The sequence below is a fragment of the Streptomyces sp. NPDC046303 genome, from assembly GCF_055588085.1.
On record NZ_JBVJFA010000035.1, the window covers coordinates 1 to 53,015 of the forward strand.

At 70.1% G+C, this 53,015-nt stretch carries 66 protein-coding genes; 11 read left to right on the forward strand and 55 right to left on the reverse strand.

All coding sequences use genetic code 11. The features are described from left to right. Nucleotides 1-131 precede the first annotated feature (131 nt). The 4 genes from ACZ6I1_RS28550 to ACZ6I1_RS28565 all read right to left on the reverse strand — a co-directional run bounded on the left by ACZ6I1_RS28550 (nt 132) and on the right by ACZ6I1_RS28565 (nt 4,565). Nucleotides 132-1,256 (reverse strand): GuaB3 family IMP dehydrogenase-related protein, encoded by a 1,125-nt coding sequence (locus tag ACZ6I1_RS28550; RefSeq protein ID WP_446592773.1) that lies wholly within the window; start codon nt 1,254-1,256, stop codon nt 132-134. Nucleotides 1,257-1,409: 153 nt separating this feature from the next. Next, the gene (gene guaB, locus ACZ6I1_RS28555) at nt 1,410-2,909 is read right to left on the reverse strand and encodes an IMP dehydrogenase (RefSeq protein ID WP_469291797.1); all 1,500 of its coding nucleotides are present in this window, start codon (nt 2,907-2,909) and stop codon (nt 1,410-1,412) included. A 126-nt stretch (nt 2,910-3,035) separates the two neighbouring features. After that, nucleotides 3,036-3,665, reverse strand: a complete 630-nt coding sequence (locus ACZ6I1_RS28560; RefSeq protein WP_266574431.1) for a sigma-70 family RNA polymerase sigma factor — start codon at nt 3,663-3,665, stop codon at nt 3,036-3,038. Between the two features lie 288 nt (nt 3,666-3,953). Next, a complete protein-coding gene (locus ACZ6I1_RS28565; protein WP_003948568.1) occupies nt 3,954-4,565 on the reverse strand; it encodes a response regulator transcription factor in 612 nt (203 codons plus the stop codon). A gap of 379 nt (nt 4,566-4,944) precedes the next feature. On the opposite strand from ACZ6I1_RS28565, the gene ACZ6I1_RS28570 reads away from it, so the two are divergent. Then, nucleotides 4,945-5,271 (forward strand): WhiB family transcriptional regulator, encoded by a 327-nt coding sequence (locus tag ACZ6I1_RS28570; RefSeq protein WP_469291798.1) that lies wholly within the window; start codon nt 4,945-4,947, stop codon nt 5,269-5,271. 159 nt (nt 5,272-5,430) lie between these two features. Here the strand turns inward: ACZ6I1_RS28570 and ACZ6I1_RS28575 are convergent, their stop codons facing one another. Then, on the reverse strand, nt 5,431-6,330 hold the full coding sequence (locus ACZ6I1_RS28575) for a LysR family transcriptional regulator (protein WP_469291799.1): 900 nt from the start codon (nt 6,328-6,330) through the stop codon (nt 5,431-5,433). Nucleotides 6,331-6,418: 88 nt separating this feature from the next. Between ACZ6I1_RS28575 and ACZ6I1_RS28580 the strand changes: the two genes are divergently transcribed. The 3 genes from ACZ6I1_RS28580 to ACZ6I1_RS28590 all read left to right on the forward strand — a co-directional run bounded on the left by ACZ6I1_RS28580 (nt 6,419) and on the right by ACZ6I1_RS28590 (nt 8,683). Further along, nucleotides 6,419-7,105, forward strand: a complete 687-nt coding sequence (locus ACZ6I1_RS28580; RefSeq protein ID WP_469291846.1) for an MOSC domain-containing protein — start codon at nt 6,419-6,421, stop codon at nt 7,103-7,105. 31 nt (nt 7,106-7,136) lie between these two features. After that, the gene (locus ACZ6I1_RS28585) at nt 7,137-7,910 is read left to right on the forward strand and encodes an SDR family NAD(P)-dependent oxidoreductase (RefSeq protein WP_469291800.1); all 774 of its coding nucleotides are present in this window, start codon (nt 7,137-7,139) and stop codon (nt 7,908-7,910) included. 74 nt (nt 7,911-7,984) lie between these two features. After that, nucleotides 7,985-8,683 carry an ester cyclase gene (locus ACZ6I1_RS28590; protein ID WP_469291801.1) on the forward strand — a complete coding sequence of 233 codons (699 nt, stop codon included), beginning with the start codon at nt 7,985-7,987 and terminating at the stop codon, nt 8,681-8,683. Between the two features lie 60 nt (nt 8,684-8,743). Here ACZ6I1_RS28590 and groL read toward each other — a convergent pair whose 3' ends face one another. After that, the gene (gene groL, locus ACZ6I1_RS28595) at nt 8,744-10,372 is read right to left on the reverse strand and encodes a chaperonin GroEL (RefSeq protein ID WP_469291802.1); all 1,629 of its coding nucleotides are present in this window, start codon (nt 10,370-10,372) and stop codon (nt 8,744-8,746) included. A gap of 112 nt (nt 10,373-10,484) precedes the next feature. Then, on the reverse strand, nt 10,485-10,793 hold the full coding sequence (groES, locus tag ACZ6I1_RS28600; RefSeq protein WP_007265952.1) for a co-chaperone GroES: 309 nt from the start codon (nt 10,791-10,793) through the stop codon (nt 10,485-10,487). 257 nt (nt 10,794-11,050) lie between these two features. Here groES and ACZ6I1_RS28605 point away from each other — a divergent pair, with 257 nt between their 5' ends. Both ACZ6I1_RS28605 and ACZ6I1_RS28610 read left to right on the forward strand, forming a co-directional pair. Further along, entirely contained in the window at nt 11,051-11,494 is a 444-nt protein-coding gene (locus ACZ6I1_RS28605; protein ID WP_469291803.1) for a hypothetical protein, read from the forward strand. A gap of 204 nt (nt 11,495-11,698) precedes the next feature. Further along, the gene (locus ACZ6I1_RS28610; RefSeq protein WP_469291804.1) at nt 11,699-13,096 is read left to right on the forward strand and encodes an FtsW/RodA/SpoVE family cell cycle protein; all 1,398 of its coding nucleotides are present in this window, start codon (nt 11,699-11,701) and stop codon (nt 13,094-13,096) included. A gap of 314 nt (nt 13,097-13,410) precedes the next feature. On the opposite strand, the gene ACZ6I1_RS28615 is transcribed toward ACZ6I1_RS28610, so the two are convergent. After that, the gene (locus ACZ6I1_RS28615) at nt 13,411-14,007 is read right to left on the reverse strand and encodes a DUF2867 domain-containing protein (protein ID WP_469291805.1); all 597 of its coding nucleotides are present in this window, start codon (nt 14,005-14,007) and stop codon (nt 13,411-13,413) included. A 97-nt stretch (nt 14,008-14,104) separates the two neighbouring features. Here ACZ6I1_RS28615 and ACZ6I1_RS28620 point away from each other — a divergent pair, with 97 nt between their 5' ends. After that, nucleotides 14,105-14,665 carry a TetR/AcrR family transcriptional regulator gene (locus tag ACZ6I1_RS28620; protein WP_469291806.1) on the forward strand — a complete coding sequence of 187 codons (561 nt, stop codon included), beginning with the start codon at nt 14,105-14,107 and terminating at the stop codon, nt 14,663-14,665. 6 nt (nt 14,666-14,671) lie between these two features. Here ACZ6I1_RS28620 and ACZ6I1_RS28625 read toward each other — a convergent pair whose 3' ends face one another. Together ACZ6I1_RS28625 and ACZ6I1_RS28630 are read right to left on the reverse strand one after the other, a co-directional pair. Then, nucleotides 14,672-15,547: a polysaccharide deacetylase family protein gene (locus ACZ6I1_RS28625; protein ID WP_469291807.1), complete on the reverse strand. Its 876-nt coding sequence runs from the start codon at nt 15,545-15,547 to the stop codon at nt 14,672-14,674. Further along, on the reverse strand, nt 15,544-16,425 hold the full coding sequence (locus ACZ6I1_RS28630; protein WP_469291808.1) for a polysaccharide deacetylase family protein: 882 nt from the start codon (nt 16,423-16,425) through the stop codon (nt 15,544-15,546). The genes ACZ6I1_RS28625 and ACZ6I1_RS28630 overlap by 4 nt, the downstream gene beginning before the upstream one ends. A 207-nt stretch (nt 16,426-16,632) precedes the next feature. Here ACZ6I1_RS28630 and ACZ6I1_RS28635 point away from each other — a divergent pair, with 207 nt between their 5' ends. Next, the gene (locus tag ACZ6I1_RS28635) at nt 16,633-17,811 is read left to right on the forward strand and encodes a class I SAM-dependent methyltransferase (RefSeq protein ID WP_469291809.1); all 1,179 of its coding nucleotides are present in this window, start codon (nt 16,633-16,635) and stop codon (nt 17,809-17,811) included. Here the strand turns inward: ACZ6I1_RS28635 and ACZ6I1_RS28640 are convergent. From ACZ6I1_RS28640 to tsaB, 5 genes are read right to left on the reverse strand one after another with little or no spacing between them, the layout of a single operon-like run. After that, nucleotides 17,806-18,468 (reverse strand): hypothetical protein, encoded by a 663-nt coding sequence (locus ACZ6I1_RS28640; protein WP_469291810.1) that lies wholly within the window; start codon nt 18,466-18,468, stop codon nt 17,806-17,808. The genes ACZ6I1_RS28635 and ACZ6I1_RS28640 overlap by 6 nt on opposite strands. A 43-nt stretch (nt 18,469-18,511) precedes the next feature. After that, on the reverse strand, nt 18,512-18,778 hold the full coding sequence (locus tag ACZ6I1_RS28645) for a hypothetical protein (RefSeq protein ID WP_469291811.1): 267 nt from the start codon (nt 18,776-18,778) through the stop codon (nt 18,512-18,514). Continuing rightward, on the reverse strand, nt 18,775-19,920 hold the full coding sequence (tsaD, locus tag ACZ6I1_RS28650) for a tRNA (adenosine(37)-N6)-threonylcarbamoyltransferase complex transferase subunit TsaD (RefSeq protein ID WP_469291812.1): 1,146 nt from the start codon (nt 19,918-19,920) through the stop codon (nt 18,775-18,777). The genes ACZ6I1_RS28645 and tsaD overlap by 4 nt, the downstream gene beginning before the upstream one ends. Beyond that, nucleotides 19,913-20,392 (reverse strand): ribosomal protein S18-alanine N-acetyltransferase, encoded by a 480-nt coding sequence (rimI, locus tag ACZ6I1_RS28655; protein WP_384228701.1) that lies wholly within the window; start codon nt 20,390-20,392, stop codon nt 19,913-19,915. The genes tsaD and rimI overlap by 8 nt, the downstream gene beginning before the upstream one ends. Nucleotides 20,393-20,412: 20 nt before the next feature. Then, nucleotides 20,413-21,075, reverse strand: a complete 663-nt coding sequence (gene tsaB / locus ACZ6I1_RS28660) for a tRNA (adenosine(37)-N6)-threonylcarbamoyltransferase complex dimerization subunit type 1 TsaB (protein WP_469291813.1) — start codon at nt 21,073-21,075, stop codon at nt 20,413-20,415. Nucleotides 21,076-21,202: 127 nt separating this feature from the next. Between tsaB and ACZ6I1_RS28665 the strand changes: the two genes are divergently transcribed. Then, a complete protein-coding gene (locus tag ACZ6I1_RS28665) occupies nt 21,203-21,760 on the forward strand; it encodes a hypothetical protein (protein ID WP_469291814.1) in 558 nt (185 codons plus the stop codon). 68 nt (nt 21,761-21,828) lie between these two features. Here the strand turns inward: ACZ6I1_RS28665 and ACZ6I1_RS28670 are convergent, their stop codons facing one another. The 8 genes from ACZ6I1_RS28670 to ACZ6I1_RS28705 all read right to left on the reverse strand — a co-directional run bounded on the left by ACZ6I1_RS28670 (nt 21,829) and on the right by ACZ6I1_RS28705 (nt 29,839). After that, the gene (locus ACZ6I1_RS28670; protein ID WP_469291815.1) at nt 21,829-22,014 is read right to left on the reverse strand and encodes a hypothetical protein; all 186 of its coding nucleotides are present in this window, start codon (nt 22,012-22,014) and stop codon (nt 21,829-21,831) included. A 143-nt stretch (nt 22,015-22,157) separates the two neighbouring features. Further along, complete coding sequence (gene tsaE / locus ACZ6I1_RS28675) at nt 22,158-22,724, reverse strand: tRNA (adenosine(37)-N6)-threonylcarbamoyltransferase complex ATPase subunit type 1 TsaE (protein WP_469291816.1); 567 nt, start codon at nt 22,722-22,724, stop codon at nt 22,158-22,160. Next, the gene (locus ACZ6I1_RS28680; protein ID WP_469291847.1) at nt 22,675-23,805 is read right to left on the reverse strand and encodes an alpha/beta fold hydrolase; all 1,131 of its coding nucleotides are present in this window, start codon (nt 23,803-23,805) and stop codon (nt 22,675-22,677) included. The genes tsaE and ACZ6I1_RS28680 overlap by 50 nt, the downstream gene beginning before the upstream one ends. 71 nt (nt 23,806-23,876) lie before the next feature. Beyond that, nucleotides 23,877-25,013 carry an alanine racemase gene (alr, locus tag ACZ6I1_RS28685; RefSeq protein WP_469291817.1) on the reverse strand — a complete coding sequence of 379 codons (1,137 nt, stop codon included), beginning with the start codon at nt 25,011-25,013 and terminating at the stop codon, nt 23,877-23,879. A 242-nt stretch (nt 25,014-25,255) separates the two neighbouring features. After that, on the reverse strand, nt 25,256-26,650 hold the full coding sequence (locus ACZ6I1_RS28690) for an NAD(P)H-hydrate epimerase (RefSeq protein ID WP_469291818.1): 1,395 nt from the start codon (nt 26,648-26,650) through the stop codon (nt 25,256-25,258). Nucleotides 26,651-26,726: 76 nt separating this feature from the next. Then, the gene (locus tag ACZ6I1_RS28695) at nt 26,727-27,098 is read right to left on the reverse strand and encodes a holo-ACP synthase (protein WP_469291819.1); all 372 of its coding nucleotides are present in this window, start codon (nt 27,096-27,098) and stop codon (nt 26,727-26,729) included. 11 nt (nt 27,099-27,109) lie between these two features. Continuing rightward, entirely contained in the window at nt 27,110-28,957 is a 1,848-nt protein-coding gene (gene glmS / locus ACZ6I1_RS28700; protein ID WP_469291820.1) for a glutamine--fructose-6-phosphate transaminase (isomerizing), read from the reverse strand. Between the two features lie 108 nt (nt 28,958-29,065). Then, nucleotides 29,066-29,839 carry a hypothetical protein gene (locus ACZ6I1_RS28705; protein ID WP_469291821.1) on the reverse strand — a complete coding sequence of 258 codons (774 nt, stop codon included), beginning with the start codon at nt 29,837-29,839 and terminating at the stop codon, nt 29,066-29,068. Between the two features lie 274 nt (nt 29,840-30,113). Between ACZ6I1_RS28705 and coaA the strand changes: the two genes are divergently transcribed. Beyond that, nucleotides 30,114-31,163, forward strand: coding sequence for a type I pantothenate kinase (gene coaA / locus ACZ6I1_RS28710; protein WP_469291822.1), 1,050 nt, complete (start codon nt 30,114-30,116; stop codon nt 31,161-31,163). A gap of 38 nt (nt 31,164-31,201) precedes the next feature. Further along, nucleotides 31,202-32,161: a DUF389 domain-containing protein gene (locus tag ACZ6I1_RS28715; RefSeq protein ID WP_469291823.1), complete on the forward strand. Its 960-nt coding sequence runs from the start codon at nt 31,202-31,204 to the stop codon at nt 32,159-32,161. A 15-nt stretch (nt 32,162-32,176) separates the two neighbouring features. Here the strand turns inward: ACZ6I1_RS28715 and glmM are convergent, their stop codons facing one another. The 32 genes from glmM to rplB form a co-directional block, all read right to left on the reverse strand. Continuing rightward, on the reverse strand, nt 32,177-33,535 hold the full coding sequence (gene glmM, locus ACZ6I1_RS28720) for a phosphoglucosamine mutase (RefSeq protein WP_469291824.1): 1,359 nt from the start codon (nt 33,533-33,535) through the stop codon (nt 32,177-32,179). 136 nt (nt 33,536-33,671) lie between these two features. Beyond that, complete coding sequence (gene rpsI, locus ACZ6I1_RS28725; protein ID WP_150518302.1) at nt 33,672-34,193, reverse strand: 30S ribosomal protein S9; 522 nt, start codon at nt 34,191-34,193, stop codon at nt 33,672-33,674. A gap of 42 nt (nt 34,194-34,235) precedes the next feature. Beyond that, a complete protein-coding gene (rplM, locus tag ACZ6I1_RS28730; RefSeq protein WP_069921533.1) occupies nt 34,236-34,679 on the reverse strand; it encodes a 50S ribosomal protein L13 in 444 nt (147 codons plus the stop codon). 232 nt (nt 34,680-34,911) lie between these two features. Further along, nucleotides 34,912-36,192 (reverse strand): glycosyltransferase family 87 protein, encoded by a 1,281-nt coding sequence (locus ACZ6I1_RS28735; protein WP_469291825.1) that lies wholly within the window; start codon nt 36,190-36,192, stop codon nt 34,912-34,914. A gap of 66 nt (nt 36,193-36,258) precedes the next feature. Beyond that, the gene (locus ACZ6I1_RS28740; RefSeq protein ID WP_469291826.1) at nt 36,259-37,878 is read right to left on the reverse strand and encodes an ABC-F family ATP-binding cassette domain-containing protein; all 1,620 of its coding nucleotides are present in this window, start codon (nt 37,876-37,878) and stop codon (nt 36,259-36,261) included. 42 nt (nt 37,879-37,920) lie between these two features. Beyond that, a complete protein-coding gene (gene truA, locus ACZ6I1_RS28745; RefSeq protein ID WP_469291827.1) occupies nt 37,921-38,772 on the reverse strand; it encodes a tRNA pseudouridine(38-40) synthase TruA in 852 nt (283 codons plus the stop codon). A 111-nt stretch (nt 38,773-38,883) separates the two neighbouring features. Then, nucleotides 38,884-39,357: a 50S ribosomal protein L17 gene (gene rplQ, locus ACZ6I1_RS28750; RefSeq protein ID WP_319733898.1), complete on the reverse strand. Its 474-nt coding sequence runs from the start codon at nt 39,355-39,357 to the stop codon at nt 38,884-38,886. 92 nt (nt 39,358-39,449) lie between these two features. Next, on the reverse strand, nt 39,450-40,472 hold the full coding sequence (locus tag ACZ6I1_RS28755; protein ID WP_008739666.1) for a DNA-directed RNA polymerase subunit alpha: 1,023 nt from the start codon (nt 40,470-40,472) through the stop codon (nt 39,450-39,452). A 150-nt stretch (nt 40,473-40,622) separates the two neighbouring features. Further along, the gene (rpsK, locus tag ACZ6I1_RS28760) at nt 40,623-41,027 is read right to left on the reverse strand and encodes a 30S ribosomal protein S11 (protein ID WP_003956432.1); all 405 of its coding nucleotides are present in this window, start codon (nt 41,025-41,027) and stop codon (nt 40,623-40,625) included. A gap of 54 nt (nt 41,028-41,081) precedes the next feature. Beyond that, complete coding sequence (gene rpsM / locus ACZ6I1_RS28765) at nt 41,082-41,462, reverse strand: 30S ribosomal protein S13 (RefSeq protein ID WP_007265919.1); 381 nt, start codon at nt 41,460-41,462, stop codon at nt 41,082-41,084. Between the two features lie 198 nt (nt 41,463-41,660). Continuing rightward, nucleotides 41,661-41,774: a 50S ribosomal protein L36 gene (gene rpmJ, locus ACZ6I1_RS28770; RefSeq protein ID WP_003956441.1), complete on the reverse strand. Its 114-nt coding sequence runs from the start codon at nt 41,772-41,774 to the stop codon at nt 41,661-41,663. Nucleotides 41,775-41,848: 74 nt separating this feature from the next. Further along, nucleotides 41,849-42,070, reverse strand: a complete 222-nt coding sequence (gene infA / locus ACZ6I1_RS28775; RefSeq protein WP_003956442.1) for a translation initiation factor IF-1 — start codon at nt 42,068-42,070, stop codon at nt 41,849-41,851. 138 nt (nt 42,071-42,208) lie between these two features. Then, nucleotides 42,209-43,060: a type I methionyl aminopeptidase gene (map, locus tag ACZ6I1_RS28780; RefSeq protein ID WP_469291828.1), complete on the reverse strand. Its 852-nt coding sequence runs from the start codon at nt 43,058-43,060 to the stop codon at nt 42,209-42,211. A gap of 101 nt (nt 43,061-43,161) precedes the next feature. After that, entirely contained in the window at nt 43,162-43,809 is a 648-nt protein-coding gene (locus ACZ6I1_RS28785; protein ID WP_469291829.1) for an adenylate kinase, read from the reverse strand. After that, entirely contained in the window at nt 43,809-45,122 is a 1,314-nt protein-coding gene (gene secY, locus ACZ6I1_RS28790) for a preprotein translocase subunit SecY (RefSeq protein ID WP_446592726.1), read from the reverse strand. Before secY ends, ACZ6I1_RS28785 begins: the two co-directional genes overlap by 1 nt. Nucleotides 45,123-45,309: 187 nt before the next feature. Further along, a complete protein-coding gene (gene rplO, locus ACZ6I1_RS28795; RefSeq protein ID WP_469291830.1) occupies nt 45,310-45,765 on the reverse strand; it encodes a 50S ribosomal protein L15 in 456 nt (151 codons plus the stop codon). Nucleotides 45,766-45,767: 2 nt separating this feature from the next. Continuing rightward, a complete protein-coding gene (rpmD, locus tag ACZ6I1_RS28800; RefSeq protein ID WP_005313525.1) occupies nt 45,768-45,950 on the reverse strand; it encodes a 50S ribosomal protein L30 in 183 nt (60 codons plus the stop codon). Further along, on the reverse strand, nt 45,950-46,552 hold the full coding sequence (rpsE, locus tag ACZ6I1_RS28805) for a 30S ribosomal protein S5 (RefSeq protein ID WP_030864431.1): 603 nt from the start codon (nt 46,550-46,552) through the stop codon (nt 45,950-45,952). The genes rpmD and rpsE overlap by 1 nt, the downstream gene beginning before the upstream one ends. A 45-nt stretch (nt 46,553-46,597) precedes the next feature. After that, nucleotides 46,598-46,981, reverse strand: a complete 384-nt coding sequence (gene rplR / locus ACZ6I1_RS28810; protein WP_030026334.1) for a 50S ribosomal protein L18 — start codon at nt 46,979-46,981, stop codon at nt 46,598-46,600. A 2-nt stretch (nt 46,982-46,983) separates the two neighbouring features. Next, entirely contained in the window at nt 46,984-47,523 is a 540-nt protein-coding gene (rplF, locus tag ACZ6I1_RS28815; RefSeq protein WP_030653648.1) for a 50S ribosomal protein L6, read from the reverse strand. Nucleotides 47,524-47,543: 20 nt separating this feature from the next. After that, nucleotides 47,544-47,942: a 30S ribosomal protein S8 gene (gene rpsH, locus ACZ6I1_RS28820; RefSeq protein ID WP_007265911.1), complete on the reverse strand. Its 399-nt coding sequence runs from the start codon at nt 47,940-47,942 to the stop codon at nt 47,544-47,546. Nucleotides 47,943-48,162: 220 nt separating this feature from the next. Beyond that, nucleotides 48,163-48,348, reverse strand: a complete 186-nt coding sequence (locus tag ACZ6I1_RS28825; RefSeq protein ID WP_003956452.1) for a type Z 30S ribosomal protein S14 — start codon at nt 48,346-48,348, stop codon at nt 48,163-48,165. 5 nt (nt 48,349-48,353) lie between these two features. Next, nucleotides 48,354-48,905 carry a 50S ribosomal protein L5 gene (rplE, locus tag ACZ6I1_RS28830; RefSeq protein ID WP_030154702.1) on the reverse strand — a complete coding sequence of 184 codons (552 nt, stop codon included), beginning with the start codon at nt 48,903-48,905 and terminating at the stop codon, nt 48,354-48,356. Next, the gene (gene rplX / locus ACZ6I1_RS28835; protein ID WP_150258782.1) at nt 48,905-49,216 is read right to left on the reverse strand and encodes a 50S ribosomal protein L24; all 312 of its coding nucleotides are present in this window, start codon (nt 49,214-49,216) and stop codon (nt 48,905-48,907) included. Before rplX ends, rplE begins: the two co-directional genes overlap by 1 nt. A 2-nt stretch (nt 49,217-49,218) precedes the next feature. Next, nucleotides 49,219-49,587: a 50S ribosomal protein L14 gene (rplN, locus tag ACZ6I1_RS28840; protein ID WP_003956455.1), complete on the reverse strand. Its 369-nt coding sequence runs from the start codon at nt 49,585-49,587 to the stop codon at nt 49,219-49,221. A gap of 108 nt (nt 49,588-49,695) precedes the next feature. Next, nucleotides 49,696-49,977 (reverse strand): 30S ribosomal protein S17, encoded by a 282-nt coding sequence (gene rpsQ / locus ACZ6I1_RS28845; protein ID WP_030008467.1) that lies wholly within the window; start codon nt 49,975-49,977, stop codon nt 49,696-49,698. Beyond that, the gene (rpmC, locus tag ACZ6I1_RS28850) at nt 49,977-50,201 is read right to left on the reverse strand and encodes a 50S ribosomal protein L29 (protein ID WP_008739703.1); all 225 of its coding nucleotides are present in this window, start codon (nt 50,199-50,201) and stop codon (nt 49,977-49,979) included. The genes rpsQ and rpmC overlap by 1 nt, the downstream gene beginning before the upstream one ends. Then, nucleotides 50,201-50,620, reverse strand: a complete 420-nt coding sequence (gene rplP, locus ACZ6I1_RS28855) for a 50S ribosomal protein L16 (RefSeq protein ID WP_030026326.1) — start codon at nt 50,618-50,620, stop codon at nt 50,201-50,203. Before rplP ends, rpmC begins: the two co-directional genes overlap by 1 nt. Before the next feature lie 5 nt (nt 50,621-50,625). Next, entirely contained in the window at nt 50,626-51,465 is an 840-nt protein-coding gene (gene rpsC, locus ACZ6I1_RS28860) for a 30S ribosomal protein S3 (RefSeq protein ID WP_007265905.1), read from the reverse strand. Then, nucleotides 51,465-51,812, reverse strand: a complete 348-nt coding sequence (gene rplV, locus ACZ6I1_RS28865) for a 50S ribosomal protein L22 (RefSeq protein ID WP_007265904.1) — start codon at nt 51,810-51,812, stop codon at nt 51,465-51,467. Before rplV ends, rpsC begins: the two co-directional genes overlap by 1 nt. A gap of 43 nt (nt 51,813-51,855) precedes the next feature. Continuing rightward, nucleotides 51,856-52,137: a 30S ribosomal protein S19 gene (gene rpsS, locus ACZ6I1_RS28870; protein ID WP_249767356.1), complete on the reverse strand. Its 282-nt coding sequence runs from the start codon at nt 52,135-52,137 to the stop codon at nt 51,856-51,858. A 12-nt stretch (nt 52,138-52,149) separates the two neighbouring features. Next, complete coding sequence (gene rplB, locus ACZ6I1_RS28875) at nt 52,150-52,986, reverse strand: 50S ribosomal protein L2 (RefSeq protein WP_030388860.1); 837 nt, start codon at nt 52,984-52,986, stop codon at nt 52,150-52,152. Nucleotides 52,987-53,015 lie beyond the last annotated feature (29 nt).

Consider the following 53,015-nt stretch of genomic DNA (forward strand, 5'->3'; position numbering starts at 1 on the left):
CTTAGGGGTGGGCGTTTTGTCTTCTTTGGGCTCGAAGAGGAGGGTAGGCGCGGGAACTGGCACCACGCCGTGGGCGGGAGGGCCGGCACCCCGCGCGGGGTGCCGGCCCTCCGGCGTACGTACGGGAACCGTCAGCGGCTGTGCTGCGAGTCCGCGACCGTGACCTCGACCCGCTGGAACTCCTTGAGCTCGCTGTAGCCGGTGGTGGCCATCGAGCGGCGCAGGGCGCCGAAGATGTTCATCGAGCCGTCCGGGGTGTGCGACGGGCCGGTGAGGATCTCCTCGGTGGTGCCGACCGTGCCGAGGTTCACCTTCTTGCCGCGCGGCACGTCCTCGTGGACGGCCTCCATGCCCCAGTGGTTGCCCTTGCCGGGCGCGTCGGTGGCGCGGGCCAGCGGGGAGCCCATCATCACGGCGTCGGCGCCGCAGGCGACGGCCTTCGGGATGTCGCCCGACCAGCCCACGCCGCCGTCGGCGATGACGTGCACGTAGCGGCCGCCGGACTCGTCCATGTAGTCGCGGCGGGCCGCGGCCACGTCCGCGACGGCGGTCGCCATCGGGACCTGGATGCCGAGCACGTTGCGCGTGGTGTGCGCGGCGCCGCCGCCGAAGCCGACCAGGACGCCCGCGGCGCCGGTGCGCATCAGGTGCAGGGCTGCGGTGTACGTGGCGCAGCCGCCGACGATGACCGGCACGTCGAGCTCGTAGATGAACTGCTTGAGGTTCAGCGGCTCGGCGGCGCCGGAGACGTGCTCAGCGGACACGGTGGTGCCGCGGATCACGAAGATGTCCACGCCCGCGTCCACGACCGCCTTGGAGAACTCGGCGGTGCGCTGCGGGGACAGCGCGGCGGCGGTGACGACGCCCGAGTCGCGCACCTCCTTGATCCGCTGCCGGATCAGGTCCGCCTGGATCGGCGCGGAGTAGATCTCCTGGAGGCGGCGGGTGGCGGCCTCCTCGTCCAGCTCCGTGATCTCGTCGAGCAGCGGCTGCGGGTCCTCGTACCGGGTCCACAGGCCTTCGAGGTTCAGCACGCCGAGGCCGCCGAGCTCGCCGATGCGGATCGCGGTCTGCGGGGAGACGACCGAGTCCATGGGGGCGGCCAGGAAGGGGAGCTCGAAGCGGTACGCGTCGATCTGCCAGGCGATCGAGACCTCCTTCGGGTCCCGGGTACGCCGGCTCGGGACGATGGCGATGTCGTCGAACGCGTACGCCCTGCGGCCGCGCTTGCCGCGCCCGATCTCGATCTCAGTCACGTGTGGTGGCCTTTCCTCTGGGTCTGCCCGTCCAGTATCCCCGAACGCCGGGGGCCCGCGTTCCGGTGACCGCTGTACGGACGACCGCGGACCGTCCCGGGGCACGGCGGAGGGGGCGGGCCCGGCTGGACCCGCCCCCTCACCTCATGCCGTTCAGCCCTTGCGGGAGTAGTTCGGTGCTTCCACCGTCATCTGGATGTCGTGCGGGTGGCTCTCCTTGAGGCCCGCCGAGGTGATCCGGACGAAGCGGCCCCGCTCCTGCAGCTCGGGGACGGTGCGGCCGCCGACGTAGAACATCGACTGGCGCAGGCCGCCGACGAGCTGGTGCACGACCGCCGAGAGCGGACCGCGGTAGGGCACCTGGCCCTCGATGCCCTCGGGGATGAGCTTGTCGTCGCCGCCCACGCCCTCCTGGAAGTAGCGATCCTTCGAGAAGGACTTGCGGTCGCCGCGGGACTGCATCGCGCCGAGCGAGCCCATGCCGCGGTACGACTTGAACTGCTTGCCGTTGATGAAGAGCAGCTCGCCCGGGGACTCCTCGCAGCCCGCGAGCAGCGAGCCGAGCATCACCGTGTCCGCGCCCGCGACCAGGGCCTTGGCGATGTCACCGGAGTACTGCAGGCCGCCGTCGCCGATGACCGGGACGCCCGCGGCCTTGGCGGCCAGCGAGGCCTCGTAGATCGCGGTGACCTGCGGGACGCCGATGCCGGCGACGACGCGGGTGGTGCAGATGGAGCCGGGGCCGACGCCGACCTTGATGCCGTCGCAGCCGGCGTCGATCAGCGCCTGGGCGCCGTCGCGGGTGGCGACGTTGCCGCCGATGACGTCGACGGAGGAGTTCGACTTGATCTTGGCGACCATGTCGCCGACCAGGCGGGAGTGGCCGTGGGCGGTGTCGACGACGATGAAGTCGGCGCCCGCCTCGATCAGCGCCTGGGCGCGGTCGTACGCGTCACCGGCGACGCCGACGGCCGCGCCGACGAGCAGCCGGCCGTCCTTGTCCTTGGCGGCGTTCGGGTACTTCTCGGCCTTGACGAAGTCCTTGACCGTGATGAGGCCCTTGAGGATGCCCGCGTCGTCGACCAGCGGAAGCTTCTCGATCTTGTGGCGGCGCAGCAGCTCCATGGCGTCCACGCCGGAGATGCCGACCTTGCCCGTGACCAGCGGCATCGGGGTCATGACCTCGCGCACCTGGCGGCTGCGGTCCGACTCGAAGGCCATGTCGCGGTTGGTGACGATGCCGAGCAGCTTGCCCGCCGGGTCGGTGACCGGGACCCCGGAGATGCGGAACTTCGCGCAGAGCTCGTCGGCCTCGCGCAGCGTCGCGTCCGGGTGCACCGTGATCGGGTCGGTGACCATGCCGGACTCGGAGCGCTTGACCAGGTCGACCTGGTTGGCCTGGTCGGTGATGGAGAGGTTGCGGTGCAGTACGCCGACGCCGCCCTGGCGGGCCATCGCGATGGCCATGCGGGCCTCGGTGACCTTGTCCATGGCGGCGGAGAGCAGCGGAACGTTGACGCGGACGTTGCGCGAGATGAGGGAGGAGGTGTCGATCGCGTCGGGCGCCATGTCCGACGCGCCCGGCAGCAGCAGCACGTCGTCGTAGGTCAGTCCGAGCGTGGCGAATTTGTCGGGCACTCCGTCGGTAGTCATGACACCTTCCCAAATGGTCTTGCTCAGCGCGGATGTCCATGCTAACGGGATCCCGCAGCGTCTCATTCCACGAGCATGGTCCCTCGGGATTTTCGTCGCTTCCTACGACGATCGCCGGGGCGGTTCCTACTGCTCGGCGAGCGCGCGGAGCCTGCTGAGGGCCCGGTGCTGGGCCACCCGCACCGCCCCCGGCGACATGCCGAGCATCTGCCCGGTCTCCTCGGCGGTCAGCCCGACGGCCACCCGCAGGACGAGCAGCTCGCGCTGGTTCTCCGGCAGATTGGCCAGCAGCTTCTTGGCCCAGGCCGCGTCGCTGCTGAGCAGCGCCCGCTCCTCGGGGCCCAGCGAGTCGTCGGGGCGCTCCGGCATCTCGTCGGACGGGACGGCCGTGCTGCCCGGGTGCCTCATGGCGGCCCGCTGCAGGTCGGCGACCTTGTGCGCGGCGATGGCGAAGACGAAGGCCTCGAAGGGCCGCCCGGTGTCCCGGTAGCGCGGCAGGGCCATCAGGACCGCGACGCAGACCTCCTGCGCGAGGTCCTCCACGAAGTGGCGGGCATCACCCGGGAGCCGCGAGAGCCGGGTGCGGCAGTAGCGGATCGCGAGCGGGTGAACGAAGGCGAGCAGGTCGTGCGTGGCCTGCTCGTCGCCCTCCACCGCCCGGCGTACGAGCGCGCTGACGGCCCCGGCACTGCCGCCTTTGGCGGCGCCGGTCGGGCCTGTGGCCGCGGGGGACCCCAGGGCCTCGTCGTCGCGCATCAATCCATGGTGCCTTGGCGCCGGAGGTTCCGCGGCACCGCGGCCGGTTTCGTGCGTCGAAGCGTTATGAGCGGGGGCGCCGGAACTCATGGTCTGCACCCTCCCCTCCCGCTCGGCCGAATGGTCCCCACGGACGGGGACCCCACATTTCCAAGAATGCGGCACACCCTCAAGGATGCGGCATCGCGCACGAAGCGACACGTCCCCCGGATTGTGCCCCGCCAATCCCCGGATGCGCACCGGGTACGACGGGGCTGTCGGTCGTCGGACGGGACCGCGGCCCGTGGGTCAGCGGACCAGGCCCCAGCGGAAGCCGAGCGCGACGGCGTGCGCCCGGTCCGAGGCGCCGAGCTTCTTGAACAGCCTGCGGGCGTGCGTCTTGACCGTGTCCTCGGAGAGGAAGAGCTCACGCCCGATCTCCGCGTTGGACCGGCCGTGGCTCATGCCCTCGAGCACCTGGATCTCCCGCGCGGTGAGCGTGGGGGCGGCGCCCATCTCGGCCGAGCGGAGCCGGCGCGGGGCCAGGCGCCAGGTCGGGTCGGCGAGGGCCTGGGTGACCGTGGCCCGCAGTTCGGCGCGCGAGGCGTCCTTGTGCAGGTAGCCCCGGGCGCCGGCGGCGACCGCGAGGGCCACGCCGTCCAGGTCCTCGGCGACCGTCAGCATGATGATGCGGGCGCCCGGGTCGGCCGAGAGCAGCCGGCGAACCGTCTCCACACCGCCCAGCCCCGGCATCCGTACATCCATCAGAATCAGGTCGGAGCGGTCGGCACCCCAGCGGCGGAGGACTTCCTCGCCGTTGGCAGCCGTCGTCACACGCTCGACGCCGGGCACGGTGGCAACCGCGCGGCGGAGCGCCTCTCGGGCAAGCGGGGAGTCGTCGCAGACGAGGACGGATGTCATGACCGCCCTCCGCAGCTGCTGATGCGCGTCACCTTGAGCCTCCAGGCTGGTACGTATCGTCACCTGTGCGGTCGATGTCCCCGGACACCTGTCCGAGAACTTATGGGTTCAACCGCCTTCGCACTCTCAACGATGGTCACTCGAAAGAGTTACGGGTCGGACGGACACCTTCGGCACTCTACGTGAGGAAGCGAACACGACACGGCCGCCACAAGGCAACTGTCCTCCATCTGGAGCTATGCCCTATTTGGCGGCTTTCCTTCCGTTTGGCACGTGTCTGAGGCTAGATTCCCAATGAGTCATATTTACATCTACTAGGACAGTAGGTGTGGAGACATGGACCGTATCCGCCTCAGTACCGGCACCAAGAGGACTACCAATGGCAGATTTCTCCCGCCTCCCCGGACCGAACGCCGACCTCTGGGACTGGCAGCTGCTCGCCGCCTGCCGGGGGGTCGACAGCTCCCTCTTCTTCCATCCGGAAGGTGAGCGGGGCGCGGCCAGGAGCGCGCGCGAGGCCTCGGCTAAAGAGGTCTGCATGCGATGCCCGGTCCGCGCGGAGTGTGCCGCGCACGCGCTCGCCGTCCGCGAGCCCTACGGAGTGTGGGGAGGCCTCACGGAGGACGAGCGAGAGGAACTGATGGGCCGCGCGCGTCACCGCCTGATCCCCGCGTCCACCGCGCTCGGACCGATCCCGCCCCACTGATCCGGAGAACAAACGCCCGAAGGAACGTTCCTGCAATTCCCGTGGACCCACTGGACCCACCGACCGCGGGTTCATCCGATCCGCGCGAACGCCGGGCGTGTCGCAGCTCGGGGCGCAACGTCACGCGTTCGGCCGTACGTATCCGCCAGAGACGTACGGTCAGCGCGTGGCGGCCCGCTCCAGCTCGGCCAGCGTCGCGGCCACGGCCGGCACCCGGGCCAGGTCGGGCAGGGTCAGCGCCACGACCTCGCGCACCACGGCCGGCTCCACCGCCACCGTGCTGACGCCCTTGGCCCGGACGGACTCCACCGCGAGCTCCGGCAGCACGGCGACGCCCAGCCCCGCGCCCACCAGGCCGACGACCGCCGGATAGTCGTCGGTCGCGAAGTCGATCCGCGGGGTGAATCCCGCGGCCTCGCACACCTCGACCAGATGGCGGCGGCAGCGCGGACAGCCCGCGATCCACGGCTCGTCGGCCAGCTCCGCCATGCCCACGCGCTCGGCACCGGCCAGCCGGTGGCCTTCCGGGACCAGACCGACGAGCCGGTCGGTCAGCAGCGGGCGCACCACCAGGTCGTCCCACTCCGCCACGGATCCGGCCGCCCCGCCGTAACGGAAGGCCAGCGCCAGGTCGCAGTCCCCCTCGCGGAGCATCTCCACCGAGCGCGGCGGTTCGGCCTCGACCAGGGAGATCCGGGTCCCCGGGTGCTCGGCGCGCATCGCCGCGAGCGCGGTCGGCACCAGGGTCGAGCTGCCGCTGGGGAAGGACACCAGCCGGACCCGGCCCGCGCGCAGCCCCGCGATGGCCGCGACCTCCTCCTCGGCGGCGGTCAGCCCGGACAGGATCCCCGACGCGTGCCGGACCAGGGCCGCGCCGGCCTGGGTCAGCCGCATTTCACGGCCGGTCCGCACGAGCAGCGGAGTGCCGGCCGACTGCTCCAGCGCCTTCATCTGCTGGGAGACGGCCGGCTGGGTGCAGCCGAGCTCGCGGGCGGCGGCGGAGAAGGACCCGGTCCCGGCGACAGCGCGCAGGACCCGGAGATGGCGTGCCTCGATCACCCCTCGAGCATAAGCCCTGCTTTGACTGGCCGCACGAATACCCCGTGACGCTTTGGGGGCGCTCGGCTAGGTTGGCCGCATGGTCCCCATACATCTGATCTCCGTGAACCTCGGCCGCGCCACGGCCGTCGACTACACCGACGCGGAAGGCGGGGTGACCGGCCACCACAAGCGCCCGGTCCCCGGACCGGTGCGCGTGAGCGCTCCCGGCTCCAAGGCCACCGGACGGGGCAGCGGCCTCGAGGGCGACGCCGTCTGCGACCGCCGCCACCACGGCGGCGACCACCAGGCCGTCTACGCGTACGCGCGCGAGGACCTGGACCGCTGGGAGCGCGAGCTGGGCCGCGAACTGCCCGCCGGGGCCTTCGGCGAGAACTTCACCACCTCCGGCCTCGACCTGAACACCGCGCGCCTCGGCGACCGGTGGCGGGTCGGCGCGGACCTGGTCCTCGAGGTGGCCTCGGCCCGCATCCCGTGCCAGACCTTCCAGGGGGCCGTCGGCGAGAGCGCCTGGGTCAAGCGCTTCACCCGGGCGGCACGGCCGGGCGCGTACCTGCGGGTGATCGAGGAGGGCTCGGTCTCCCCGGGCGACACCATCGAGGTCATCCACCGTCCGGACCACGACGTGACGGTGCAGTTGTGGTTCCGGGCCTTCACCACCGAGCGCGCCCTGCTGCCGCGCACCCTGGCGGCGGGCGCGGCGATGGAGCCGGAGGCCCACGAGCGGGTGCGCCGGTACGTGGAGAAGTACGGGGCCGGGGTCGGGGCGGGGTAACACCGTCATCCGGGGCGGCTAGGTTGCGCCTATGACGACTGCGTTGATTACGGGATCCACGGCGGGCATCGGCGCCGCCTTCGCCCGGCGGCTCGCCGCCCAGGGCCACAACCTGGTGCTGGTGGCGCGTGACACCAAGCGGCTCGGCGAGCAGGCCACCGAGCTGCACGACCGGCACGGCATCGAGGCCGAGGTGCTGGCCGCCGACCTCTCCGCCGAGGAGGGCATCGCGGCGGTCGAGCGCCGCCTCGGCGACCGCACCCACCCGGTGGACCTGCTGGTCAACAACGCGGGCTTCGGCAACAAGGGCCGCTACCTCGAGGTCTCCATGGCCGACGAGCTCACCATGCTGAAGGTGCACATCGAGGCGGTCCTGCGGCTGACCTCGGCGGCCACCGGGTCGATGCGCTCGCGCGGCCGCGGCGGCGTGATCAACGTGGCCTCCGTGGCGGCGTTCGTACCGCGCGGCACCTACGGGGCGAGCAAGGCCTGGGTCGTGCAGTTCACCCAGGGTGCGGCGCGGGACCTGGCGGGATCCGGGGTACGGCTGATGGCGCTGTGCCCCGGCTTCGTACGGACGGAGTTCCACCAGCGCGCCGGCATGGGCACGGACAACATCCCCGGCTGGATGTGGCTCGACGCCGACAAGCTGGTGGCGGCGGCCCTGGCGGACCTGGCCCGGGGCAAGACGGTGTCGATCCCCGATCCGCGGTACAAGGCGCTGATGGGCGTGGTGAAGCTGACGCCGCGCGGGCTGCTGGGCGGGGTGTCGTCCCGTACGGGCCGCAAGTACGGGCCGCAGTAACACCCCCCGGCAAACCAGCCGAATGGGTGGTATTTACCTAAAATGGACGTGTCCCATCCAGCCCGGGAGACGCCATGACATTCGTACAGATAATCGATTACAAGACCAGCCGGCAGGACGACCTCAACCAGCTGCTCGACCAGTACGTCTCGCAGAGCCAGGGCAAGCGCACGGTGACCCACTCCATCGTGGGCAAGGACCGCGAGGCCGAGAACCACTACGTGGACGTGGTCGAATTCCCCTCGTACGAAGACGCCATGAAGAACTCTCATCTCCCGGAGACCGACAAGATGTTCCAGGAGATGGTGGCCCTCTGCGAGGGGATGCCGACCTTCACCAACCTGGACGTCGTCCGCGACGAGAACCTCAACAAGATGCTCGCGGACAAGGTGTTCCAGGAGATCGCGATGAAGGGCAACACGAGCCTCATCGACGAGCTCTTCGCCGCCGACTACATCGACCACGACGTCGGGCACGACGAGACCACCGTCACCGGACGGGACGTCATGCACAAGGACATGCAGATGTGGCGCGCGGCCTTCGACATGACCTTCGAGACGGTGGCCCAGGTGGCCGAGGGCGACCTCGTCACCACCGTGTGGACCTGGCACGGCACGCACAAGGGAGAGTTCATGGGGGTCGCACCGACCGGGAAGACGTACGACATCCCCGGGACCACCACCTTCCGCTGTGCGGACGGCAAGATAGCCGAGGCCTGGTGGCACTACGACATCGGCCGCCTCATGCGCGAGATGGGCGCGTCCGGGTCCTGAACACGGGGAAGGCCCCGTTCCGCAGGTGCGGAACGGGGCCTTCGCTGTGCCGTGGTGCGATCAGTGGCTGTGGCCGTGACCGTGGCCGTGGCCCGCGTCGGCCTCTTCCTCGGCCGGCTTCTCGACGACCAGGGTCTCGGTCGTGAGCAGCAGGGAGGCGATGGAAGCGGCGTTCTCCAGCGCGGAGCGGGTGACCTTCACCGGGTCGATGACGCCGGCCTTGACCAGGTCGCCGTACTCGCCGGTGGCGGCGTTGAAGCCCTGGCCCTTGTCGAGCTCGGCGACCTTCGAGGTGATGACGTAACCCTCGAGACCGGCGTTCTCGGCGATCCAGCGCAGCGGCTCGACGGCGGCGCGGCGCACGACCGCGACACCGGTGGCCTCGTCGCCCGACAGGCCGAGGTTGTCCTCGAGGACCTTGACGGCGTGGACGAGAGCGGAGCCACCGCCGGAGACGATGCCCTCCTCGACCGCGGCGCGGGTCGCCGAGATGGCGTCCTCGAGGCGGTGCTTCTTCTCCTTGAGCTCCACCTCGGTGGCGGCGCCGACCTTGATGACGCAGACGCCGCCGGCGAGCTTCGCCAGGCGCTCCTGCAGCTTCTCGCGGTCCCAGTCGGAGTCGGTGGACTCGATCTCGGCCTTGATCTGGTTGACGCGGCCCGCGACGTCCTCGGAGTTGCCGCCACCGTCGACGATGGTGGTGTCGTCCTTGGAGATCGTGACGCGGCGGGCGGAGCCCAGTACGTCCAGACCGGCCTGGTCGAGCTTGAGGCCGACCTCCTCGGCGATGACGGTGGCACCGGTGAGGGTGGCCATGTCCTGCAGCATCGCCTTGCGGCGGTCGCCGAAGCCCGGGGCCTTGACGGCGACCGCGTTGAAGGTGCCGCGGATCTTGTTGACGACGAGGGTGGAGAGCGCCTCGCCCTCGACGTCCTCGGCGATGATCAGCAGCGGCTTCGAGGCGCCGGCCTGGATGACCTTCTCGAGCAGCGGCAGGAGGTCCTGGATGGAGGAGATCTTGCCCTGGTTGATCAGGATGTACGGGTCGTCGAGGACGGCCTCCATACGCTCCTGGTCGGAGACCATGTACGGCGAGAGGTAGCCCTTGTCGAAGGCCATGCCCTCGGTGAACTCCAGCTCCAGGCCGAAGGCGTTGGACTCCTCGACGGTGATGACACCGTCCTTGCCGACCTTGTCCATCGCCTCGGCGATGAGCTCGCCGACCTGCTGGTCCTGCGCGGAGAGCGCGGCCACGGCGGCGATGTCGGACTTGTCCTCGATCGGGCGGGCGGTCGCGAGGAGCTCCTCGGACACGGCCTTGACCGCGGCGTCGATGCCCTTCTTCAGGGCGGCCGGGGACGCGCCCGCGGCGACGTTGCGCAGACCCTCGCGGACCAGCGCCTGGGCCAGCACAGTGGCGGTGGTGGTGCCGTCACCCGCGATGTCGTTGGTCTTGGTCGCCACCTCCTTCACGAGCTGCGCGCCCAGGTTCTCGTACGGGTCGTCCAGCTCGACCTCGCGGGCGATGGTGACACCGTCGTTGGTGATGGTGGGGGCGCCGAACTTCTTGTCGATGACGACGTTGCGGCCCTTGGGGCCGATCGTCACCTTCACCGTGTCGGCAAGCTTGTTGACGCCGCGCTCGAGGGCGCGACGGGCGTCCTCGTCGAACTTCAGGATCTTCGCCATGGGAGCGGTTCAGCCCTCTCGAAAACTCGGGTTTAACGAACTGCGCCCCTCGCCGCCCGGCAATCAGCGGGGTGACCAGGGGCGCAGCTCAAAGCAGTACTGGAGAAGCGAATTACTTCTCGACGATCGCGAGCACGTCGCGGGCCGAGAGGACGAGGTACTCCTCGCCGCTGTACTTCACTTCGGTGCCGCCGTACTTGCTGTACAGCACGATGTCGCCGACGTTGACGTCCAGCGGGAGACGCTGGCCGTCCTCGAAGCGACCCGGACCGACCGCGAGGACGACGCCCTCCTGGGGCTTCTCCTTCGCGGTGTCCGGGATGACCAGGCCGGAGGCCGTGGTCTGCTCGGCGTCGAGCGGCTGGACCACAATGCGGTCCTCAAGCGGCTTGATGGCAACCTTGGAGCTGGCGGTCGTCACGATCCGACCTCCCCCTTCGGAGATCCGGGGTTAACTGTCTGAGGTGGCGACCAGGTCGATCCGTCGTCGCGGGTGCCGGATCTGCCTGTCGCTGTGTTGGCACTCACCGGGGGCGAGTGCCAGGTGCGAGACTATTCCGGCGATTAGCACTCGGTCAAGCGGAGTGCCAATTCCCGACGATGGGCGTTGCGCGGAGCGGCCCTCCGGAACCGGCGAAACCCCGGCGCACGGGCGTTCGATCTCACTACTCTCCGGTCATGACCAGGACGAACCCCGGCGTGCGCTGGCGGCACGGCATCCCGATCGTGGTCGGCCTCGCGGCCGGGATCTACATGCTGTCGAACTCCGTGCCGCGGCTCGCGGCTCAGGTCGCCGGGGTGGAGGGCGCCTTCCACGCCACGCGGTGTGCGGAGGAGCGGGACTCGGACGGGGACCTGCACTGGATGTGCGAGGGCTCCTTCGCGGCGGGCGACGGCTCGTTCGCGATTCGGCGGGTCGGGGTCGACACCGCGTTCGACACCCGTCCGGACGGTCCGCAGCCCGCCTTCGTCCTCGGACCGTCCGCCGGCACGGCCGTGCGGCCCGGCGTCCTGGTGTGGCTGGGGCCCGGCGCGGTGGGCGTGCTCTCCCTCGTCCTTCCGGTGTGGGCGGTGGGCAGGCTGCGGGAGGAACCATGGGGAGGGCATCGACGTCGTAGTTGATATGAAGATAAAGCGCCTCATTGCCGAGCAGATCGGGCCGAAGGCCCCTCCGAGCCCGAGCGCACGGGGCGCCGCTTCCCCCTCACCCTCCCCCTCGCGTCCACCCTCGCCGTCACCGGGGGCGCCGTACACGCCTGCCGCCTCGCCCGCACCCGCGCCCGCGCCCGCGCTCGCGCTCGCGCCCACGGACGGCGGCGGCCTCCCGTGCGTGGACTGAAACCCCTGACGACGGCGGGCTCCCGCCGTCGCACCGAGGCGCTGCTGCTCGTCCTCGTCGTCGGCACCGCCGTCTTCGGCCACGCCAACGCCGGCCTCGCCATGAACGGCGAGCTGCCGCCCGACCTCACCGGCTTCACGATCAGCATGACGCTGCTCTCGCTGGTCGGGCACCTGGGCATCCGCCGGTTCGCGGCGTACGCCGACCCGCTGATCTTCCCGCTGGCCATGCTGCTGACCGGCCTCGGGCTGGTACTGATCCACCGCCTCGACCAGGGGTACATCGAGCGGTACAACTCGGACGCGAACGCTCCGGGCCAGCTGCTGTGGACGGTGGTCGGCGTCGCCGCCTGCATCCTGGTGGTGGCGCTGCTGCGCGACCACCGGCTGCTGCAGCGGTTCATCTACATCACGATGGCCGTCGCGCTGGTGCTGCTGATCGCGCCGGCGTTCTTCGGCGCGGACACGTACGGCGCGAAGCGGTGGATCATCCTGTTCGGGTTCTCGCTGCAGCCCGGCGAGTTCGTGAAGATCATGATCGCGATCTTTTTCGCGGGCTACCTGGTGATCCACCGGGATTCGCTGGCCCTGACGGGCCGCAAGTTCCTCGGCATGCGGATGCCGCCGATGCGCCAGCTGGGACCGATCGTCACGGTGTGGATCGTGTCGATGCTGGTGCTGGTCTTCGAGCGCGACCTGGGTACGTCGCTGATCTTCTTCGGCGTCTTCGTGGTGATGCTGTACGTGGCCACGGAGCGCACCGGCTGGATCGTGTGCGGCCTGTTCATGGCGGCGGTCGGCGCCTTCGCTGTGGGCTCGACGGAACCGCACGTCAAGGCGCGCGTGGCCGCCTGGCTCAACCCGCTGTCGTACTACTGGGAGAACCCTCCCCCGGGCGTCACCTCGGACCAGTCGGCGCAGGCGCTGTTCAGCTTCGGCACGGGCGGCATCTCCGGCACCGGCCTCGGCATGGGCCACCCGGAGCTGATCAAGTTCGCGGGCCGCAGCGACTTCATCCTGACGACGGTCGGCGAGGAACTCGGCCTGGCCGGGGTCATGGCGGTACTGATCCTGTACGCACTCCTCGTACAGCGGGGGCTCCGGATGGCCCTCGGCGCCCGCGACCCCTTCGGCAAACTGCTGGCGGTGGGCCTCGCCTCGGCGCTGGCCCTCCAGGTCTTCGTGGTCGCGGGTGGCGTCACGGGCCTGATCCCCCTGACGGGCAAGGCCCTGCCCTTCCTGGCCAAGGGCGGCTCGTCCCTCCTGGCCAACTGGATCATGATCGCCCTGCTGCTCCGCATCAGCGACAGCGCGGAACGCCAACGCGAGGCGGACGCGAGGGGCCCGGTCGAAACGACGATCACACCGGTGGTGTCGGGGGTGTAGGGCGGGGGCCGGGTCCGGCGGCACCACCCCCAGGCGCACCGGCCTGCCGGCCGACGGCTTCGGGGGCCGGGACACACCCGACCGGGATCAGGGATGCCCTGCCCGGCTCCCGGGGCGGCCAAGACCCTTCGCCCGGGACGGGCGGCAACGCCGACCGGGCCGGGCCCGCCGTCGCCAGACAGCGGTCATATGGAGATCGCGGCAGGTCGGACGGTGGACGCGGCAGATCGCCCGTTGTGCCGAGTACGCCGCCCGCCACGCGGCGGGCCTCGTCACCACCGCGGTCGGCGCCATCGAGCCCGTCCCGGGCTGAGCTAGCCGCGGGCTCGGGCGGCGGTTCCGGCTTGCCATTCGCGGCCGATGCCCCGGATCAGGGCCGGGTAGACGCCCAGGTAGCGGAAGGGCTTGATGGCGGCCATGTACGCGGCGCCCAGGCGGCCGTTCGGCTTGACCAGGACGGCCATCTGGCCGCGGTGGCCGCCGGAGCCGTCCGGGATCCAGCCGATGTGCATCACGCCGTGCACGGTCTTGTTGGCCATCTCCGCCACCCACTCGTCATGGGTCTGGTAGACGGACGTGAACGGTACGGAGTCGAGGTCCGGCCCACGCGGACCCTCGCGGAGGTCCGCCGGCAGGCGGTCCCGCAGCGTCGGCACGCGGCCGCCGATGCCGTCGGCGGGCTTGTCCAGACCGAGCAGCGCCCCGAGCTTCCAGCGGAGCGCGAAGAGCACGCGCCCCACCAGGGAGGGGACGGGGTCCCCCTTGCCCTGCGCGAACTGGCGCACGAGCCGCTCGAGGTCGTCGGGGCCGCCCGGCGTCGGGAGCGCCCACACGTCCTCGAGCTGGAAGTCGCCGGCGATCTCGTGGATCCGCCAGGGACGGTCGGTGTGCGCGGTCGTGGGGAGTCTCATGGCCAAGCCCCTATCTATACGATGCCGTATAGAAGAAGGCTAGCACCCGTCTATACGGCACCGTATAGACGGGGGCGGACGTGAGCGGAGACACACCATGGGCACGACCCGGACGCCTCGCGGCGCATGGATCGAGGAAGGGTTGCGGGCTCTGGCCTCGGGCGGCCCGGAGGCCGTCCGGATCGAGTCGCTGGCGCAGGCGCTCGGCGTCAGCAAGGGCGGCTTCTACGGGTACTTCGGCACGCGGGGCGCGCTCCTCACGGAGATGCTCGACACCTGGGAGCGCGATGTCAGCGAGGCGGTGATCGAGCAGGTCGAGAGCGGTGGCGGAGACGCCAGGGCCAGGCTGGAGCGACTGTTCGAGATCGCCTCGTCCGCCGCCGACGGGCCGACGACGGGCGTCGCGGCCGAGCTCGCGATCCGCGACTGGGCCCGGCGGGACGAGGACGTCGCGCAGCGTCTGCGGCGCGTCGACAACCGGCGCATGGACTACCTGCGTTCGCTGTTCGGCGCGATCTGCCCGGACCCGGACGACGTCGAGGTCCGCTGCATGCTCGCGTTCTCCGTGCGGATCGGCGAGTACTTCATCGCCGCCGACCACGGGCACCGCAGCAGGGCGGAGACGCTGGAACTGACCAAGAGGTGGCTGCTGCGTTAGCCCGGCCTACAGGTAGTCCTCCAACCGCCCTATCCGGTAGCCCTGGTCCTGGATCCGCTGGAGCATGCGCGTCGTCATCTGGGTCTCCGTGGAACCCTTGAGCTCCGAGGGGCCGCGGAAGTGGGCCAGGATGATGTCGCCCGGCGTGAGGGCGGAGCCCCCGGCGTACTGGAAGTTGTTGATCTGCATCGAGACCCGCCACAGCACCAGGGACGAAACCCCGCACTCCGAGGCGGCCCGGAGGGTGTCGTCGTTGTAGTTGCCGAAGGGCGGGCGGAACAGCGGCGGACGCTGGCCGAAGCGCTTCTCCAGGCGTTCCTGCTGGCCGCATATCTGGTGCTTCTGCGCCTCGTAGGAGAGGGTCCGCAGGTTCGGGTGCGTCAGGGTGTGGTTGTTTATCGTGCTCTGCGAGCCGTTGTCGCGCAGCTGCTCGAAGTGGCCGTAGTCCGACGAAGCCACGCTGTCCGTCAGGAACATGCTGATCGGCAGCTTCAGGTCGGCCGCCATCTTCAGGAACTCGGGGTCCTTCTCCGCGCCGTCGTCGAAGGTCAGGAAGACGACCTTGTCGTCCGCCGCGACGGGTATTCGGTCTATCACCGGGACTCTGCCCGGGGCCGCCTTCGGGAGCTGCGGCTTCCGGGCGGGCTTCGGCGCGTACTGGACGGGACCCGTCAGGCCCCACTTGCGGTACGCCTCGTCCGGGGCGGTAGAGGTGGAGGCGGAGCCGGAGGGCGAGGCGGGGGCCTGCGGGCTTCCCTGCGTCGCCTTCGGCTTGGGCCCCAGCCGCTCCGTGTGGTCCGCGCCGCCCCCGCAGCCCGTCAGGGAGAGCGCGAGCGCGCCGGCCGCCAGCGATCCGGCTACCAACCGGCGCGCGTGCTTCACAGATAGTCCTCCAGGCGAGCCACGGCGTACCCCTTGTCCGTGACGGTCTTCATGACCTGACGGATCATGTCAGGCATCGTGCCCTTCCAGTCCTCCTTGCCCCGGAAATGCGTGAGGATGATGTCACCGGGGTGCAGATCGCGGTCCCATTCGCGGTACTCGAGCCGGTTCGGGAAGGCCTCCGCGTTCCACAGCGGCACCGCCTTGATCCCGCAGGACTTCGCCGCGCGCAGCGTGTCCTGGTTGTAGTTGCCGTACGGCGGCCGGAAGAGGGTCGGCCGCTTGCCGAACTGCTTCTGGATCGTGTCCTGCTGGCCGCAGATCTCCTCGCGCTGCTTCTCGTACGAGAGGCCGGGCATGTAGCGGTGGTTGAGCGTGTGGTTGTTCAGGGTGACGCCGGCGGCCTGCATCGCCTTGAAGTAGGGGTAGTTGTCCTTGATGATGTAGTCGCTGAGGAACGCCGTGTACGGGATCTTCAGCTCCTGCATCATCTTCAGGAACTCGGGGTCCTTCTCCGCGCCGTCGTCGACCGTCAGGAAGACGACCTTGTCCTCCGTGTCGATGGTGGTGAAGACCGGCGGGTACTCCTCCTGGTCCTCCACCTCGAAGCCCTCGCGCGTGGTGATCTCGGGCTTCTCCTTCGGCGCCGCCGGAGCGGTCAGCGGGGTCTTGGCCAGGCCCCACCTCTTCGCCGCCGCGACGCGCGCCTGCTGGGCGGCCTTGGCCTTCTCGGCGGCGCTGAGCGCTCCCCCCGCGCCCGCCGCGCCCGCCTCCGCGCCCTTGGCCGCCTTCGCCTTCTCGGCCTTGTCCGGCGCCGCGGACTCCCCGGAGCCGCAGGCCGTTCCGAGGGCGGCTACCAGCAGGGCGGCCACGGCCACCCCGAACCGGCCGCGCGGACCCGCCGCGTACCGGTGACCCTGTTGCGTCTTATCTTCCTTTTGTCCGACTAGCTGCATAGTTGCGCATCCTGGCACCCGACACGCGGGCCCCCCGGAAGACACCGCGAGCGGAGGCCGACCTTCCACCGACTGGCCCACACCCCCGCCGCGCCTCCCCGCGCCCCGCGCGTCGCCGACAATGGACCCGTGACCCCCGAAGACTTCGCCGCCCTCCTCACCCCCGAGGGGCGCGCCCTCCTGGACTCGCTCCGCGACTACGACCCCGCCCAGGAGCTGGCCGTCGCCACCCGGCTGCGCCGCGCGCACCCCGCCGGACTGGTCTCCGCCGCGCTCGGGCAGGCCCGGCTGCGGCAGCGCGCGGTGGCGAAGTTCGGCGCCGAGGACGCCTTCCGGATGTACTTCACGCCCGGCGGCGGCGAGATGGCCACCCGGGCCTCCGTGGCCTCGTACCGCGCCGAGCGGCTCGCCGGCCTGGGCGTACGCAGCCTCGCCGACCTGTGCTGCGGCATCGGCGGGGACGCCCTGGCCCTGGCCCGGCTCGGCATCCGGGTGCTGGCGGTCGACCACGACCCGCTGACCGTGGCCGTCGCCCGGGCCAACGCCGAGGAGCTGGGGCTGGCGGACCTGATCGAGGTCCGGGAGGCGGATGTGACGGAGGTGGACACCTCCGGCTACGACGCCGTCTTCATCGACCCGGCCCGGCGCGGGGGGCGCGGCCGGATCTTCGACCCGGAGTCCTACTCGCCGCCGCTGTCGTGGGCCGTGGAGACGGCCCGCAGCGCGAAGTACGCCGCCATCAAGATCGCCCCCGGGATCCCGCACGAGGCGGTCCCGGCCGAGGCCGAGGCCGAGTGGATCTCCGACCAGGGGGACGTCAAGGAGGCCGTGCTCTGGTTCGGGACCGCGCCGGGGACCGTCCGCGCCACCCTGCTGCCCGGACCGCGCGCCCTGCAGACCGCCGATCCGCTGCCCGACCCGCAGGCCGGCCCGGTCGGCCGCTGGCTCTACGAGCCCGACGGCGCCGTGATCCGCGCGCACCTCGTGGCCGAGGTCGCCGAACAGCTCGACGGCCGGCTGATCGACCCGACCATCGCGTACATCACCGCCGACGAGCTGCGCGCGACGCCGTACGCGACGGCGTACGAGATCACCGACGTGCTGCCCTTCGGGCTGAAGAAGCTCAAGGCCCTGCTGCGCGAGCGCGGGGTGGGCGTCCTGACCGTGAAGAAGCGCGGCTCGGCCATCGAGCCCGAGGAGCTCCGCAAGAAGGTGAAGCCGCAGGGCCCGAACGCCGCGACCGTCTTCCTGACCCGCGTCGCGGGCGCCCCGTCCATGCTGATCGGGGCACCGGCCCGCGAGCTATGACGCGGACGCGGACCCGGAAGCGGACGCGGACGCAGACCCGGACGCGGGGACCCGGAAGGTGCGTACCGCCCAGCGGTAGTGGGCGGCCGCCTTGGCGAGCCCCAGCAGGCCCGTGATCCACAGGATCTGGCCGATGCCCATGGTGTGCGCGATCTCCCCGCAGGTCGTGTCGCCCGGGCGGGCCGGGACCGCGGCGGCGAAGGCCACCCACAGCCCGAACGCGCCCAGTGCGAGCGAGGCCACCAGCCAGGTCAGGCTCCGCCCCGGCGCCCGGACGCGGGCGTCGGCGGCCGGATCGCGGCCCGACTCCACCCAGGCGTGCAGCAGTTGGCGTACCTGCCGGTCGCGCCGGGCGCCCCGGGCGAACCAGAACCCGGCCGGGATGAGCACGCCCGCGCCGAGCACGGCGAAGATGAGGCCGTAGAGGTACGAGAAGGGGTCGTGCTGCTCGAAGGCCATCCAGGCCATGCCCACGAAGGACCAGCCGAGCACGAACACGGCCGCGACCGCCCACAGGAGCAGCAGCCGCCCCAGGCCCAGGCTGCGCCGACCCAGATCCCTCAGGAACCGCGCGCGGTCGGCCCGTACGGCGGCCTCGTCCAGCCAGGCGCGCAGGTGCGCGGGCGGCGGAGGAGGCGGCAGGTCACGGCGAGGCATGCACATGACCATAGCCGCGGGGGCCGGCCCGGGCCGGTCGCCCCTAGCCGGCTTCGACCGACTCGAAACGCCAGCGGTGCACCGCCCGCGCGATCAAGTCGGCGGCGGGCTCCGGCAGTTCGGGCAGGTCTGCCGAAATCCCCTCGGGCGCCTCCCACCAGGTGATCACCAGCACCCGGTCCTGCGGGGCCCGGAGCACCTCGCGGCGCACCGGCTCCCGGGCGAGGACCTGGGCGCGGGCCCACTCCAGCAGTTCGTTGCCCCGGCCGTCGGCGGCCCGGGCCTCCCACATCAGCGCGACGGTGGTCATGAGTAAAGGTTGTCCTTGCTCAGCTCGTGCACGTGGTCGTGATCGTGGGAGTGCCCGTGGCCGTGGCCGTGTCCGTGGCCGTGCGCATGCCCCTGGGACGTCCCCGGCACGTGCGGGTCCGTCACCGGCAGCGAGGAGTCCGCCGACAGGTCCCAGTCCGAGGCCGCCCTGTTCCGCTTGACCATCTCGGCGCCCAGCGCCGCCACCATCGCGCCGTTGTCCGTGCACAGCTTCGGCCGCGGCACGCGCAGGATGATCCCCGCGTCGTCGCACCGCTCCTGCGCCAGCGAACGCAGCCGCGAGTTGGCGGCCACCCCGCCGCCGATCATCAGGTGGTCGACGCCCTCGTCCTTGCACGCGCGGATCGCCTTGCGCGTCAGTACGTCGACCACGGCCTCCTGGAAGGACGCCGCCACATCGCGCACCGGCACCTCCTCGCCCGCCTTCCGCTTCGCCTCGATCCAGCGGGCGACGGACGTCTTCAGACCGGAGAAGGAGAAGTCGTACGCCGGGTCGCGCGGCCCCGTCAGACCGCGCGGGAACGCGATCGCCTTCGGGTCGCCCTCGCGCGCGAGCCGGTCGATGACCGGGCCGCCGGGGAAGCCCAGCTGGAGCACGCGGGCGATCTTGTCGAAGGCTTCGCCCGCCGCGTCGTCGATGGTCGCGCCGAGCGGCCGGACGTCGGAGGTGATGTCGGGGGCCAGCAGCAGCGAGGAGTGCCCGCCGGACACCAGCAGCGCCATGGTCGGCTCCGGCAGCGGCCCGTGCTCCAGCTGGTCCACGCAGATGTGCGAGGCCAGGTGGTTCACGCCGTAGAGCGGCTTGCCCAGCGCGTACGCGTACGCCTTGGCCGCCGAGGTGCCCACCAGCAGCGCCCCCGCGAGGCCCGGTCCGGCCGTGACCGCGATGCCGTCGAGGTCGCGGGCGCTGACACCGGCCTCCTTCAGGGCGCGTTCGATGGTGGGGACCATCGTCTCCAGGTGGGCGCGGGAGGCCACCTCGGGCACGACCCCGCCGAAGCGGGCGTGCTCGTCGACGCTGGACGCGACCGCGTCCGCGAGCAGGGTCGTACCGCGGACGATGCCGACGCCGGTCTCGTCGCAGGAGGTCTCGATGCCGAGGACGAGAGGTTCGTCAGCCATTGCTCTCACTGCTCTCAGTTCGTGCTTGTGCGGGGTCGGTCAGTCGCATGACGAGCGCGTCGACGTTGCCGGGCTGGTAGTAGCCCCGCCGGAAGCCGATCGGCTCGAAGCCGAAGCGCTCGTAGAGCTTCTGGGCGCGGGTGTTGTCCACCCGCACCTCCAGCAGCACCTCGGCGCATTCGAACGCGGTGGCGGCGCGCAGCAGGTCGGTCAGGAGCCGGGCGCCGAGCCCGGTCCCCCACTGGTCGCGGGCGGCCGCGATGGTCTGTACGTCGGCCAGGTCGCCGGCGGCGGCCAGCCCGGCGTAGCCCACCAGCCGGCCCGATCCGTCCTCGGCGACGACGTAGCGGCGCGTGGCCTGCGGGCCGCGCGCATGGGCCAGTTCGGACCAGAACATCGCGGCCGACCAGGCGTCGTCGGGGAACAGCTCGTGCTCCAGTTCCAGCACGGGCTCGATGTCCCACCAGCGCATTTCGCGCAGGGTATGGGGGGTCACTGCGGGGTGACCACCTTGTAGTTCTTGGGCACCTGCGCGTCGGGCCGGCGCAGGTAGAGCGGGGTCGGCGGCAGGAACTCCAGGCCCGCCGCCAGGCGCTCCGCGGCCAGCGAGGCCAGGGCTGCGGCCGACTGGTGCTCGGGACCGCGCGCGTCGGGGAAGACCTCGGGGTACAGCAGCGCGCCCTGGCCCACCGCCGGGAGGCCCGCGACCCGCTCGGCGATGTCGGCGGGCCGGTCCACGGCCGGCTCCCCGACCCGGGTGCGGGGGTCCTCGTAGCGCGCCCAGTAGACCTCCTTGCGCCGCGCGTCGGTGGCGACGGTGAAGGGGCCCTCGATCCCGGCGGTCCCGGCGGCGTGGGCGAGCCCGTCGAGGGTGCACAGGCCGTGCACGGGCACACCCAGCACGGAGGCGAAGGTGGTGGCCGTGACGAGGCCGACGCGCAGCCCGGTGTAGGGGCCGGGGCCGACCCCGACGACGATGCCGGTGACGGCTTCGAGCTTCAGGCCGGCCTCGGCGAGCACCTGGTCCACGGAGGGCAGCAGCAGCTCCCCGTGGCGGCGGGCGTCGACCTGGTTCGACTCGGCGAGGACGGACTCGCCGTCGTGCAGGGCGACGGTGACGGCGGGCGTGGCGGTATCTACAGCGAGCAAGAGCACGCGAACAGCCTACGACTCCGTGGCCCCCGGCCTTTGCGGCCGGTTGGGGAGCGGGCCTGCTGCTACCTTTCGATCAGGCATCGGCCATGGTTACGGGGCGACACGCACCGCGGAGAGGTGGAGCAAGGTGGCACGCAGCAGCTCGGGAATCGTGGCCGGGCTCACCGCCGCGGCACTCGCCGCGATCGGCTTCCTCGGTTACCAGGCGTCCGCGACGGCTCCCGAGCGGCCTCCGGGCGCGGCCGGGCAGGAGGCGGCCCCGGCCCCCAGCGCGGCCGTGGGCAAGCAGGACCCGACGAAGCCGGTCCCGGTGCCGGAGGGCTCGGGCACCGGGGTGCGCGTCGTGTACTCGGTGGGCCAGAAGCGGGTGTGGCTGGTGGGCGAGGCCGGCCAGGAGCCCACGTCGTTCACGGTGATGCCGAGCACGGTGCACCCCAAGCCGGGCAGCTACCTGGTGGGCTCGCGCTCGGGCTCCGTCACCGGCTCGGACGGGGTTCCGGTCGAGCACGTCGTGCGGTTCACGAGCGTGGAGGGCGTGGTGATCGGCTTCAGCGCCCGCGCGGACGGCGCGACGCCGGAGCCCGACCCGAGCCGGAAGACCGGCGGCATCCGCATGACGAAGGCCGACGGCGACGCGATGTGGGCCTTCGCGACCATCAACTCGAAGGTCGTCGTCGTCCCCTGACGCCCCGGCGAGAACCACCCGTACGTGCGACGGGGGCCGCCAACCCGCCACAGCACCAGGCCGCTTCACTAGGCCGCTTCGGACTCCGGAGCGGCCTGTTCGCGTACGCCGTCCTCCGGTTCCCCCTCGGCCGGCACGCGCACGAGGGCGGGCGGCGTCGAGACGGCGCTGGCGGCCGCGCCCGCGGCGAGCAGCGCCCCCATGGACACGGCGGACGGCCGGGGCTCGCGCTGCGCTCCTGCTGGTGCCGACATGGCTGCCTCCTGGACCCCGGACGCCGAACTTAGGCATGCCTAAGAAACTCTCGGTACCATGTCATCACGCGCCCGGCCGCGGGCGCAATATCTTGCCGACGAGTTGTCGGTACGTTCGCCGTTTCCGACGCCGCGGCGGCGCTCTACTCGGAGAGCGCCCCGGTCAGGGCGTCCAGCCCGGCCCCGTCGGCCCAGCGCGCCCCGATCCCGCGCACGGACACCTCCCGTACGTCGTCCAGGACCTCCTCGTGGCCGACGGCCCGGCCGATCACCACGTGCAGCCGGTCGTCGGAGAGCTCCTCCACCTTGCCCTCGCCCCATTCGACGACGACCACGGACTCGGGCAGCGAGACGTCGAGGTCCAGGTCCTCCATCTCGTCCAGGCCGCCGCCCAGCCGGTACGCGTCCACGTGCACCAGCGCCGGCCCGCCGGTCAGCGAGGGGTGCACGCGGGCGATCACGAAGGTCGGCGAGGTCACGGCCCCGCGCACGCCGAGCCCCTCGCCGAGCCCGCGGGTCAGCGTGGTCTTGCCCGCGCCGAGCTCCCCGGTCAGCAGGACGAGGTCACCCGGGCGCAGCAGGACGGCGAGCCTGCGGCCCAGCTCCTGCATCGCGTCCGGGGAGCCGATGGTGAGCCGGGCCTCGGATCCGGCGCCGGCCTCAGGTGCCGGTGCCTGGCTGCGCTGTACTTCCAGCGGTACTTCTTCCATGCCCGCCAACGTTAGTCGCTGCGAGGGCGGGGACCGTCCCGGTGCGCGCCAGCAGCTCGGTCAGCAGCCGCGTCACGGTCTCCGGGCGCTCCAGCATCATCAGGTGCCCGGTGGACTCAAGGATCACCAGCTCGGCGTCCGGCAGCGCCTCCTTGACGGCCGTGCTGTGCCCGGGCGGCGTGATCATGTCGCTGTCCCCGGCGACGACGGTGACGGGGATGTCCGCGAACCGCTGGAGGGCCGCGGTCTTGTCGTGGGTCTGGAAGGCGGGGTAGAACTCGGCGACCACATCGATCGGGGTGGCCTCGATGAGCCGCTCCGCGAAGCGCGCGACGCCCGGGTCCACGTCGCGGGAGCCGAACGAGTACATCTTGATCATGCCGGCGAAGAGGTCGGCGGTGGCCCTGCGGCCCTTCTCGACCAGTTCCACCTGCGAGCCGAGCGCCTTGAGCACGCCCGGCAGGAGGCGGCGCACGGCGCCCAGTCCGACGGACGGCAGCCCGTACGTCACCTCGTCGAGGCGGCCGCTGGACGTGCCGATCAGGGCGACGCCGACGACGCGGTCGCGCACGAGGTCGGGGAACTGCTCCGCGAATCCCATGATGGTCATTCCGCCCATCGAGTGACCCACCAGGATCAGCGGGCCCTCGGGAGCGGCGGCGTCGATGACGTTCTTCAGGTCGCGGCCGAGCTGGTCGATGGTGATCGGCTCGCCGTCCGCCTGGGCCAGGCCGCGGGCGCTGCGGCCGTGGCTGCGCTGGTCCCAGTAGACGGCGCGGACCACTCCGCGCAGCGCGGCGCGCTGGAAGTGCCAGGAGTCCTGGCCCAGGCAGTAGCCGTGGCAGAAGACGACGGTCGCGGCGGGCGCGGGCTTCCGGCGCAGCCGGGCCCGCGGCGGCTCGGGGAGCTCGTCGACCTCGTAGTACAGCTCGGTGGCGTCCTCGGCCCGGCAGGTGCCCTGCGTACCGCGCAGGGAGCCGTAGTCACCGGCGGCGTCGAGGGCCAGGCGTGCCTTGCGGCGCATGCCGCGCCCGACGGTGATCCGTTCGACGGCGACCCCGGCCGCCGCGCCCGCCGCCATCACGCCGATGGCGGCGCCGGCCCAGCCGGCCTTGCGCCAGTTCTCGCTCACGCCGCCGCCCTCGCTCCGTCTCAGGCGCCCAGGTAGACCCGGGGCACGCGCCCTCCGATACGGGTGACGATCTCATACGCGATGGTGTGCGCCGCTTGAGCCCAGTCCTCGGCGGTGGGCTCGCCGCGCTCCGCGTCCCCGAAGATGACGGCCTCGTCGCCGACCTCCGCGCGGTCGCCGTCCAGGTCGACCACGAACTGGTCCATCGCGACGCGCCCGGCGACGCGCCGGACCTTGCCGCCGACCAGCACCGGGCCGCGCCCGGAGGCGTGCCGCGGGATGCCGTCGGCGTAACCGGCCGGGACCAGCGCGAGGGTGGTCTCGGTCTCGGTGACGTAGTGGTGCCCGTAGCTCACGCCGTGCCCGGCCGGGACCGTCTTGACCAGCGCCAGGGAGGCCTTGAGGGCCATGGCGGGACGCAGGCCGAGCTGGGCCGGGGTGCCGAGTTCGGGCGCGGGCGAGACCCCGTAGACGGCCAGCCCGCAGCGCACGAGGTCGAAGTGGGACTCGGGCAGGGTGAGCGTGGCGGGCGAGTTGGCGATGTGCCGGACCTCGGGCTCCAGGCCCTCCTTCTCGGCGTACGCGAGCATGTCGCGGAAGGCGGTGAGCTGGAGCTGGATGGACGGGTGACCGGGCTCGTCGGCGCAGGCGAAGTGCGACCAGAGGCCGGTGACCTTGACGGTTCCCTCGGCCTGGGCGGCGACGGCGGCCCCGACCAGTTCCGCCCAGTCGGCGGGCTGGCAGCCGTTGCGGCCGAGGCCGGTGTCGGCCTTGAGCTGGATGCGGGCGGTGCGGCCGGCGGCGCGGGCGGCGGCCCGTACCTCGTCCAGGGCCCACATTCCGCTGACGGACACGTCGATGCCGGCCTCGACGGCCTCCCGCCAGGGCCCGCCGGGGGTCCACAGCCAGCACATGATCCGGCCTTCGATCCCGGCGGCGCGCAGGGCGAGCGCCTCCTCGGGCGTGGCGGTCCCGATCCAGCCGGCACCGGCCTCCTGGGCGGCCTTGGCGCAGGCCAGGGCGCCGTGCCCGTAGGCGTCCGCCTTGACGACGGCCATCAGCCCGGCCCGGGGCGCCCGCTCGCGCAACGCGCGCACGTTCGCCCGTACGGCGTCCAGATCGATCTCGGCGTACACGCGCGTCGGTGTCTCGTTCATCCCGCACAGTCTCTCAGACCAGCCCGACACGGCTCCGCGACTGGGCTCCGCGGTGGGGCTCCGCCCCAAACCGCGCGCCTCAAACGCCGGCGAGGCTGGATTTGGGCTGATGCCGCCTTTCCGGGCACCGCGTTGCGCGCACTTGGAGGCCTACGCCGGCCACATTCAGCCCCGCCGGCGTTGAGGCGCTGGGGGTCCCCCCGGACGGAGTCTGGGGGAGGGTCCGGGGGCAGAGCCCCCGGTCATGGGCGGCGAACCTCCCGCCACGCGGCGGGGAGGGCCTCGGCCACCTGATGGGCCAGCAGCGGCCCCCCGGTGAGCCCGGCCGCCAGGCCGTGCAGGTACGCCGCCACGGAACCGGCGTCGCGGCCGGACAGCCCGGCCGCCAGCAGGGACCCGGCCAGACCCGACAGCACGTCACCGCTCCCCGCCGTGGCCAGCCACGCCGTCCCGGTCGGGTTCACCCGCACCGGCGACCCACCGCCGGAGGCGACCAAGGTCGTCGAGCCCTTCAGCAGCACCGACGCCCCGTACCGCTGCGCGAGCTCCCGTACCGCCCCCAGCCGCCCGGCCTCCACCGACTCCCGCGAAACCCCCAGCAGCGCCGCCGCCTCCCCCGCGTGCGGGGTCAGCAGGGTCGGGGCCGTCCGGGCCCGCAGCACCGCGGTGTCCAGCCCCCGCAGCCCGTCCGCGTCCACCAGCACCGGCACGTCCTGCGCCAGCAGCCCGGCGACCTCGCCGCCGCGGCCCTCGCCCAGCCCCGGCCCCACCACCCAGGCCTGCACCCGGCCCGGACCGATCAGCGTCTCCGGGTACCGGGCGAGCACGGCCTCCGCCGCCGGGCCCACGTACCGCACCGCGCCCGCGCCGCCGCGCAGCGCCCCCGCCACGGCCAGGACGGCCGCGCCCGGGTACTGCAGCGACCCGGCGGCGATGCCGACCACGCCGCGCCGGTACTTGTCGCTCGACGCCGTCGGCACCGGCAGCAGCGCCGCCGCGTCGGCGTGCTCCAGGGCCTCCGCGTCGGGGGGCGCGGGCAGTTCCAGGCCGATGTCCACCAGGTGCACCGCGCCGGCCCGCGAGGCCCCCGGATCGATGAGCAGCCCCGGCTTGTACGCCCCGAAGGTGACCGTCACCTCGGCGCCGACGGCCGGCCCCGGCACTTCCCCGGTGTCCGCGTCCACCCCGCTCGGCAGGTCCACGGCGACCACCGGGACGCCCGGCGGGATCCGCTCCGCCAGCGCCGCCGCGGCCGGCCGCAGTCCGCCGCGGCCGCCGATCCCCAGCAGCCCGTCCACCACGAGGTCCGCGCGCTGCGGGACGGCCTCCTCCACCCTGCCCCCGGCGGCCCGCAGCGCGGCGAGCCCGCCCGCGTGCACCCGCCCGGGGTCCATCGGCACCGCCGTCACCCCGGCCCCGCGCCGGGCGAGCCGCGCTCCGGCGTAGAGCGCGTCGCCCCCGTTGTCGCCCGGCCCGGCCAGCAGCACGATCCGGGACCCGTACACCCGTCCCAGCAGCCCCGCGCAGACGGCGGCCAGGCCGGCCGCCGCCCGCTGCATCAGGGCTCCTTCGGGCAGCCGGGCCATCAGCTCCCGCTCGGCGGCCCGTACGGTCTCCACGCTGTAAGCAGTACGCATGGCACCACCCTGCCCCAGGAGGCCCCGCCGGTGCGGCCGCCGGCTATTCCCCGGCCATCCGTCGGCTATCCCTCGGCTAGCCCTCGGCGATCACCACGGCCGACGCGACACCGGCGTCGTGGCTCAGCGAGATGTGCCAGGACTTCACACCCAGCGCCCGCGCCCGCTCGCCGACCGTCCCGGACACCCGCAGGCGGGGCTGCCCGGAGTCCTCCACGTACACCTCGGCGTCGGTCCACAGCAGGCCCGCGGGCGCGCCGAGCGCCTTGGCCAGGGCTTCCTTGGCGGCGAACCGGGCGGCGAGCGAGGCGATCCCGCGCCGCTCGCCGCTCGGCAGCGTCAACTCGGTGTCGAGGAAGAGCCGCTGCGCCATGTTCGGCGTCCGCTCCAGCGCCGCGCCGAACCGCTCGATCTCCGCGACGTCGATCCCCACGCCGATAATCGCCACGACAACCCCATCTACTCCACCGTCACCGACTTCGCGAGGTTACGCGGCTGGTCCACCTCGTTCCCGCGCGCCGTCGCCAGCTCGCACGCGAAGACCTGCAACGGGACCGTCGCGACCAGCGGCTGGAGCAGCGTCGGCGTGGCCGGGATCCGGATGAGGTGGTCGGCGTACGGGGTGACCGCCTCGTCGCCCTCCTCCGCGATGACGATGGTCCGCGCCCCGCGCGCCCGGATCTCCTGGATGTTCGACACGATCTTGTCGTGGAGCACCGACCGCCCGCGCGGCGACGGGACGACCACCACCACCGGCAGGTCCTGCTCGATCAGCGCGATCGGCCCGTGCTTGAGCTCGCCCGCCGCGAAGCCCTCGGCGTGCATGTACGCCAGCTCCTTGAGCTTGAGCGCGCCCTCCAGCGCCACCGGGTAGCCGACGTGCCGGCCCAGGAACAGCACGGTGTCCTTGTCGGCGAGGGACCGCGCGAGCGCCCGTACCGGCTCCATCGTCTCCAGTACGGTGTCCACCGCCGCCGCGATGTCCGACAACTCCCGGATCACCGCCTGGATTTCATCGCCCCACTTGGTGCCCCGCACCTGCCCGAGGTACAGCGCCACGAGGTAGCAGGCCACGAGCTGCGTCAGGAACGCCTTCGTGGAGGCGACCGCCACCTCCGGGCCCGCATGCGTGTAGAGCACCGCATCCGACTCCCGCGGAATCGTCGACCCGTTCGTATTGCAGATGGCCAGCACCTTGGCGCCCTGCTCGCGCGCGTGCCGCAGCGCCATCAGGGTGTCCATGGTCTCGCCGGACTGCGAGATCGCGACCACCAGCGTCCGCTGGTCCAGGATCGGATCGCGGTAGCGGAACTCGCTGGCGAGCTCCGTCTCGCACGGGATGCGGGTCCAGTGCTCGATGGCCAACTTCGCGATCATGCCCGCGTGGTACGCCGTACCGCACGCCACGATCACGACCTTGTCGACCTCCCTGAGCACCGAGGCGGGGATGCGCACCTCGTCCAGGGTCAGCGAACCGCTCGCGTCGATCCTGCCCAGGAGGGTGTCGGCGACGGCCTTCGGCTGCTCCGCGATCTCCTTGAGCATGAAGTAGTCATAACCCCCCTTCTCGGCCGCCGAGGCGTCCCAGTCCACGTGGTACGCCCGCACGGAGGCGGGCGAACCGTCGAAGTCGGTCACCGTCACCCCGTCGCGGCGGAGCTCGACGACCTGGTCCTGCCCCAGCTCGATCGCGGCGCGGGTGTGGGCGATGAAGGCGGCCACGTCCGAGGCGAGGAAGTTCTCTCCCTCGCCAACGCCCACCACCAGGGGCGAGTTCCGGCGCGCGCCGACCACCACGTCCGGCGCGTCGGCGTGCACCGCCACGAGCGTGAAGGCGCCCTCCAGCCGCCGGCACACCTGCCGCATCGCCGCCGCCAGGTCCCCGCCGGCCGCGTACTCCTCGGCGAGCAGGTGCGCCACGACCTCGGTGTCCGTCTCGGACTCCAGCCGGTGCCCGCGCTCGGCGAGTTCGGCGCGCAGTGCGGCGAAGTTCTCGATGATGCCGTTGTGCACGACCGCCACCCGCCCGGAGTTGTCCAGGTGGGGATGGGCGTTGGCGTCGGTCGGCCCGCCGTGGGTGGCCCATCGGGTGTGGCCCAGCCCGGTCGACCCGGCCGGCAGCGGGTTGCCGACGAGCTCCTTCTCCAGGTTGACGAGCTTGCCGGCCTTCTTGGCGGCGGCCAGTCCCCCGTCGGAGAGCACGGCGACCCCCGCCGAGTCGTAGCCGCGGTACTCCAGTCGCTTGAGTCCGGCGATGACCACATCGAGCGCCGACTGCGCTCCCACGTAACCCACAATTCCGCACATAGGCCGCAGCGTACGCCGATGTTGAGCTCCTGCCCCGTACCTGAACAAGACGAAACCCCGCCCCGGCGAATGCGCCGGAGCGGGGTTGACGCGTCACTGCCCGAAGGCTCAGCCGAGCTTCTTGATCTGGGCGTCGACGACGTCCTTCGGGAGCACCGGCTTGCCGCCGAGGTTCTGCACCGAGAACGTGGCGAGGGTGTTGCCCTTGCGCACCACGACCACCTGGCCTGCCGCCGGGGTCTCGGCGTCGCCGAAGTCCGCGAGGAAGGACACGGCCTCGTCGCCGGCCGTGAGGGCGTCACCCGCCGCCACCTTGTTGACCTTCAGGCTCTCGCCGTCCTGCGTCATCGTGTAGCCACCGGCGCAGGCGGTGCCCGCCGTCTTGAAGGCGCTGAACGCCTCCTCGGCACCCTTGCCGTTGTAGGAGGTGAGGGTCACGGAGGTGCCGGTCGCGCCGGTGAGCATCTCCAGGCCGGCCTTCAGCTTGTCCGCCTCCGACGCGTTCGGGTCGGCGGCCTTCCCCGAGGTGCCGCCGACCTGGGTGCGGGCCACACCGGTCGAGGTGCCCTGGGGCGCCATCGACGCGGCCTGGACGAGCGGCTTGCACTCGGCCTTGTCGGTGGTTGCCGCGAGGGAGGCGACCTGGGCCTCGGAGGGCGCCTTGACCACGCTGTCCTTGGGGGCCTCGGCCTGGGTCAGCAGGAGGGACGCCAGCTCGGCGTCCGTCTTGCCCTTGACGGCCGGGGCCGCCGAGGACGCGGGGGCCGACGGCTTGGCGTCCGCCTTGGGGTCGGCCTTCTCCGAGCCGCAGGCGGTGGCCAGCAGGGCCAGGGACACCGCGGACGCGGTCAGGACGGTACGACGGACAAGGGCGGTACGCACGAAGATCTCCCCCATGGAACACAACGGATTCAGGGCAGCACGAAGAGTTTTCTCGGAGCTGCGGTGATCCACAATGTACGGGCCGTTCGATCACCCGGTCGGGGATTTTCGCGCCCGGCGCCGATTGTGACCAGGGCGAGACCCCCACGGGCCCGAATCGAGACGGCCCCCGGCCCGGCTCCGGCCCGGCTCCGGCCCGGCTCCGCCCCCGGTCCGCTCCGCACGTGACCGACCACACCACCCATAACCGAGCCGGAGCGCCGACAATGGCGGTGTGATCACTTCGCCGCCACGAAGCAGCACGCCGGACAGCGCGACGGAGCGCACCGGCCCGGACGGGCCCCCCTCTCGTCCCGCCCACCGCCGGGGCCCCGACGCCTCGCCGTACGTCGACCTCACCCGGGCCGAGTGGAGCGCCCTGCGCGAGCGGACCCCGCTGCCGCTCACCGCCGACGAGGTCGAGCGGCTGCGGGGCCTGGGCGACGTCATCGACCTCGACGAGGTCCGCGACGTCTACCTGCCGCTCTCCCGCCTGCTGAACCTGTACGTCGGCGCCACCAGCAATCTCCGGGGCACCCTCAACACCTTCCTCGGCGACGCGGGCAACGGCCACGGCGCCCAGCAGGGCACCCCCTTCGTCATAGGCGTCGCCGGCTCGGTCGCCGTCGGCAAGTCCACCGTGGCCCGCCTGCTCCAGGCCCTGCTGGCGCGCTGGCCCGAGCACCCGCGCGTGGAGCTGGTCACCACCGACGGGTTCCTCTACCCGATGAAGGAGCTCCAGCGGCGCGGTCTCACCTCCCGCAAGGGCTTCCCGGAGTCGTACGACCGCCGCGCGCTCACCCGCTTCGTCGCCGACATCAAGGCCGGCAAGGACGAGGTCCGCGCCCCGGTCTACTCGCACCTGATCTACGACATCGTGCCGGGCGAGGAGCTCGTCGTCCGCCGCCCGGACATCCTCATCGTCGAGGGCCTCAACGTGCTCCAGCCGGCCCTCCCCGGGACGGACGGCCGCACCCGCGTCGCCCTCGCCGACTACTTCGACTTCAGCGTGTACGTGGACGCGCGCCCCGAGGACATCGAGCGCTGGTACCTGGGCCGCTTTCGCAAACTGCGCGAGACCGCGTTCCAGAATCCTTTCTCCTACTTCCGCAAGTACACCCAGGTCTCCGAGGAGGAGGCCATGGAGTACGCGCAGACGATGTGGCGGACCATCAACAAGCCCAACCTGCTGGAGAACGTGGCCCCCACCCGCGGCCGGGCCAACCTCGTCATCCGCAAGGGACCGGACCACAAGGTGCAGAAGCTGAGCCTGCGCAAGCTCTGAACCGGCTCGGAGCGGGAGGTCCGCATTAAGGTGCGGGCATGCTGCATCTGCGGATGATCACCCCGCCCCTCCTCACGGACCGGGTGGTGGAGCTGATCGGCCAAACGGTCGGTACCACGCACCTGGTCGTGCTCAACGGCGCCGCCCGCGACCCCCAGGGCGACCTCGTGCTGTGCGACGTCGCCCGCGAGGCGGCCGATGAGCTGCTGCAGGAGATGCGCTCGCTCGGCATCGACAAGACCGGGTCGATCGCCGTCGAGAACATCGACCTGTCGATCTCCCAACGCGCCGACGACGCGGAGGAGGAGGCGCCGGGCGAGGCGGCCGACGCCGTGGTCTGGGAGCAGCTCGCCGAGTCCACGCACGAGGAATCCACGCTCACCATCACGTACAGCGTCTTCCTGATGGTGGCGACGATGATCGCGGCCTGCGGTGTGGCCCTGGACAACGCGATCCTCATCGTGGGCGCCATGGCGGTCGGCCCGGAGTTCGGCCCGCTCGCCGGCATCTGCACGGGCCTGGTGCAGCGGCAGCCGAAGCTCGCCGCGCGGTCGCTGTTCGCGCTGCTGGTCGGTTTCGCGGCGGCGATCGTGGCGACGACGGTGTTCAGCCTGGTGATGGACGCGCTCGGCCAGTTCCACGAGGGGATGCTCGACAATCCCCGGCCGAACACGAGCTTCATCTGGCAGCCCGACCCGTTCTCGTTCGTCGTGGCGCTGCTCGCCGGTGTGGCCGGGATGCTCTCGCTGACCTCGGCGAAGGCCGGCGCCCTGGTCGGCGTGGCGATCTCCGTCACCACCGTCCCGGCGGCCGCCAACGCCGCCGTGGCCCTCAGTTACGGCGAGTTCGGCCAGATGTGGGGCTCGGCGGAGCAGCTGCTGCTGAACCTGCTCGGCATCATCCTGTCCGGCACGCTCACCCTGGTCGCCTGGAAACTGCTGTGGCGCACCCAGCAGAGCCGGATGATCCGGAAGCCGGGTGCGCCACCTTTCGCGTAGTGCTGCGACCGCGTATCAGCCGAGCGCCGACTTCACGGCGTCCGCGAGCCGGCCGGCGACCGAGCGGGCCTGCTCGATGTCGGCGGCTTCCACCATCACCCGTACGAGTGGCTCCGTACCGGACGGACGGAGCAGCACCCGTCCGGTGGATCCCAGCTCGCGCTCGGCGTCGGCCACGGCCGCGGCCAGCTCGCCGGAGGTCGCGACGCGGGACTTGTCCACGTCCGGAACGTTGATCAGCACCTGCGGCAGCCGCTGCATCACGCCGGCCAGCTCCGCCAGGGACCGGCCGGTGGCCGCGACCCGCGCCGCGAGCAGCAGGCCGGTCAGCGTGCCGTCGCCCGTCGTCGCGTGGTCCAGGATGATCACGTGGCCGGACTGCTCGCCGCCCAGCGCGTAGCCGTGCTCCTTCATCGACTCCAGGACGTACCGGTCGCCGACCCCGGTCTGCACGACCTGGATGCCCTCGCCCTCCATGGCCAGCTTGAAGCCCAGGTTGGACATCACGGTGCCGACCACGGTGTTGCCGCGCAGCTGCCCGGCCTCGCGCATGGCCAGCGCCAGCACGGCGAGGATCTGGTCGCCGTCGACCTCCGCGCCGGTGCCGTCGACGGCCAGGCAGCGGTCGGCGTCACCGTCGTGCGCGATGCCGAAGTCGGCGCCGTGCTCGACGACGGCCGCCTTGAGCAGGCCGAGGTGGGTGGAACCGCAGCCGTCGTTGATGTTCAGGCCGTCGGGCTCGGCCCCGATCGTGACGACCTCCGCGCCGGCCCGGGCGAAGGCCTCGGGCGACACGTACGCGGCCGCGCCGTGCGCCTCGTCCAGGACGATCTTCAGGCCGTCGAGGCGGTTGGGGAGGACCCCGATCAGGTGGGCGACGTACTTCTCGAAGCCCTCGGTGTAGTCCGAGATGCGGCCGACGCCGGAGCCGGTGGGCCGGTCCCAGGGGGCGCCCGTGCGGTGCTCCTCGTAGACGGACTCGATGCGGTCCTCCAGCTCGTCGGCGAGCTTGTGGCCGCCGCGCGCGAAGAACTTGATGCCGTTGTCCGGCATGGCGTTGTGGCTGGCGGAGAGCATCACGCCGAGGTCGGCACCCAGCGCACCGGTGAGATACGCCACCGCCGGGGTGGGCAGCACACCGACGCGCAGGACGTCCACGCCCGCGCTGGCGAGGCCGGCCACGACCGCCGCCTCGAGGAATTCACCGGAGGCCCGGGGATCCCGGCCGACCACGGCCGTCGGCCGGTGGCCCGCGAAGGTACCCGCCTCGCCCAGTACGTGGGCAGCCGCCACGGAGAGGCCGAGCGCGAGCTCCGCCGTCAGATCCGCGTTGGCAACGCCGCGTACACCGTCCGTCCCGAAGAGTCGTCCCACTGTTGTCCTCCCGAGTTTCTGCATCGCTTTGTGACCGCATGTGACAGGTATGTGCCGCTTGTGGCGGTAAACGAACCGCCCCGGCAGCACGGAGAGTGCTGCCGGGGCGGATTCGTTGCAGAACAGCAGGCGCAGATTAACGCTTGCTGTACTGCGGAGCCTTACGGGCCTTCTTGAGACCGGCCTTCTTGCGCTCGACCGCACGGTCGTCGCGGGAGAGGAAGCCGGCCTTCTTCAGCGCCGGGCGGTTGTTGTCCACGTCCGCCTCGTTCAGCGCACGGGCCACACCGAGGCGCAGGGCGCCGGCCTGGCCGGAGACGCCGCCACCCGAGATGCGGGCGATGATGTCGTAGCGGTTGTCCAGCTCGAGGAGCTTGAACGGCTCGTTGACTTCCTGCTGGTGCACCTTGTTGGGGAAGTAGTCCTCAAGGGTGCGACCGTTGATCTTCCACTTGCCGGTGCCCGGAACGATCCGGACGCGGGCGATGGCGTTCTTGCGACGGCCCAGGCCGGCGGCCGGCTGGGGGTCGCCGAAGCGACCGGCAAGGGACTCGGAGGTGTAGTCGCCCTCGACGACGACCTCGGACTCGCTGGTGTACTCCTCGACGTTGCCCTCGAACTCGTCGACGGGGGTCGTCTCGGCGGTGGTCTCGGCCACGATGCTCCTCAGAATTTTCTACGTCTTAGGGGGTGGCCGGAACTACTGCGCGACCTGGGTGATCTCGAACGGCACCGGCTGCTGGGCAGCGTGGGGGTGCTGGTCGCCCGAGTAGACCTTCAGCTTCGAGAGCATCTGACGGCCCAGGGTGTTCTTGGGGAGCATGCCCTTGACGGCCTTCTCGACGGCCTTCTCCGGGTTGTTCGCCAGGAGGTCGTCGTAACGCACGGAGCGCAGACCACCCGGGAAGCCGGAGTGGCGGTACGCCATCTTCTGGGTCGCCTTGTTGCCGGACAGGTGAACCTTGTCGGCGTTGACGATGATGACGAAGTCGCCCATGTCCATGTGGGGGGCGTAAGTCGGCTTGTGCTTGCCGCGCAGGAGGGCAGCGGCCTGGGTCGCCAGACGGCCGAGGACAACGTCCTGGGCGTCGATGACGAGCCACTGGCGCGAGATGTCGCCGGGCTTGGGGCTGAACGTACGCACGCGTATGCCTTCGCTTCTTCAGTGGTGGTTATCCCAAGGGCGCAAGCCCCACGGGAAGGTCCTGACAGGGTCACCACGGACGATCACGACAGCCCTCGTTCACAACGGGGACGCAACCCGTGTGAACTGCTGGTCATCGGTCCGGTGGACCGGCGTAAGGCCCTTTCACGTGAGAATGAGCAAGCCAATACGCATAACAAACCAGCAGAGTACCCAAGCAGACCCGTATGGGTCAAAACGCGGTCCGCGATGCCGATTCTGCTGGCGTCGCGGCGCACTCCGGTTCGGTCCTGGGTGGGGACCCCGCAGTTGTTACAGGCTCCAGAGTAACCCGACCGGAGCGCAGCGCACGACGCCCCAGCAGGATTGCCAGCCCGCAGAGGGTGGCGCAGTCCTTGAACGCGCGCCGTTTGTGGGCCAGCTCGGAGGGCCACGGCACCAGTGCCACCTGAGGGGCCAGGGCCACCCAGAACCAGGGCGAGCGGGGCATCGAGCCCGGCCGCACCGCCGTGGCCAGCAGCAGCGGAAGCACCACCAGCAGGTAGTGGTCGAAGGACGGCCGCGAGACCAGGAATGCGGCGAGCATCACCATGCAGGCCGTCTCCGCGAGCCGCAGCTCTCCCCCGTCCACCTCCTCGCGTCCCCCGCCGCCTCCGGCGGACTCGGGCCGCCGCCACCGCGTCCAGGCCGCCCACAGCCCCGCCCCGGCCCCCGCGAAGGCCACCAGCACCGCCAGCGGCTCCGGCACGCCCAGCCGCGGCAGGACCGCGATCGGCGAGGCGTCCCACGGCAGCGCGTACGCGTCCTGCCCCTGGAGCAGGAACGGCAGGGTCTTGGTGAAGAACAGCGACGGGCTCGGCATCAGCAGCGCGCCCGCCAGCGAGAGCCCCAGCGGCACCAGCACGGCCGCGGCCAGCCCCCGCCACCGCCGGGCGAGCACGAAGAGCAGCCCGAGCGGCACCAGCATCGGCTTGCAGGCGATGGCCAGCCCGACCACCAGGCCGGCCGCCCCCCAGTGCCGCCGGTGCGCGAGGAGCAGCGCCACCGGCAGCGCGGCGGCCGAGATCGCCGTCCAGTTGCCGATCAGCACGAGGTTCACGTACGGCTTGTAGGCCAGGGCCAGGACCGGGAACCCGACGACCGCGAAGCGCGAGCGCAGCGGCACCGAGAACATCCGCAGCGCCGCCAGCCAGCCGATGCCCAGCAGCCCGGACATCGCGACGGGCAGGAACCAGCGCAGCACCGTCGTCGGCAGCAGCGCCTCGGGGACCGCCATGAGCACGGCGCTCGGCAGGTACAGGAAGCGCTTGTCCTCGTACGGGGACCCGCCCGCCAGCAGCGTCTCGGCCGCCTTGACCACGAAGGCGTTGTCCGAGCCCCAGTTCTCCCGCAGGCTCGTGGAGACGCAGATCCCCAGGACCACCGCGAGGGAGACGAACTGCCAGGGCCTGGCGGCGGGCCGCAGCAGCCAGTCGATCAGCCGGTTCCCGGAGCTGTGGTTCTCCCACTTCATGAGCCAGATGCTAGGCCGCAGGCCCACGACGCCCCTCCCCCACTCCGGCCGAGGGGCGGTCTCCCCCTAGCGCTTGCGTTCGACTCTACGTTCGTCCCAGACGGGCTCCTGAGTCTCCCGCACCACACCGTCCGAACCGAAGACCAGGTAGCGGTCGAATGTGCGGGCGAACCAGCGGTCGTGGGTGACGCACAGCACAGTGCCGTCGTACGACTCCAGGCCGTCCTGCAGGGCCTCCGCGGACTCCAGGTCCAGGTTGTCCGTCGGCTCGTCCAGGAGCAGCGCCGTGGTGCCCGCCAGCTCCAGCAGCAGGATCTGGAAGCGCGCCTGCTGACCGCCCGAGAGCTTCTCGAAGGCCTGGTCGCCCTGGCGCTCCAGCTCGTAGCGGCGCAGCACGCCCATCGCCGCGCCCAGCGGCTTGGCGGCCTCCGTCCACAGGATGTCGACGAGGGTGCGGCCGAACAGCTCCGGATGGGCGTGGGTCTGCGCGAAATGGCCGGGAACCACCCGGGCGCCCAGCTTCCACGCGCCCGTGTGCTTGACGTCCTCGCCCGCCAGCAGCCGCAGGAAGTGCGATTTGCCGGAGCCGTTGGAACCGAGCACCGCGACCCGCTCGCCGTAGAAGACCTCCAGCGAGAAGGGCTTCATCAGGCCCGTGAGCTCCAGGTTCTCCACGGTCAGCGCGCGTACGCCGGTGCGCCCGCCCTTGAGCCGCATCCTGATGTCCTGCTCCCGCGGCGGCTCCGGCGGCGGGCCGGCCTCCTCGAACTTCTGGAAGCGGGTCTGCATCGCCCGGTACCGCGAGGCCATGTCGGGGCTGCTCGCGGCCTGGTTGCGCAGCCGCAGCACCAGCGCCTTCAGGCGGGCGTGCTCCTCGTCCCAGCGCCGCTTGAGCTCCTCGAAGCGCGCGAAGCGCTCCTTGCGGGCCTCGTGGTAGGTGCCGAAGCCCCCGCCGTGCACCCACACGTCGCTGCCCATCGGGCTCGCCTCCAGGCTGATGATCTTCTCAGCGGCCTGGGTGAGCAGCTCCCGGTCGTGGGAGACGAACAGCACGGTCTTGCGGGTGGCCTTGAGCTGCTCCTCCAGCCACCGCTTGCCCGGGACGTCGAGGTAGTTGTCCGGCTCGTCGAGCAGCAGCACCTCGTCCGGTCCGCGCAGCAGCGCCTCCAGCACGAGCCGCTTCTGCTCACCGCCCGAGAGCGTGCGCACCTCGCGGAACTGCGCGGTGTCGTACGGGATGGCCAGCGCGGCCATCGTGCAGACGTCCCACAGGGTCTCCGCCTCGTAGCCCTGGACGTCCGCCCAGTCGCTGAGCGCCTGCGCGTAGGCCATCTGGGCGGCCTCGTCGTCCACGGTCAGGATCAGCTGCTCGGCCCGGTCCACGGCCTTCGCGGCCTCCCGGATCCGCGGCTGGGACACCGAGACCAGCAGGTCGCGTACGGTCGTCTCGTCCCGTACGGAGCCCACGAACTGCGACATCACGCCGAGCCCGCCGCTGACGGTGACCCCGCCGCCGTGCGGCTGGAGCTCGCCGGAGACCAGCTTCAGCAGGGTGGTCTTGCCGGCCCCGTTCGCCCCGACCAGGGCGACCACCGAGCCCTCCCCCACGCGGAAGGAGACGTCGGGGAGCAGGACCCGCCCGTCGGGAAGGTAGTACTCCAGGTGGCTGGCTTCGAGATGTCCCATGCCGGGCATTGTCCCGGTCCGGCGGCGATCCGCCCAAACCGATTAACAGCAGCCCTTGCCGGGAAGCGTGCGCAGGTTCCGGGCCTCCTTGCTGCGGGCCGCCAGCAGCTCGTCGGCCGGGTAGCCGACCTCCTCCAGGGTGAGGCCGTGCGGCTTGACCACGTGCACCGAGGAGTCCCGTACGGCCGCCGCCAGCACCTTGCCGGGCCAGTCGGTGGGCCGGTGCCCGTCGCCCACGTGCAGCAGGGCGCCCACCAGCGAGCGGACCATGTTGTGGCAGAAGGCGTCGGCGCGCACCGTCGCGGTGATGATCCCGTCCTCGCCGCGCTCCCAGGCGAGCTGCTGGAGCGTGCGGATGGTCGTGGCGCCCTCGCGCTTCTTGCAGTACGCGGCGAAGTCGTGCTCGCCGAGCAGCGGGGCGGAGGCCTCGTTCATGGCGTCCACGTCGAGGGGCCACTGGTGCCACAGGACGTGGCCGCGCAGCAGCGGGTCGATCCCGCCCTGGTGGTCGCCCACGCGGTAGGCGTAGCGGCGCCAGATGGCCGAGAAGCGCGCGTTGAAGCCCGCGGGGGCCTCGGCGGCCTTCCACACCCGTACGTCGTGCGGCAGCCGGCCGGCGAGCCGGCGCAGCAGCTTGTCGTGGTGCTCGGCCCACACCTCTTCGGCCAGGTCGAACTGGGCGACCTGACCGCGGGCGTGCACGCCCGCGTCGGTGCGCCCGGCGACGGTCAGCTCGACGGGCTCCTTCAGCCGCATCACGGTCTGCAGGGCCGATTCCAGCTCGCCCTGCACGGTCCGCAGCACGCGCTGCTTCGCCCAGCCGGAGAAGTCCTTGCCGTCGTAGCTCAGGTCCAGCCGCACCCGGACGTGCCCGGGCTCCACCTCGTCACTCACGTGACCGATCCTCTCAAAGCTGCAGAACGTCGGAGAACACAGAACGGGCCCGCCCCCGGAAGGGGCGGGCCCGTTCAGAGCCGATCAAGCAAGCTCGATCCCGGAGCGGGATCAGGCCTCCTTGGTCTCCTCGGCGGGGGTCTCGGTGGCCTCGGCCTTGGCCTCCGCCTCCTTCACCGCGCGCTTGGTGGCGGCCTCGGCCTCACCAGTGGCCTGCTGGGCGACCGTCAGGGCCTCGACCAGCTCGATGACCGCCATCGGGGCGTTGTCGCCACGACGGTTGCCGATCTTGGTGATGCGCGTGTAACCACCGGGGCGGTTCTCGTAGCGCGGGGCGATCTCGGTGAACAGCGTGTGCACGATGCTCTTGTCCGTGATCGTCTGCAGCACCAGGCGACGGTTGTGGATGTCGCCCTTCTTGGCCTTGGTGACCAGACGCTCGGCGTAGGGACGCAGGCGACGGGCCTTGGCCTCGGTGGTGGTGATGCGGCCGTGCTCGAAGAGCGCCTTCGCGAGGTTCGCGAGGAGGTGCTTCTCGTGCGCGGCGGAACCGCCCAGGCGGGCACCCTTTGCGGGACGCGGCATGGTGTTACTCCTTCATATCTGCACCGGCCGTGTCAGGTACCGGTGTCAGTTCCCCCGAGGCGGATGCCGCGGGAAAGATCTACGGGTGCTGCTTAGTACTGCTCGGTCTCGACGAAACCGGCGTCCGCGTCGTCGTCGGCGCCGAAGGCGTCGGCGGCGGCGGTCGGGTCGAATCCGGGCGGGCTGTCCTTGAGGGCCAGGCCCATGCCGGCCAGCTTCGCCTTGACCTCGTCGATCGACTTCGCACCGAAGTTGCGGATGTCGAGCAGGTCGGCCTCGGAGCGGGCGACGAGCTCACCCACGGAGTGGATGCCCTCGCGCTTGAGGCAGTTGTACGACCGAACGGTGAGCTCGAGCTCCTCGATCGGCAGCGCCAGATCGGCGGCCAGGGCGGCGTCCGTCGGGGACGGGCCCATGTCGATGCCCTCGGCGTCGATGTTGAGCTCGCGCGCCAGACCGAACAGCTCGACCAGGGTCTTGCCGGCGGACGCCATGGCGTCGCGCGGGCGCATGGCCTGCTTGGTCTCGACGTCGACGATCAGCTTGTCGAAGTCGGTGCGCTGCTCGACTCGGGTCGCCTCGACCTTGTAGGTGACCTTGAGGACCGGGCTGTAGATGGAGTCGATCGGGATGCGACCGATCTCCTGGCCCAGCTGCTTGTTCTGGACGGCGGAGACGTAGCCGCGACCGCGCTCGACGGTCAGCTCCATCTCCAGCTTGCCCTTGCCGTTCAGCGTGGCGAGGACCAGGTCCGGGTTGTGCACCTCGACACCGGCCGGGGGCGCGATGTCGGCAGCGGTGACCAGGCCGGGACCCTGCTTGCGCAGGTACATCACGACCGGCTCGTCGTGCTCCGAGGAGACGACCAGCTGCTTGATGTTGAGGATGATGTCGGTGACGTCTTCCTTGACACCCGGCACGGTGGTGAACTCGTGCAGGACGCCGTCCACGCGGATGCTGGTGACAGCGGCACCCGGGATCGAGGACAGGAGCGTACGGCGCAGGGAGTTACCGAGGGTGTAGCCGAAGCCCGGCTCGAGCGGCTCGATCACGAACCGCGAGCGGTACTCGTCGACGACCTCTTCGGTCAGCGAAGGACGCTGAGCGATAAGCATGTCTGTGTTCCTTCATTCGTGGACGCCCACTATTTGACGCCCGACGGGACGCCGTACCGGAGTACGGCTACTGCAAGGGTACGGGCGGCACGGCCCCCGAAGGGGTCGTACCGCCCGGACACTCAAGAACGCACAGGTGCGTCCGCTGCGTCAGACGCGGCGGCGCTTCGGCGGGCGGCAGCCGTTGTGCGGGGTGGGGGTGACGTCCTGGATCGAGCCGACCTCGAGGCCGGTGGCCTGGAGGGAGCGGATCGCGGTCTCGCGGCCGGAGCCCGGACCCTTGACGAAGACGTCAACCTTGCGCATGCCGTGCTCCTGCGCGCGGCGGGCGGCCGACTCGGCGGCCATCTGCGCGGCGAAGGGGGTGGACTTGCGCGAGCCCTTGAAGCCGACGTGGCCGGCGGAGGCCCAGGAGATCACGTTGCCCGAGGGGTCCGTGATCGAGACGATGGTGTTGTTGAACGTGCTCTTGATGTGGGCGTGCCCGTGAGCGACGTTCTTCTTTTCCTTGCGGCGCACCTTCTTGGCAGCGCCCTGACGACCCTTGGGGGGCATCTAAATCTCCTACGGGAGGTGGTCGGTCCTACAGCGCAAGACCGCTGAACAGGACTACTTCTTGCCCGGCTTCTTCTTACCGGCGATCGCGCGACGCGGGCCCTTGCGGGTACGCGCGTTCGTGCTGGTGCGCTGACCGTGCACCGGCAGGCCACGACGGTGGCGGATGCCCTGGTAGCACTGGATCTCGATCTTGCGGCGAATGTCGCCCTGGATCTCGCGGCGGAGGTCACCCTCGGTACGGAGGTTGGCGTCCACGTACTCGCGGATCTTGACGAGGTCCTCTTCGGCCAGGTCACGAACGCGGGTGTTCGGGTTCACGCCGGTGGAGGCGAGGATCTCCTTGGACCGGGTGCGCCCGATACCGAAGACGTAGGTGAGTGCGATCTCCACACGCTTTTCGCGCGGGATGTCAACACCGGAAACGCGTGCCACAAATGGCTCCTGTGTGTTCGGGGGTCTTCCGCAGAACCACTCCCGACCGCCGACCACCCGAAGTGGGTGATGGTACGTCCGGGTCCCCGGCCCCCGCCGGAGGTACCGCCGGCCCCTCTCAGGGCTGGGCGGGTTCTGCGTATGTACGTTTTCTTACGTCGCGCGAAGAACTGCGGAAGGCAGGTCGGTCGGCGTGCGTCAGCCCTGGCGCTGCTTGTGGCGCAGGTTGTCGCAGATGACCATGACCCGGCCGTGACGGCGGATCACCTTGCACTTGTCGCAGATCTTCTTGACGCTCGGCTTGACCTTCATGTTGGTGAGGTTCTCCGGGTCAGTGCCACCACCCGCACCGGGACAAGACGCCCAGGCAGGAGTGAGGACAAGATCTACTTGTATCGGTAGACGATCCGGCCACGCGTCAGGTCGTACGGAGACAGCTCCACGACAACCCGGTCATCAGGGAGGATGCGGATGTAGTGCATGCGCATCTTGCCGCTGATGTGCGCGAGGACCTTGTGACCGTTCTGGAGTTCCACCTTGAACATCGCGTTCGGGAGGGACTCGATCACGGTGCCCTCGATTTCGATGGCACCTTGCTTCTTGGCCACGCTTCGCCTTTCGAATCGGCTACCTTGATCGGCCCCGTGCGCCATGCAGGCATGGAAGTGCACGAGAGCCGACGAGTCAGTCTACGTCAGGGCACCCAGAAAGACGAATCCGGAAAGTTTGCCCCAGAGTGTAGATCATTACGCCAGAGGGTCCGGAGCCGTGGTGACCCCGTACTCCGCCAGCTTCGCCTTGCCGCAGTCCGGGCTGGTCAGGACGATGGGACCGGCCTCGGTCAGCGCGACGGAGTGCTCCCAGTGCGAGGACCAGGTGCCGTCCGTGGTGATGACCGTCCAGTCGTCCGCCAGGACCTCCGTCTGGGCGGTGCCCAGGGAGACCATCGGCTCGATGGCCAGGCACAGGCCCGGGACCAGCTTGATCCCCTTGCCCCGCTTGCGCGAGACGTAGTTCAGCAGGTGGGGGTCCATGTGCATCTCGGACCCGATGCCGTGGCCGCCGTAGTCCTCGATGATCCCGAACTTGCCGAGGCTGTGCTCACCGGTGGCGGGCCGCGGCTGGCGCTTGATGTACGTCTCGATCGCCTTCGAGATGTCCACGAGCCGGTTGCCGAGCTTCATGGCGGCGATTCCGGCCCACATGGACTCCTCGGTCACCCGGGACAGCTCCACGAGCTCAGGGGCGTGCCCAGAGCCCACGAAGGCGGTGTACGCCGCGTCCCCGTGCCAGCCGTCGACGATCGCCCCGGCGTCGATCGAGATGATGTCGCCGTCCTTGAGGACCGTCGTGTCGTCCGGGATGCCGTGGACGACGACCTCGTTCACCGAGGTGCAGATGGTCGCGGGGAAACCGCCGTAGCCGAGGAAGTTCGACTTCGCTCCGGCGTCCGCGATCACCTTGCGGGCCACCATGTCCAGATCCCGCGTCGTGGCGCCCGGTACGGCCGCCTCGCGGGTCGCCGCGTGGATCGCGGCGACGACCAGCCCTGCCTCGCGCATCTTCGCGATCTGCTCGGGGGTCTTGATCTGCACCATGGAGGGCCTTCCACCTTCGGATATGCGTGTTCGGGTCTGTTCAACAGTACGGCCGCGATGCCCTGGGGACACCGCGGCCGTACCTGCACGACAGGGGGTGACTACTTCTTCAGCGCATCCATCGCGCGCTTCGTCACGTCCGCGACCTCACCGAGGGCCGGGATCGTCACGAGCAGGCCCTGGGCCTTGTAGTAGTCGATGATCGGCTCGGTCTGCGTGTGGTAGACCTCGAGCCGGTTGCGGACGGTGCCCTCGGAGTCGTCCCCGCGCTGGTACAGCTCGCCGCCGCAGGTGTCGCAGACGCCCTCCGCCTTCGGCGGGGCGTACGTGACGTGGAAGACGTGCGCGGAGTCGTTGCGGCAGATCCGGCGACCGGCGATCCGCTTGACGACCTCGTCCTCCTCGACCTCCAGGTCGAGAACGGCGTCGAGCTTCATGCCCGCGGCCTGGAGCATCTTGTCGAGGGCCTCGGCCTGCGACACGTTGCGCGGGAAGCCGTCGAGCAGGAAGCCGTTCACGGCGTCCGGCTTCTCCATGCGGTCCTTGGCCATGGCGATGGTGACCTCGTCGGGCACCAGGTCGCCGGCGTCCATGAACGCCTTGGCCTGCTTGCCGAGCTCGGTGCCCTGGCTGATGTTTGCCCGGAACAGGTCGCCCGTGGAGATGTGCGGGATCGACAGGTTCTTGGCAAGGAACGCGGCCTGCGTTCCCTTGCCCGCACCGGGCGGTCCGACGAGGACGATTCGCATCAGCGGAGGAACCCTTCGTAATTACGCTGCTGGAGCTGGCTCTCGATCTGCTTCACGGTTTCCAGACCCACACCCACGATGATCAGGATGCTCGTCCCGCCGAACGGGAAGTTCTGGTTCGCTCCGAAGCCGGCCAACGCCATCGTCGGCACAAGAGCGATGAGACCCAGGTACAGCGACCCCGGCCAAGTGATCCGGTTGAGCACGTAGCTCAGGTACTCGGCGGTGGGTCGACCGGCACGAATACCCGGGATGAACCCACCATACTTCTTCATGTTGTCTGCAACTTCCTCGGGGTTGAACGAGATCGCCACGTAGAAGAACGCGAAGAAAACGATCAAGAGGAAGTAGACCGCGATGTAGTACGGGTGGTCGCCCTTGACGAAGTGCTTCTGGATCCACGTCGCCCAGCCCGCGGTGGACCCGCTGAACTGCACGACCAGCGCCGGGATGTACAGCAGCGACGAGGCGAAGATGACGGGGATGATGCCCGCCTGGTTCACCTTGAGCGGGATGTAGGTCGAGGTGCCGCCGTACGCACGGCGGCCGATCATGCGCTTCGCGTACTGGACCGGGATCCGGCGCTGCGCCTGCTCGACGAAGACCACCAGGCCCACCATCGCGAGGCCGACCAGCATGACCACGCCGAACTCGACCCAGCCGTCGGCGATCTTGCCCTGCTCCTTGATGGCCCACAGGGCGCCGATGAAGCCGGCGGCGATCGAGATGAACATGAGGATCGACATGCCGTTGCCGATACCGCGGTCCGTGATGAGCTCACCGAGCCACATGACGACACAGGTGCCGGCGGTCATGGTGACGACCATGACGACGGTGGTGAAGATCGAACGGTTGGGGACGATCTGGCTGGCGACCTGGCAGCCCTGGAACAGGGCACCGGTGCGGGCGGTGGCGACGAGGCCGGTGCCCTGCAGGATCGCGAGTGCGACCGTCAGATAGCGCGTGTACTGAGTGATCTTCGCCGTGCCGGACTGTCCCTCTTTTTTGAGGTTCTCCAGCTTCGGGATGACCACGGTCAGCAGCTGCAGGATGATGCTCGCCGTGATGTACGGCATGATGCCGAGCGCAAAGATCGTGATCTGCAGCAGCGCGCCGCCGCTGAACATGTTGACGAGACCGAACAGCCCGTTGCTGCTGCCTGCCTGGTCGACACAGATCTGGACGTTCTTGTAGCTCACGCCGGGCACCGGGATGTGGGACCCGAGCCTGAACAGCACGATGATGGCGAGCGTGAAGAGCAGCTTCTTGCGCAGGTCGGGCGTCTTGAACGCCCGGGCGAACGCGGTGAGCACGGTGCCTCCTGCGACCCCCGCGCTACTGCGTCAGAGGTGACGGTCTGAGGGATCGACGTATACGACAAAGCAAAGGTGCACGCCACCTTACCGGCGAGTGTGCCTCCCGTGGAACGACCAACCGGGGATGCCCCATATGTGAGGCATCCCCGGTCGGGTTTCGAGCTATTTAGCCACTGGATTCGTCTTAGACGAGCTCGGTGACAGTGCCGCCGGCAGCGGCAATCTTCTCCTTGGCGGAGGCGGAGACGGCGTCAACCGAAACCTGCAGCGCCACGGAGATCTCGCCCTGGCCCAGGACCTTGACGAGGCTGTTCTTGCGCACCGCGCCCTTGGCGACCAGGTCGGCCACCGTGACCTCTCCACCCTCGGGGTAGAGAGCGCCGAGCTTGTCCAGGTTCACGACCTGGAACTCGGTGCGGAACGGGTTCTTGAAGCCCTTGAGCTTCGGGAGACGCATGTGGAGGGGCATCTGCCCACCCTCGAAGCGCTCCGGGATCTGGTAACGGGCCTTCTGGCCCTTCGTACCACGACCGGCCGTCTTACCCTTCGACGCCTCACCGCGACCGACACGGGTCTTCGCGGTCTTGGCACCGGGGGCGGGACGGAGGTTGTGGGCCTTCAGCGGGCTGTTCTCAGCCATGATTAGTCAACCTCCTCAACCGTCACGAGGTGGCGGACGGTGTGCACCATTCCGCGGAACTCGGGGCGGTCCTCCTTGACGACCACGTCGTTCAGGCGCTTGAGCCCGAGCGAACGCAGAGTGTCGCGGTGGTTCTGCTTGCTGCCGATGTACGACTTCGTCTGCGTGATCTTGAGGCGGGCCATCAGACACCCGCCCCAGCACGCGCACGAAGGAGAGCCGCGGGGGCGACGTCCTCGAGGGGCAGACCACGGCGAGCCGCGATCTCCTCGGGACGCTGCAGGCCCTTGAGGGCCGCCACGGTCGCGTGCACGATGTTGATCGCGTTGTCGGAGCCGAGCGACTTCGACAGGATGTCGTGAACGCCGGCGCACTCCAGAACGGCGCGCACCGGGCCACCGGCGATCACACCGGTACCGGGGGAAGCAGGCTTCAGCAGGACGACGCCCGCAGCCTTCTCGCCCTGGATCGGGTGAGGGATGGTGCCCTGGATGCGCGGAACCTTGAAGAAGTTCTTCTTGGCTTCCTCGACACCCTTGGCAATGGCCGCGGGAACTTCCTTGGCCTTGCCGTAACCGACACCTACAGTGCCGTCACCGTCGCCCACCACGACCAGCGCGGTGAAGCTGAAGCGGCGACCACCCTTGACAACCTTGGCGACGCGGTTGATCGCGACAACGCGCTCAACGTAAGCGGTCTTCTCGGCGGCAGGGCCACCGTCGCGACCCTTCCGGTCCCGCCGCTCGCCGCCACCGGCACCGCTTCCGCGGCGCTGGGGTCCAGCCATTGGATTACCTCTCTCTGTTACGTCCGTGAGTCCCGGAACCGGGGCTTAGAACTTCAGCCCGGCTTCGCGGGCGGCGTCAGCCAGAGCGGCAATGCGCCCGGCGTATCGGTTGCCACCGCGGTCGAACACGACGGTCTCGACACCCGCAGCCTTGGCACGCTCGGCGACGAGCGCGCCGACAGCCTGGGCCTGGGCGCTCTTGTCGCCTTCGCCACCGCGGATCGAAGCGTCCAGGGTCGACGCCGACGCCAGGGTGTGACCCTGGAGGTCGTCGATGACCTGAGCAACGATGTTGCGGTTCGAACGCGTCACGACGAGGCGCGGACGCTCCGCCGTACCCGAGACGTTCTTGCGGATGCGGATGTGGCGGCGAGCCTTGGCCGCGCGCTTGTACGCGTCGCCCTTGGCGATCTTCACACCGTATGCCATGGCTACTTACCAGCCTTTCCGACCTTGCGGCGGATGACTTCGCCGGCGTACTTGACACCCTTGGCCTTGTACGGGTCGGGCTTCCGCAGCTTGCGGATGTTGGCGGCGACCTCGCCGACCTTCTGCTTGTCGATGCCCTCGACCGAGAACTTGGTCGGCGACTCGACCTTGAAGGAGATGCCCTCGGGCGCCTCCACCAGGATCGGGTGGCTGTAGCCGAGCTGGAACTCCAGGTTGGAGCCCTTCGCGGCCACGCGGTAACCGACACCGCTGATCTCGAGAGCCTTGACGTACCCCGTGGTCACACCGGTGATCATGTTCGCCACCAGCGTGCGGGACAGGCCGTGCAGGGCCTTGTTCTGACGCTCGTCGTTCGGACGGGTGACGTTCAGAACGCCGTCCTCGTCCTTGACGACTGCGATGGGCGCCTTAACGGTGTGCGCGAGGGAACCCTTGGGGCCCTTCACGTTGACCGTCTGGCCATCGATGGTGACGTCCACACCGGCGGGAACCTGGATGGGGAGCTTGCCGATTCGCGACATTGCTTTTCCTCCGTTCCCGACTACCAGACGTAGGCGAGGACTTCCCCACCTACGCCCTTCTTGCCTGCCTGCTGTCCGGTCAGGAGACCGTGGGACGTGGAGATGATCGCCACGCCCAGGCCACCGAGGACCTTCGGCAGGTTGGTGGACTTCGCGTACACGCGCAGACCGGGCTTCGAGATCCGCTTGATGCCCGCGATGGAGCGCTCACGGTTCGGCCCGAACTTCAGCTCGAGGACGAGGTTCTTGCCGACCTCGGCGTCCTCGACCTTCCAGCCGGTGATGAAACCCTCCTGCTTGAGGATCTCTGCGATGTGCGACTTGATCTTGCTGTGCGGCATCACGACGGTGTCGTGGTACGCCGAGTTAGCGTTACGCAGACGCGTGAGCATGTCTGCGATCGGGTCAGTCATGGTCATGAAGTGGCCTTCGGCCTCTCTCGCCGGGGTTTCCTGTATGCGCCATCCCTCTCCCCACTCAGTGGCGGGACGGGTGCGGTGCGGGGACCTACGGCGTAGTAAGTCGATAGGGCGGCGGACGCCCAACCCCACAAGCCTACGGCATGCGGGCAGGGCGGTCCGCCGACCTGATGCTTACCGAGAGCGTCTGGAGAGCCTCAACACCCAAAGGGTGAAGGGACTACCAGGAGCTCTTGGTCACGCCCGGCAGCTCGCCACGGTGAGCCATCTCACGAAGGCACACGCGGCACAGGCCGAACTTGCGGTACACGGAGTGGGGACGACCGCAGCGCTGGCAGCGGGTGTACGCACGCACACCGAACTTGGGCTTGCGGGCAGCCTTCGCGATGAGAGCCTTCTTCGCCATCTCGCTTACGCCTCCTTGAAGGGGAAGCCGAGGTGACGGAGGAGCGCGCGGCCCTCAGCGTCGTTGGTCGCCGTGGTGACCACGGTGATGTCCATACCCCGGGTACGGTCGATCTTGTCCTGGTCGATCTCGTGGAACATGACCTGCTCCGTGAGACCGAAGGTGTAGTTGCCACGGCCGTCGAACTGCTTCGGCGACAGACCGCGGAAGTCACGGATACGCGGCAGCGCGAGCGACAGCGTACGGTCCAGGAACTCCCACATGCGGTCACCACGGAGGGTGACGTGGCAGCCGATCGGCTGACCCTCGCGCAGCTTGAACTGCGCGATGGACTTGCGGGCCTTCGTGACGGCCGGCTTCTGACCGGTGATCGTCGTCAGGTCGCGGATGGCGCCGTCGATCAGCTTGGAGTCGCGGGCGGCGTCGCCCACACCCATGTTGACCACGATCTTCACGAGACCGGGGATCTGCATGACGTTCTCGTAGGAGAACTCCTCACGCAGCTTGCCCGCGATGTCCTCGCGGTACTTCGTCTTGAGACGCGGAGTGGTAGCCATCAGATGTCCTCACCCGTCCGCTTGGCAACGCGGATCTTGTTGCCCTCGTCGTCGAAGCGGTAGCCGACGCGGGTGACGACCTTCTTGCCGTCCTTCTCCACAACCAGCTGAACGTTGCTCACGTGGACCGGGGCCTCGGTGATCACGATGCCACCGGCCTGGTTCTGCGCGGCCTTGGTGTGCTTCTTGACCCGGTTGACACCCTCGACGAGGACACGGTTCTCGGCGGGGAAGGCGACGATGACCTTGCCCTGCTTGCCCTTGTCCTTACCGGTGATGACCTGGACCAGGTCGCCCTTCTTGATCTTCATGCTTACAGCACCTCCGGCGCGAGCGAGATGATCTTCATGAACTTCTTCTCGCGCAGCTCACGGCCGACGGGGCCGAAGATACGGGTGCCGCGAGGGTCGCCGTCGTTCTTCAGAATGACGGCGGCGTTCTCGTCGAAGCGGATGTACGAGCCGTCCTGGCGGCGGCGCTCCTTGACGGTGCGAACGATGACCGCCTTGACGACGTCACCCTTCTTCACGTTGCCACCGGGGATCGCGTCCTTGACGGTGGCGACGATGACGTCACCGATGCCCGCGTAGCGGCGACCGGAGCCACCGAGAACACGGATGCAAAGGATTTCCTTGGCACCAGTGTTGTCGGCGACACGCAGTCGCGACTCCTGCTGGATCACGTCTATCTCCTGATTGTCTGCCGGTTCCCGGCGGGGGCCCCGCACTCCGAAGAGCGGTGGCCCCCACCGAGCCTGGCGGAACGAACTTGAGGGAAACCCCTCAAGTAATTACTTGGCCTTCTCGAGGATCTCGACGATGCGCCAGCGCTTGCTCGCCGACAGCGGACGCGTCTCCATGATGAGGACGCGGTCGCCGACACCGGCAGCGTTCTGCTCGTCGTGAGCCTTGAGCTTGTTCGTACGGCGGATGACCTTGCCGTACAGGGCGTGCTTCACGCGGTCCTCGACGGCGACGACGACGGTCTTGTCCATCTTGTCGCTGACGACCAGACCCTCACGGGTCTTGCGGAAACCGCGCTCGGTCTTCTCAGTCACGTTGTTCTCGCTCATCAGGCGCTCTCCACCGTCTCGATACCGAGCTCACGCTCGTGCATCAGGGTGTAGATGCGAGCGATGTCCTTACGGACGGACTTGAGCCGGCCGTTGTTCTCCAGCTGACCCGTGGCCGCCTGGAAGCGGAGCTTGAACAGCTCCTCCTTGGCCTCGCGCAGCTTGCCAACGAGCTCCTCGTTGCCGAGCTCGCGCAGCTCGGACGCCTTGGTTCCCGTCGCCATCACGACTCACCTGCCTCGCGCCGAACAATCCGGCACTTCATCGGAAGCTTGTGAGCAGCGCGGGTGAGCGCCTCACGAGCAATCTTCTCGTTCGGGTAGGACAGCTCGAACATGACCCGGCCCGGGTGCACGTTGGCGATCCACCACTCGGGAGAACCCTTACCGGAACCCATGCGGGTCTCGGCAGGCTTCTTCGTGAGCGGACGGTCCGGGTAGATGTTGATCCAGACCTTGCCGCCACGCTTGATGTGGCGGGTCATCGCGATACGAGCCGCCTCGATCTGGCGGTTCGTCACGTAGGCGGGGGTAAGCGCCTGGATGCCGTACTCGCCGAACGAGACCTCAGTACCGCCCTTGGCCATACCGCGGCGCTTCGGGTGGTGCTGCTTACGGTGCTTGACCCTACGAGGGATCAGCATGTTGGTCAGGCCTCCGTTCCGGTGCTCTCAGCCGGAGCGGCGGCGGGAGCGTCGGCCTTGGGGGCCTCGGCACCAGCAGCCTGCTGCGGCTTGCGGCCACCACGGCCGCCGCGCTCGCCACCACGGCCACCACGGCCGGCGGGACGGTCGCCAGCGCCGGCACCACGGGCCGGGCGGTTACCCGCACGGGCCGCAGCGTTCTCGGCGCGAACCTCGGCGATGTTCTTGACGTCGCCCTTGTAGATCCAGACCTTCACACCGATACGGCCGAAGGTGGTCTTGGCCTCGAAGAAGCCGTAGTCCACGTTCGCGCGCAGCGTGTGCAGCGGCACACGGCCCTCGCGGTAGAACTCGGAGCGGGACATCTCGGCGCCGCCGAGACGGCCGCCACACTGGATCTTGATGCCCTTGGCGCCGGCCTTCATCGTGCCCTGCATGCTCTTGCGCATGGCACGACGGAAGGAGACGCGGGAGGAGAGCTGCTCGGCAACGGCCTGGGCAACCAGCTGAGCGTCGAGCTCGGGGTTCTTGACCTCGAGGATGTTCAGCTGGACCTGCTTGCCCGTGAGCTTCTCGAGGTCACCGCGGATGCGGTCGGCCTCGGCGCCACGGCGGCCGATGACGATGCCCGGACGAGCGGTGTGGATGTCCACACGCACGCGGTCACGGGTGCGCTCGATCTCCACCTTCGAGATGCCGGCGCGCTCCATGCCGGACGTCATCATCCGACGGATGGCGACGTCTTCCTTGACGTAGTCCTTGTACAGCTTGTCGGCGTACCAACGCGACTTGAAGTCGGTGGTGATGCCGAGCCGGAACCCGTGCGGGTTTACCTTCTGGCCCATTACCGGGAACCTTCCTTGCTGCTGACGACCACGGTGATGTGGCTGGTCCGCTTGCGGATCCGGTAGGCACGGCCCTGGGCACGCGGACGGAACCGCTTCAGGGTCGGGCCCTCGTCCACGTACGCCTCGCTGATGACCAGCGTGGAGGCGTCCGGGTGGTTGTAGTTGTGTGCGGCGTTGGCAATGGCGCTGTCCAGCACCTTGCCGACCGGCACGCTCGCGGCCTGCGGGGCGAAACGCAGGACCGCCTGAGCCTCCGTGGCATCCATGCCACGGATAAGGTCCACCACTCGGCGGGCCTTCATGGGCGTGACGCGGATGTACCGCGCCTGGGCCCTGGCTTCCATGGTTGTCCCTTCGGTGTAAGTCATAGTCGTAACCACCCCGCCTTTAGCGGCGCTTCGACTTCCGGTCGTCCTTGACGTGGCCGCGGAAGGTGCGAGTCGGCGAGAACTCGCCGAGCTTGTGGCCGACCATCGACTCGGTGACGAACACCGGGACGTGCGTCTTGCCGTTGTGCACCGCGATGGTGTGACCCAGCATCGCCGGGATGATCATCGAGCGACGGGACCAGGTCTTGATGACGTTCTTGGTACCAGCTTCGTTCTGAGCGTCCACCTTCTTTACGAGGTGGTCGTCGACGAAGGGTCCCTTCTTGAGACTGCGCGGCATCTAAACCCGCTCCTAGCGCTTCTTGTTCGTCTTGCGGCGGCGGACGATGTACTTGCTCGAAGCCTTCTTCGGCGAGCGAGTACGACCCTCCTTCTGACCCCACGGGGAGACCGGGTGGCGACCACCACTGGTCTTGCCCTCACCACCACCGTGCGGGTGGTCAACCGGGTTCATCGCGACACCGCGGACGGACGGGCGAACGCCCTTCCAGCGCATGCGGCCGGCCTTGCCCCAGTTGATGTTCGACTGCTCGGCGTTGCCGACCTCGCCGACCGTGGCGCGGCAGCGCGCGTCGACGAGACGGATCTCGCCGGACGGCATGCGGAGGTGGGCCATGACGCCCTCCTTCGCGAGCAGCTGCACGGAGGCACCAGCGGAGCGGGCGAACTTCGCGCCGCCACCGGGACGGAGCTCGATCGCGTGGATCGTGGTACCGACCGGGATGTTGCGGAGCGCCAGGTTGTTGCCGGGCTTGATGTCGGCCGTCGGGCCGTTCTCAATCCGGTCACCCTGCTGCAGACCGCGCGGCGCGATGATGTAGCGCTTCTCGCCGTCGGCGTAGTGCAGCAGCGCGATGCGCGCGGTGCGGTTGGGGTCGTACTCGATGTGCGCGACCTTGGCCGGCACGCCGTCCTTGTCGTGACGACGGAAGTCGATCACGCGGTAGGCGCGCTTGTGTCCGCCACCCTGGTGGCGAACGGTGATCCGGCCGGTGTTGTTACGGCCGCCCTTGCTGTGCAGAGGGCGAACCAGCGACTTCTCCGGCGTGGACCGCGTGATCTCGACAAAGTCGGCGACGCTGGAGCCACGACGGCCCGGGGTCGTCGGCTTGTACTTGCGGATACCCATTTCTCAGTCCTCGTCCGATTCCGGACGAC

Excerpts from the sequence above, each read along its gene's own strand:
- ACZ6I1_RS28615 (WP_469291805.1), bottom strand. The coding sequence starts at position 14,007 with ATGAGACTCCCCACGACCGCGCACACCGACCGTCCCTGGCGGATCCAC.
- rpsS (WP_249767356.1), bottom strand. The coding sequence starts at position 52,137 with ATGCCGCGCAGTCTCAAGAAGGGACCCTTCGTCGACGACCACCTCGTA.
- ACZ6I1_RS28740 (WP_469291826.1), bottom strand. The coding sequence starts at position 37,878 with ATGGGACATCTCGAAGCCAGCCACCTGGAGTACTACCTTCCCGACGGG.
- rplQ (WP_319733898.1), bottom strand. The coding sequence starts at position 39,357 with ATGCCGCGTCCCGCAAAGGGTGCCCGCCTGGGCGGTTCCGCCGCGCAC.
- rpsH (WP_007265911.1), bottom strand. The coding sequence starts at position 47,942 with ATGACCATGACTGACCCGATCGCAGACATGCTCACGCGTCTGCGTAAC.
- guaB (WP_469291797.1), bottom strand. The coding sequence starts at position 2,909 with ATGACTACCGACGGAGTGCCCGACAAATTCGCCACGCTCGGACTGACC.
- rplO (WP_469291830.1), bottom strand. The coding sequence starts at position 45,765 with ATGGCTGAGAACAGCCCGCTGAAGGCCCACAACCTCCGTCCCGCCCCC.
- ACZ6I1_RS28590 (WP_469291801.1), top strand. The coding sequence starts at position 7,985 with ATGACATTCGTACAGATAATCGATTACAAGACCAGCCGGCAGGACGAC.
- rpmC (WP_008739703.1), bottom strand. The coding sequence starts at position 50,201 with ATGGCGACGGGAACCAAGGCGTCCGAGCTGCGCGAGCTCGGCAACGAG.
- ACZ6I1_RS28570 (WP_469291798.1), top strand. The coding sequence starts at position 4,945 with ATGGCAGATTTCTCCCGCCTCCCCGGACCGAACGCCGACCTCTGGGAC.
- tsaE (WP_469291816.1), bottom strand. The coding sequence starts at position 22,724 with ATGGAAGAAGTACCGCTGGAAGTACAGCGCAGCCAGGCACCGGCACCT.
- groL (WP_469291802.1), bottom strand. The coding sequence starts at position 10,372 with ATGGCGAAGATCCTGAAGTTCGACGAGGACGCCCGTCGCGCCCTCGAG.
- rimI (WP_384228701.1), bottom strand. The coding sequence starts at position 20,392 with ATGCGCTGGTGGGACATCGAGCCCGTGCTGGAACTGGAGCACGAGCTG.
- ACZ6I1_RS28620 (WP_469291806.1), top strand. The coding sequence starts at position 14,105 with ATGGGCACGACCCGGACGCCTCGCGGCGCATGGATCGAGGAAGGGTTG.
- rplR (WP_030026334.1), bottom strand. The coding sequence starts at position 46,981 with ATGGCATACGGTGTGAAGATCGCCAAGGGCGACGCGTACAAGCGCGCG.
- rpsE (WP_030864431.1), bottom strand. The coding sequence starts at position 46,552 with ATGGCTGGACCCCAGCGCCGCGGAAGCGGTGCCGGTGGCGGCGAGCGG.
- glmS (WP_469291820.1), bottom strand. The coding sequence starts at position 28,957 with ATGTGCGGAATTGTGGGTTACGTGGGAGCGCAGTCGGCGCTCGATGTG.
- rpmJ (WP_003956441.1), bottom strand. The coding sequence starts at position 41,774 with ATGAAGGTCAAGCCGAGCGTCAAGAAGATCTGCGACAAGTGCAAGGTG.
- ACZ6I1_RS28560 (WP_266574431.1), bottom strand. The coding sequence starts at position 3,665 with ATGCGCGACGACGAGGCCCTGGGGTCCCCCGCGGCCACAGGCCCGACC.
- rpmD (WP_005313525.1), bottom strand. The coding sequence starts at position 45,950 with ATGGCCCGCCTCAAGATCACGCAGACGAAGTCGTACATCGGCAGCAAG.
- rplF (WP_030653648.1), bottom strand. The coding sequence starts at position 47,523 with ATGTCGCGAATCGGCAAGCTCCCCATCCAGGTTCCCGCCGGTGTGGAC.
- tsaD (WP_469291812.1), bottom strand. The coding sequence starts at position 19,920 with ATGGCTGACGAACCTCTCGTCCTCGGCATCGAGACCTCCTGCGACGAG.
- ACZ6I1_RS28680 (WP_469291847.1), bottom strand. The coding sequence starts at position 23,805 with ATGGCGGCGGGCGCGGCGGCCGGGGTCGCCGTCGAACGGATCACCGTC.
- rplP (WP_030026326.1), bottom strand. The coding sequence starts at position 50,620 with ATGCTGATCCCTCGTAGGGTCAAGCACCGTAAGCAGCACCACCCGAAG.
- ACZ6I1_RS28785 (WP_469291829.1), bottom strand. The coding sequence starts at position 43,809 with ATGCGAATCGTCCTCGTCGGACCGCCCGGTGCGGGCAAGGGAACGCAG.
- ACZ6I1_RS28825 (WP_003956452.1), bottom strand. The coding sequence starts at position 48,348 with ATGGCGAAGAAGGCTCTCATCGCGAAGGCTGCCCGCAAGCCCAAGTTC.
- ACZ6I1_RS28585 (WP_469291800.1), top strand. The coding sequence starts at position 7,137 with ATGACGACTGCGTTGATTACGGGATCCACGGCGGGCATCGGCGCCGCC.
- ACZ6I1_RS28605 (WP_469291803.1), top strand. The coding sequence starts at position 11,051 with ATGACCAGGACGAACCCCGGCGTGCGCTGGCGGCACGGCATCCCGATC.
- rpsK (WP_003956432.1), bottom strand. The coding sequence starts at position 41,027 with ATGCCCCCCAAGGGTCGTCAGGGCGCTGCCAAGAAGGTGCGCCGCAAG.
- ACZ6I1_RS28735 (WP_469291825.1), bottom strand. The coding sequence starts at position 36,192 with ATGAAGTGGGAGAACCACAGCTCCGGGAACCGGCTGATCGACTGGCTG.
- rplX (WP_150258782.1), bottom strand. The coding sequence starts at position 49,216 with ATGAAGATCAAGAAGGGCGACCTGGTCCAGGTCATCACCGGTAAGGAC.
- map (WP_469291828.1), bottom strand. The coding sequence starts at position 43,060 with ATGGTGCAGATCAAGACCCCCGAGCAGATCGCGAAGATGCGCGAGGCA.
- rplB (WP_030388860.1), bottom strand. The coding sequence starts at position 52,986 with ATGGGTATCCGCAAGTACAAGCCGACGACCCCGGGCCGTCGTGGCTCC.
- ACZ6I1_RS28565 (WP_003948568.1), bottom strand. The coding sequence starts at position 4,565 with ATGACATCCGTCCTCGTCTGCGACGACTCCCCGCTTGCCCGAGAGGCG.
- ACZ6I1_RS28755 (WP_008739666.1), bottom strand. The coding sequence starts at position 40,472 with ATGCTTATCGCTCAGCGTCCTTCGCTGACCGAAGAGGTCGTCGACGAG.
- alr (WP_469291817.1), bottom strand. The coding sequence starts at position 25,013 with ATGAACGAGACACCGACGCGCGTGTACGCCGAGATCGATCTGGACGCC.
- rplE (WP_030154702.1), bottom strand. The coding sequence starts at position 48,905 with ATGGCTACCACTCCGCGTCTCAAGACGAAGTACCGCGAGGACATCGCG.
- rpsQ (WP_030008467.1), bottom strand. The coding sequence starts at position 49,977 with ATGAGCGAGAACAACGTGACTGAGAAGACCGAGCGCGGTTTCCGCAAG.
- rplV (WP_007265904.1), bottom strand. The coding sequence starts at position 51,812 with ATGGAAGCCAGGGCCCAGGCGCGGTACATCCGCGTCACGCCCATGAAG.
- ACZ6I1_RS28690 (WP_469291818.1), bottom strand. The coding sequence starts at position 26,650 with ATGCGTACTGCTTACAGCGTGGAGACCGTACGGGCCGCCGAGCGGGAG.
- ACZ6I1_RS28670 (WP_469291815.1), bottom strand. The coding sequence starts at position 22,014 with ATGTCGGCACCAGCAGGAGCGCAGCGCGAGCCCCGGCCGTCCGCCGTG.
- ACZ6I1_RS28715 (WP_469291823.1), top strand. The coding sequence starts at position 31,202 with ATGCTGCATCTGCGGATGATCACCCCGCCCCTCCTCACGGACCGGGTG.
- rpsC (WP_007265905.1), bottom strand. The coding sequence starts at position 51,465 with ATGGGCCAGAAGGTAAACCCGCACGGGTTCCGGCTCGGCATCACCACC.
- ACZ6I1_RS28645 (WP_469291811.1), bottom strand. The coding sequence starts at position 18,778 with ATGACCACCGTCGCGCTGATGTGGGAGGCCCGGGCCGCCGACGGCCGG.
- ACZ6I1_RS28640 (WP_469291810.1), bottom strand. The coding sequence starts at position 18,468 with ATGCCTCGCCGTGACCTGCCGCCTCCTCCGCCGCCCGCGCACCTGCGC.